The 43,354-nt window shown below is 71.7% G+C and carries 39 protein-coding genes; 17 read left to right on the plus strand and 22 right to left on the minus strand.

Annotated features, from left to right (window positions below; translation table 11 throughout):
- Positions 1-10 precede the first annotated feature (10 nt).
- The 8 genes from ABZ914_RS08510 to ABZ914_RS08545 form a co-directional block, all read right to left on the minus strand.
- A complete protein-coding gene (locus ABZ914_RS08510; RefSeq protein ID WP_500192399.1) occupies positions 11-901 on the minus strand; it encodes a TauD/TfdA dioxygenase family protein in 891 nt (296 codons plus the stop codon).
- 14 nt (positions 902-915) lie between these two features.
- Positions 916-1,752 carry an ABC transporter permease gene (locus ABZ914_RS08515; RefSeq protein WP_190868427.1) on the minus strand — a complete coding sequence of 279 codons (837 nt, stop codon included), beginning with the start codon at positions 1,750-1,752 and terminating at the stop codon, positions 916-918.
- Complete coding sequence (locus ABZ914_RS08520) at positions 1,749-2,555, minus strand: ABC transporter ATP-binding protein (protein ID WP_500192400.1); 807 nt, start codon at positions 2,553-2,555, stop codon at positions 1,749-1,751. Before ABZ914_RS08520 ends, ABZ914_RS08515 begins: the two co-directional genes overlap by 4 nt.
- The gene (locus ABZ914_RS08525; protein ID WP_500192401.1) at positions 2,552-3,595 is read right to left on the minus strand and encodes an ABC transporter substrate-binding protein; all 1,044 of its coding nucleotides are present in this window, start codon (positions 3,593-3,595) and stop codon (positions 2,552-2,554) included. The genes ABZ914_RS08520 and ABZ914_RS08525 overlap by 4 nt, the downstream gene beginning before the upstream one ends.
- A 108-nt stretch (positions 3,596-3,703) precedes the next feature.
- On the minus strand, positions 3,704-3,781 hold the full coding sequence (locus ABZ914_RS08530; protein WP_372442534.1) for a putative leader peptide: 78 nt from the start codon (positions 3,779-3,781) through the stop codon (positions 3,704-3,706).
- 122 nt (positions 3,782-3,903) lie between these two features.
- Positions 3,904-4,188: a DUF6295 family protein gene (locus ABZ914_RS08535; protein WP_190868424.1), complete on the minus strand. Its 285-nt coding sequence runs from the start codon at positions 4,186-4,188 to the stop codon at positions 3,904-3,906.
- 14 nt (positions 4,189-4,202) lie between these two features.
- Positions 4,203-4,946 (minus strand): dienelactone hydrolase family protein, encoded by a 744-nt coding sequence (locus tag ABZ914_RS08540; protein ID WP_500192402.1) that lies wholly within the window; start codon positions 4,944-4,946, stop codon positions 4,203-4,205.
- Between the two features lie 148 nt (positions 4,947-5,094).
- Positions 5,095-5,931, minus strand: coding sequence for an undecaprenyl-diphosphate phosphatase (locus ABZ914_RS08545; RefSeq protein ID WP_190868422.1), 837 nt, complete (start codon positions 5,929-5,931; stop codon positions 5,095-5,097).
- A gap of 269 nt (positions 5,932-6,200) precedes the next feature.
- Between ABZ914_RS08545 and ABZ914_RS08550 the strand changes: the two genes are divergently transcribed.
- The 7 genes from ABZ914_RS08550 (at position 6,201) to murJ (ending at position 14,864) form a co-directional block, all read left to right on the plus strand.
- The gene (locus ABZ914_RS08550; RefSeq protein ID WP_500192403.1) at positions 6,201-8,924 is read left to right on the plus strand and encodes a DUF4118 domain-containing protein; all 2,724 of its coding nucleotides are present in this window, start codon (positions 6,201-6,203) and stop codon (positions 8,922-8,924) included.
- Positions 8,925-9,218: 294 nt separating this feature from the next.
- Positions 9,219-9,824: a hypothetical protein gene (locus ABZ914_RS08555; RefSeq protein ID WP_500192404.1), complete on the plus strand. Its 606-nt coding sequence runs from the start codon at positions 9,219-9,221 to the stop codon at positions 9,822-9,824.
- Positions 9,825-9,871: 47 nt separating this feature from the next.
- Positions 9,872-10,546, plus strand: a complete 675-nt coding sequence (locus tag ABZ914_RS08560) for a response regulator (RefSeq protein WP_500192405.1) — start codon at positions 9,872-9,874, stop codon at positions 10,544-10,546.
- Between the two features lie 259 nt (positions 10,547-10,805).
- Positions 10,806-10,985, plus strand: a complete 180-nt coding sequence (locus tag ABZ914_RS08565) for a hypothetical protein (RefSeq protein WP_190852006.1) — start codon at positions 10,806-10,808, stop codon at positions 10,983-10,985.
- A gap of 474 nt (positions 10,986-11,459) precedes the next feature.
- On the plus strand, positions 11,460-12,440 hold the full coding sequence (locus ABZ914_RS08570) for a hypothetical protein (RefSeq protein ID WP_500192407.1): 981 nt from the start codon (positions 11,460-11,462) through the stop codon (positions 12,438-12,440).
- Between the two features lie 658 nt (positions 12,441-13,098).
- Positions 13,099-13,278, plus strand: a complete 180-nt coding sequence (locus ABZ914_RS08575; RefSeq protein ID WP_500192409.1) for a hypothetical protein — start codon at positions 13,099-13,101, stop codon at positions 13,276-13,278.
- Positions 13,275-14,864: a murein biosynthesis integral membrane protein MurJ gene (murJ, locus tag ABZ914_RS08580; protein ID WP_500192410.1), complete on the plus strand. Its 1,590-nt coding sequence runs from the start codon at positions 13,275-13,277 to the stop codon at positions 14,862-14,864. The genes ABZ914_RS08575 and murJ overlap by 4 nt, the downstream gene beginning before the upstream one ends.
- 479 nt (positions 14,865-15,343) lie before the next feature.
- Here the strand turns inward: murJ and ABZ914_RS08585 are convergent, their stop codons facing one another.
- Together ABZ914_RS08585 and ABZ914_RS08590 are read right to left on the minus strand one after the other, a co-directional pair.
- The gene (locus ABZ914_RS08585; RefSeq protein ID WP_500192411.1) at positions 15,344-15,712 is read right to left on the minus strand and encodes a VOC family protein; all 369 of its coding nucleotides are present in this window, start codon (positions 15,710-15,712) and stop codon (positions 15,344-15,346) included.
- Positions 15,713-15,742: 30 nt separating this feature from the next.
- The gene (locus ABZ914_RS08590) at positions 15,743-16,516 is read right to left on the minus strand and encodes an SDR family oxidoreductase (protein ID WP_500192412.1); all 774 of its coding nucleotides are present in this window, start codon (positions 16,514-16,516) and stop codon (positions 15,743-15,745) included.
- A 79-nt stretch (positions 16,517-16,595) separates the two neighbouring features.
- On the opposite strand from ABZ914_RS08590, the gene ABZ914_RS08595 reads away from it, so the two are divergent.
- The 4 genes from ABZ914_RS08595 to ABZ914_RS08610 all read left to right on the plus strand — a co-directional run bounded on the left by ABZ914_RS08595 (position 16,596) and on the right by ABZ914_RS08610 (position 19,014).
- Positions 16,596-17,174 carry a TetR/AcrR family transcriptional regulator gene (locus ABZ914_RS08595; protein ID WP_500192413.1) on the plus strand — a complete coding sequence of 193 codons (579 nt, stop codon included), beginning with the start codon at positions 16,596-16,598 and terminating at the stop codon, positions 17,172-17,174.
- 602 nt (positions 17,175-17,776) lie between these two features.
- A complete protein-coding gene (locus ABZ914_RS08600) occupies positions 17,777-18,139 on the plus strand; it encodes an SH3 domain-containing protein (RefSeq protein ID WP_190852028.1) in 363 nt (120 codons plus the stop codon).
- A gap of 295 nt (positions 18,140-18,434) precedes the next feature.
- The gene (locus ABZ914_RS08605) at positions 18,435-18,617 is read left to right on the plus strand and encodes a hypothetical protein (protein WP_500192414.1); all 183 of its coding nucleotides are present in this window, start codon (positions 18,435-18,437) and stop codon (positions 18,615-18,617) included.
- Between the two features lie 154 nt (positions 18,618-18,771).
- The gene (locus ABZ914_RS08610; protein ID WP_500192432.1) at positions 18,772-19,014 is read left to right on the plus strand and encodes a tyrosine-type recombinase/integrase; all 243 of its coding nucleotides are present in this window, start codon (positions 18,772-18,774) and stop codon (positions 19,012-19,014) included.
- 339 nt (positions 19,015-19,353) lie between these two features.
- Here ABZ914_RS08610 and ABZ914_RS08615 read toward each other — a convergent pair whose 3' ends face one another.
- From ABZ914_RS08615 to ABZ914_RS08625, 3 genes are all read right to left on the minus strand, one after another.
- Entirely contained in the window at positions 19,354-21,513 is a 2,160-nt protein-coding gene (locus ABZ914_RS08615; RefSeq protein WP_500192415.1) for an FUSC family protein, read from the minus strand.
- A gap of 584 nt (positions 21,514-22,097) precedes the next feature.
- Complete coding sequence (locus tag ABZ914_RS08620) at positions 22,098-22,535, minus strand: nuclear transport factor 2 family protein (protein WP_500192416.1); 438 nt, start codon at positions 22,533-22,535, stop codon at positions 22,098-22,100.
- 114 nt (positions 22,536-22,649) lie between these two features.
- Entirely contained in the window at positions 22,650-23,336 is a 687-nt protein-coding gene (locus ABZ914_RS08625; protein ID WP_500192417.1) for a LysR family substrate-binding domain-containing protein, read from the minus strand.
- Positions 23,337-23,391: 55 nt separating this feature from the next.
- On the opposite strand from ABZ914_RS08625, the gene ABZ914_RS08630 reads away from it, so the two are divergent.
- Positions 23,392-23,775 carry a DUF5997 family protein gene (locus tag ABZ914_RS08630; RefSeq protein WP_500192418.1) on the plus strand — a complete coding sequence of 128 codons (384 nt, stop codon included), beginning with the start codon at positions 23,392-23,394 and terminating at the stop codon, positions 23,773-23,775.
- 63 nt (positions 23,776-23,838) lie between these two features.
- On the opposite strand, the gene ABZ914_RS08635 is transcribed toward ABZ914_RS08630, so the two are convergent.
- The gene (locus tag ABZ914_RS08635; RefSeq protein ID WP_500192419.1) at positions 23,839-24,330 is read right to left on the minus strand and encodes a nuclear transport factor 2 family protein; all 492 of its coding nucleotides are present in this window, start codon (positions 24,328-24,330) and stop codon (positions 23,839-23,841) included.
- 168 nt (positions 24,331-24,498) lie between these two features.
- Between ABZ914_RS08635 and ABZ914_RS08640 the strand changes: the two genes are divergently transcribed.
- Entirely contained in the window at positions 24,499-27,183 is a 2,685-nt protein-coding gene (locus ABZ914_RS08640; RefSeq protein WP_500192420.1) for an ATP-binding protein, read from the plus strand.
- 178 nt (positions 27,184-27,361) lie between these two features.
- Complete coding sequence (locus tag ABZ914_RS08645; protein WP_190852042.1) at positions 27,362-28,111, plus strand: SDR family NAD(P)-dependent oxidoreductase; 750 nt, start codon at positions 27,362-27,364, stop codon at positions 28,109-28,111.
- A gap of 27 nt (positions 28,112-28,138) precedes the next feature.
- Here the strand turns inward: ABZ914_RS08645 and ABZ914_RS08650 are convergent, their stop codons facing one another.
- Positions 28,139-28,885 (minus strand): hypothetical protein, encoded by a 747-nt coding sequence (locus ABZ914_RS08650; RefSeq protein ID WP_500192421.1) that lies wholly within the window; start codon positions 28,883-28,885, stop codon positions 28,139-28,141.
- A 68-nt stretch (positions 28,886-28,953) separates the two neighbouring features.
- Here ABZ914_RS08650 and ABZ914_RS08655 point away from each other — a divergent pair, with 68 nt between their 5' ends.
- The 3 genes from ABZ914_RS08655 to ABZ914_RS08665 all read left to right on the plus strand — a co-directional run bounded on the left by ABZ914_RS08655 (position 28,954) and on the right by ABZ914_RS08665 (position 32,174).
- Complete coding sequence (locus ABZ914_RS08655) at positions 28,954-29,541, plus strand: TetR/AcrR family transcriptional regulator (RefSeq protein WP_500192422.1); 588 nt, start codon at positions 28,954-28,956, stop codon at positions 29,539-29,541.
- 43 nt (positions 29,542-29,584) lie between these two features.
- Positions 29,585-30,919, plus strand: coding sequence for a hypothetical protein (locus ABZ914_RS08660; protein ID WP_500192423.1), 1,335 nt, complete (start codon positions 29,585-29,587; stop codon positions 30,917-30,919).
- Between the two features lie 433 nt (positions 30,920-31,352).
- Entirely contained in the window at positions 31,353-32,174 is an 822-nt protein-coding gene (locus tag ABZ914_RS08665; RefSeq protein WP_500192424.1) for a hypothetical protein, read from the plus strand.
- A 74-nt stretch (positions 32,175-32,248) separates the two neighbouring features.
- Here ABZ914_RS08665 and ABZ914_RS08670 read toward each other — a convergent pair whose 3' ends face one another.
- The 7 genes from ABZ914_RS08670 to ABZ914_RS08700 all read right to left on the minus strand — a co-directional run bounded on the left by ABZ914_RS08670 (position 32,249) and on the right by ABZ914_RS08700 (position 43,288).
- On the minus strand, positions 32,249-33,013 hold the full coding sequence (locus tag ABZ914_RS08670; protein WP_500192425.1) for a hypothetical protein: 765 nt from the start codon (positions 33,011-33,013) through the stop codon (positions 32,249-32,251).
- A complete protein-coding gene (locus tag ABZ914_RS08675; protein ID WP_500192426.1) occupies positions 33,006-36,548 on the minus strand; it encodes a hypothetical protein in 3,543 nt (1,180 codons plus the stop codon). The genes ABZ914_RS08670 and ABZ914_RS08675 overlap by 8 nt, the downstream gene beginning before the upstream one ends.
- Positions 36,541-38,745 carry a WD40 repeat domain-containing protein gene (locus tag ABZ914_RS08680; RefSeq protein WP_500192427.1) on the minus strand — a complete coding sequence of 735 codons (2,205 nt, stop codon included), beginning with the start codon at positions 38,743-38,745 and terminating at the stop codon, positions 36,541-36,543. Before ABZ914_RS08680 ends, ABZ914_RS08675 begins: the two co-directional genes overlap by 8 nt.
- Positions 38,742-41,438, minus strand: a complete 2,697-nt coding sequence (locus ABZ914_RS08685; protein WP_500192428.1) for a hypothetical protein — start codon at positions 41,436-41,438, stop codon at positions 38,742-38,744. Before ABZ914_RS08685 ends, ABZ914_RS08680 begins: the two co-directional genes overlap by 4 nt.
- A 13-nt stretch (positions 41,439-41,451) precedes the next feature.
- Positions 41,452-41,667, minus strand: coding sequence for a hypothetical protein (locus ABZ914_RS08690; protein ID WP_500192429.1), 216 nt, complete (start codon positions 41,665-41,667; stop codon positions 41,452-41,454).
- A gap of 254 nt (positions 41,668-41,921) precedes the next feature.
- The gene (locus tag ABZ914_RS08695; protein WP_500192430.1) at positions 41,922-42,560 is read right to left on the minus strand and encodes an MBL fold metallo-hydrolase; all 639 of its coding nucleotides are present in this window, start codon (positions 42,558-42,560) and stop codon (positions 41,922-41,924) included.
- A gap of 11 nt (positions 42,561-42,571) precedes the next feature.
- The gene (locus tag ABZ914_RS08700) at positions 42,572-43,288 is read right to left on the minus strand and encodes a class II aldolase/adducin family protein (protein ID WP_500192431.1); all 717 of its coding nucleotides are present in this window, start codon (positions 43,286-43,288) and stop codon (positions 42,572-42,574) included.
- Positions 43,289-43,354: the final 66 nt, after the last annotated feature.

The following is a 43,354-nucleotide window of genomic DNA, read 5'->3' on the forward strand; positions in this document are numbered from 1 at the left end:
GCCGGCAGTGCTACGCCGCGGCGGCCTCCGCGGCCGGGGTGTAGTGCCCGGCGTCGTCGCCTTCGATGATGCGGCTGGACCCGCCGTCCACGCCCACGGGCACGTCGCCCGCGACGGTGACGCGGTGCAGCACGCGCGGCAGGTCGCCGTAGTCGTCGGGCGCGTAGTGCTGGGTGATGCGGTTGTCGAACAGCACGAGGTCGCCGGGGTTCCACGCCACCCGCACGATGTTCTCCGGACGGGTCACGTACCGCTGCAGCAGCCGCAGGATGTCGCGCGACTCGGTGCCGGACAGCCCCACGATCTCCTGCGCGAACCCGCCGATGAACAGGCCGCGCTCGCCCGTCTCCGGGTGCACCCGCACCACCGGGTGGGCGGTCCGGTAGCGGCGCGCGGTGAACACCTTCCGGTACTCCAGCGCCTTCTCGGTGTTGCTGCGCGGCACCGCGTAGTCGTAGTCGTTGGTGTGCACGGCCCACAGCCGGTCGGCGAAGTCCCGCAGCTGGTCCGGCAGGTCGCGGTAGGCGGCGGCGGAGTTGGCGATGAGCGTGTTGCCGCCGTACGGCGGGACGACCAGGGCGCGCAGCGTGCTGAGCTTCGGCGGCGTCCGGACGAAGGTGACGTCGGTGTGCCAGTTGTTGGACCGGATGCCCTCCTCGCCGTTCACCGGGAGGATGTCGGGCTGCCCGTCCACGGACGGGACGGTCGGGTGCGCCCTGGTCAGCTCCCCGAACCGGGAGGCGAAGCGGAGCTGGCCCTCGTCGTCGAGGCCGGCGCCGCGGAACACCAGCACCTTGTGCGCGAGCAGCGCGTCGTTGACCTCCTTGAAGGGCAGGTCGTTCGGGTCGGCCCCGGTGTACTCGGCGCCGATGCGGCCGCCGATGCGACGGAATTCGGTCATGATGCGGGCCCTTTCTAGCGGCGGACGGTGGGGTCGGCGAGCCGCAGCAGCAGCCGCAGCAGGCCGTCGAAGGCGAAGCCGAGCACGGCGATCTCGGCGATCCCGCTGAAGATCAGCGGCGTCTGGAGGTAGTTGCCGGCCTGCAGGATGAGGTAGCCGACGCCGCCGGTGGCGGCGATCATCTCGGCGGCGATGATGGCGGTCCACGCGCCGCCCATCGCGATCCGCATCCCGGTGATGACGCCGGGCACGGCGGCGCGCAGCCGGACGTGCAGCATGGTGTGCAGCTGCGAGGCGCCGAGGCTGCGGCTGGCGTTCAGCAGGTCGGGCGGGACGGCGTCGAGCGCGCCGAGCGTCGCGACCGTCACGATCGGCAGCACCCCGAAGAAGATCAGCGCGATCTTCGAGGTCTCGCCGATCCCGAACCAGACCACCAGCAGCGGGATGAAGGCGATCGGCGGCAGCGGGCGCATGATCGCGATGAGCGGGTCGGCCAGCTCGCGGATCACCCGGACCCCGGCCATGGACGCGCCGAGCACCAGCCCGGCGGCCGTGCCGAGCAGGAACCCGGCGAGGATCCGCCCGGTGCTGATCAGCGCGTCCGCGACCAGCGTCTTGCCCTGCACCTCCGGGTACGGCTTGCGGAGGTACTCGGCGAGCGTCCGGGCGGTCTCGGTGACGGTCGGCAGCGTCACGGAGTCGCCGATGACCAGCGCGGCGACCTCCCAGACCAGCAGCGCGAGGGCGATCGCGCCGGCGCCGGTCCACAGCCGCCGCCACGACCGCGACGGTCCGGGCGCGGCGCCCGCCGCGGCGGCGGCCGCCGCCGGTGCCTCGGTCGTCGTCGTCATCGCTCCAGCACCTCCCGGATGCGCCGCTTGGCGTTCACGAACGCGAGCGTCTCGGTGTCCTCGTAGGAGCGGGGGCGCGGCAGCTCGATGTCGATGACGTCCTTGGTGCCGCCGGGCGGCGCCGACAGCACGCAGACCCGGTCGCCGAGCAGGGCCGCCTCCTCGACGTCGTGCGTGACGAAGACGATCGTGGTGCGGTGCCGCTGCCACAGCTCCAGCAGGAAGCGCTGCATGGCGGCGCGGGTGATGGCGTCCAGCGCGCCGAACGGCTCGTCCATCAGCAGCACGCCGGGCCGGTTGACCAGCACCCGCGCGAACGCGGCCCGGTGCCGCATGCCGCCGGACAGCTCGTGCGGGTAGGCGTCGCGGGCGTCGGCGAGCCCGACGGTCTCCAGCAGCCGCTCGGCGTCCTCGCGGACCCGCGGGGTCAGCGCGCCGCGCGCCTTCGGCCCGTACAGGACGTTCTGCCAGGTCGTCAGCCAGGGGAACAGGTTCGGCGTCTGGAACAGCACGCCCCGGTCGTGGCCGGGGCCGGTGACGGGCCGGCCGCCGACCAGCACCTCGCCGGAGTCGGCGGAGGTGAACCCGGCGAGGATGTTCAGCAGCGTCGACTTCCCGCAGCCGGACGGCCCGAGCAGGCACAGGAACTCGCCCGGCCGCACGTCGAGGGTCACGCCGTCCAGCGCGGGACGGCCGGGGCGGCGTCGCCGGCTGAACGTCTTGCGGACGTCGCGCAGCCGCACCCCGGTCGGCTCGTCGGCGGCGGGCTCGGCGACCGCCGCCTCGGTCTCGGTCGTGCTCATTTGCACCCTCCCGACTGGGCCTTGTCCCAGAAGGCCGGATCGATGTGCCGGGCGATCTCCGCGGTGTCCGGGACGCTCTTCGCCCGGCCCTGCGTCACGAGGAACTCCGCGGTGAGCTTGAAGTTCTGGGCGAGCCTGCCGCTCGCTGACGTCCCGTCCGGGCCCTTCAGCCACCCCGTCTCCTCCGCCGCGGGGATGTAGGGGTAGCTCTTGGTCGCGGCGATGGCGTCCGCCGGCGCGGCGCCGAGGAACTTGGACGCCGGGGTGATGTACTTGTCGGCCTGCGGGCCCTTCACCAGCGTCTCCGCCTTGGAGATCTGGCAGACGAGCGCCTGCACCACGTCGGCGTGCTGCTTGGCGTAGGCCGAGGAGACCGCGAGCATGTTGACGGCCGCGAAGCCGAGCTTGGCGATGTCGGCGGAGCCGACCAGGACGCGGGCCTTGTGCTTCTGCAGCTCGAGTAGGAACGACTGGCTGATGTAGACCGAGTCGATCTTTCCGGCCTTCCAGGCGGCGGCCTCGGCGGCCTCGCTGGCGAAGCTCGCGATCTGCACCTTCGAGGTCAGGCCCTGCGACTTCAGCCAGCCGCGCAGCTGGAAGTCCAGCGTGGAGCCGACGAGCACGCCGACCTTCCGCAGGTCGCCCGGCGCCTTGATCTTGTCGTTGACGGCCAGGCCGGAGGCGTCGATGCTCTCGACGTAGACGGCCTTCACGTCGGTCCCGCTGGTGAAGGCGCCGGTGAACGGCGGGTTCCCGACGCCGGAGACGAACGGGAACGCGCCGGCGCGCAGCTGCGCCATCCCGGCGACGCCGCTGTCGATCGGCTGCAGCCGGATCTTGGCGGGCACCTTGCCGGCCAGGTCGCCGTTCGCGGCGACGATCGCCTCGGGGCCGGCGACCGCGCCCTGGAAGTAGCCGATCTTGACGGTGCCGGTGTCGCCGCGCGCGGACGTCCCGCACCCCGCCGCGGCGAGCGCGAGGCCGGCCGCGGCGGCGGTGATCCGGACGAGGGGTCTTCCGGGCAGGGGTTCTCTGAGCATGGGAAAGGTGTGTTCCTCGGGCGAGCGGCCGGCTCGTGCCCTGGGGTGGGCGCCGGACCTGGGGGACGGGACGGGCGGGCTCCGCGGGGCGGAGCCGCGGGCGGGTCGTCAGGCCGGACAGCCCGCGGCCGTGACGCGGAGCAGGTCCACGTGGCGGCGGCGGACGAGGCGGGGCCGGAGGCGCATGCCGGTATGAGAACACGCCGGGGCGGCACTATGCAACTATTCCTACTGGTTTAACCTGAAATAGCCGGGCCGGACCGCCCCCGAGCCGGGTGCGCGCCCGCCCGGGGGGACCCGGGGCGGGCTCAGGCGGTGCGCCGCCCGGCGGCGGAGGCCATGCCGGGCGGGGCGGAGGCGAGGGCCTTCTGGATGGCCTCGACGAGCGCGAGCGCCGCCTCCTCGGTCAGCTCCACGGCGACCCGCGCGGACGGCCCCTCGGACGGGTTCGTGAAGTCGATGTTCAGCGTGTGCTCGTTCGTCGAGTGGAACGGGTGGTCGACGTAGACCGCCCCGTCCGTCAGCGTGAACCAGCCGGACGCGCCCTTGGCGGCCCCGGCCAGCTCGACCTTGTGGGTCTGGTAGGTGCACATGCGGGTGTCCTCCCTCAGGACGCGAGGTGCCGGCCGAAGAAGTCGAAGATGCGCTTCCAGCCGTCGACGGCGGCCTCGGGCCGGTAGGAGGTCCGCTCGACGGAGAAGAACGCGTGCCCGGCGCCCGGGTAGCTGTGGAACTCGTGCTCCTTGCCGAGCCGCGTCAGCTCCGCGTCCAGCTCGGCGACCTCGTCCGGCGCGGGGAACTGGTCGTCCTCGCCGAACAGCCCGAGCAGCGGGCAGGACAGGTCGGCGGCCCGCGAGATCAGCGGAGCGGCCTTCAGCGGGAAGTCCGCCGGCGGCTCCCTCACCACGAACGCGCCGTAGCAGTCCACGGCCGCGTCGAGGTCCAGCGACACCGCCGCGAGGAACGACTGCCGCCCGCCCGAGCAGTACCCGATCACGCCGACCCTGCCGTTGGCGCCCTCCAGGCCGTTGAGGTGCCCGGCGGCGCCGGCGACGTCCCCGACGAGCTGCTCGTCGGGCACGCCGCCCTTCGCGCGGGCGGCGGCGGCCTGGTCGTCGGGAGCGACGTCCCTGCCCTCCCGCGAGTACAGGTTCGGGCAGATCGCCGCGTAGCCCCGCGCGGCGAAGGTGCGGGTGATCTGCTTGGTGCCCTCGTCGTAGCCGGGCAGGTGGTGGATCACGACCACGCCGCCGCGCGGCCGGTCGCCGAGCGGGCGGGCCAGGTACGCCTCGAGCTCGGCGCCCTCGTGGCCGGTGATCGAGACGGTCCCGGCCTGCATCTGGTCTGTCATGGGTGCGCAACGCTCCGTATGCGGATGGGGACACGGTCGGTCGCGCGGTCCGCGAGCCGGCCGTGCGGACCGTGCCAGTCTGCCCCATGGCCCCGCCGGGACGGCGGGCGCCCCGCCGCGGTCCCGGGACGTTCCCGCGGGGCGCCGGTCAGCCGTTCAGCGTGCCGGCCCCGAGCAGCCCGAACAGCAGCAGGCCGACCGCGACCCGGTACACCACGAACGCGGTGAACGTGTGCCGCGCGACGAACCGCAGCAGCCAGGCGATCGAGGCGTAGGCGACGACGAACGACACCGCGGTGCCGATCGCGAGCGGCAGCGCGCTCTCCCCGGACCCGAGGGCGCCGGGCAGCTCGTACAGGCCGGCGCCGGTCAGCGCGGGGATGCCCATGAAGAACGACAGGCGGGTGGCGGCGAGGCGGTCGAGGTTCAGCAGCAGGCCCGTCGAGATCGTCGCGCCGGACCGGGAGAAGCCGGGGAACAGCAGCGCGAGGATCTGCGAGGAGCCGACGAGCATCGCGTCCCAGAAGCCGGTGTCGTCCTCGCCGCGCTTGTTGCGGCCGTACCGGTCGGCGAGCCACATCACGACGCTGCCGACGATCAGCGAGCCGGCCACCACCCACAGCGAGGCGAGCGGCCCCTCGATGAGCGGCTTGGCGGCGACCCCGACGATGACGACGGGGATGGTGGCGAAGATGACCCACCACGCGAACTTGTAGTCGTGGTGGTACCGCTCCTCCTTGTTCGCCAGGCCCTTGAACCAGGCCCCGACGATCCGGACGATGTCGGAGAAGAAGTAGACCAGGACGGCGGCGATGGCGCCGACCTGGATGACGGCGGTGAACCCGACGACGCCTTTGTCGTCCACCGGGACGTCCATGAGCCCTTCGGCGATCTTCAGGTGCCCGGTGGAGGACACCGGCAGGAACTCGGTGAGGCCCTCGACGACGCCGAGGACGATGGACTGGCCGACGTTGATCACGCTCACTGGACGGTTCCCTCACGCCTCGTCACCGGCTGGGTGCCGCGAGCCTACCCCTCGCGGGGGCCGCGCGCGGCGCGCCTGGCCGGAGCCGGGCGCGGCGGCGTGTCGAACGCGTGAAGATCGGGTGCGGCGGCGTAGGGAACGCGTCAAGACGCCGTTCCCGTCCGAATACCGCTGTGCCGTCCGAATACCGTGGTGGCAGGGCCGGACGCGCCGGCGCGCGGCCGCGCGACGAGGCGGCCCCGGTCCGGGCTGAGAAGGGGAGGCAGGCCATGGGCAGGGGGCGGCTCCGCGTCTACCTCGGGGCGGCTCCCGGCGTGGGCAAGACCTACGCGATGCTCTGCGAGGGCAGACGGCGGCTGGAGCGCGGCACCGACGTCGTCGTGGGCTACGTCGAGACGCACGGCCGGCCGCGCACCGCCGCGCTGCTGGACGGCCTGGAGGTCGTCCCGCGCCGCACCCTGACCCATCGCGGCGCGGCCTTCACCGAGCTGGACGCGCAGGCAGTGATCGACCGGGCCCCGGCGGTCGCGCTGATCGACGAGCTGGCGCACACCAACGTCCCGGGCAGCCGCGACGCCAAGCGCTGGCAGGACGTCGAGCGGATCCTCGACGCCGGCATCGACGTGATAACCACGGTCAACATCCAGCACCTGGAGTCGGTGAACGACGTCGTCGAGGAGATCACCGGGGTGGCGCAGCGCGAGACGCTCCCCGACGAGGTGGTCCGCCGGGCCGACCAGGTGGAGCTGGTCGACATGGCGCCGGAGGCGCTGCGCCGCCGGATGGCGCACGGCAACGTCTACGCGCCCGAGAAGGTCGACGCGGCGCTGTCGAACTACTTCCGCGTCGGCAACCTCACCGCGCTGCGCGAGCTGGCGCTGCTCTGGCTGGCGGGCAAGGTCGACGAGCAGCTCGACCGGTACCGCGCCGACCACGGCATCGACCGGACGTGGGAGGCCCGCGAACGCGTCGTCGTCGCCCTCACCGGCGGCCCCGAGGGCGACACCCTCATCCGCCGCGCCGCCCGCATCGCCGACCGCACCAAGGGCGCCGACCTGCTCGCCGTCCACGTCACCCGCGGCGACGGCCTCGCCGGCGCGGGACCGGCGCTGCTCGCCCGCCAGCGCGACCTCGTCGAGGGCCTCGGCGGCACCTACCACCAGGTCGTCGGCGACGACGTGCCGCGCGCGCTCCTGGAGTTCGCGAGCGCGGTGAACGCCACGCAGCTCGTCATGGGCGTGTCGCGGCGCAGCCGCCTGTCGCGGGCGCTGCTGCCCGGCGTCGGCGTCACCACCACCGCGCTGTCCGGCCCGATCGACGTGCACATGGTCACCCACGAGCAGGCGCACCGGAGCCTGCGCCGGCCGAAGGACGGCGGCCCGAACCTGCCGCTGCGGCGCCGCCTCGCCGGCTACGCGCTCGCCGTCCTCGGCCTGCCGCTGCTCACCTTCGCGCTCACGGAGCTGCGCGGCTCGTTCTCGCTGCCCTCCCAGATCATGTTCTTCCTCGCCGCGGTCGTCGCGGTCGCGCTCGCCGGCGGGCTGTGGCCCGCGCTGCTGGCCGCCGTGGCGGGCTCCCTGCTGCTGAACTTCTACTTCACGCCGCCGCTGCACACCCTCACCATCGCCCAGCACGAGAACCTGATCGCGCTCGCGGTGTTCCTGCTGGTCGCGGCGGGCGTCAGCGGGGTGGTCGACACCGCCGCGCGGCGCTCCCGGGACGCCGCCCGGTTCGGCGCCGACGCCGAGGTGCTGTCCACCCTCGCCGGGAACGTGCTGCGCGGCGAGCACGCGCCGATCGCGGGGCCCGGCGGCTACAGCGCGCTGGGGAACATCCTCGAACGGCTCCGCGAGACCTACGCGCTCACCACCGTCACGCTGCTGGAACGCGACCCGGACGCGCCGGTGACACCCGACACCCTGCGCGACCCGGACCGCTGGGGGATCGTCGCCACCGCCGGCGGCGAACCCTGCACCAGCCCGGACGCCGGCGAGTCCGACATCCTGGTCGAGGACGGCACGCTCTCCCTCGTCCTGCGGGGCCGGACGCTGCCCGCCTCGGACCGCCGCGTTCTCGAGGCGTTCGCCGCCCAGGCCGCCGTCGCGCTGCGGCACCAGCGCCTCGCCGAGACCGCCCGCCAGATCCGCCCGCTGGAAGCCGCCGACAAGATGCGCACCGCGCTGCTCAACGCCGTCAGCCACGACCTGCGCACCCCGCTCGCCTCCGCCAAGGCCGCCGTCGAGAGCCTGCACAGCCCCGACGTCGCGTGGAGCGCCGAGGACCAGGACGAGCTGGTCGCCACCGCCGCCGAATCCCTGGCCAGGCTCGACCACCTGGTGGCCAACCTGCTGGACATGAGCCGCCTCCAGGCCGGGTCGCTCGGCATCTCCCCGAGCCGGGTCGCGGCCGAGGACGTCGTCGCCCGCGCGATCGGCGACACCGACCGGGACGCCGTCGAGATCCACATCCCCGACGGCCTGCCCGAGATGGTCGCCGACCCGGCGCTCCTGGAGCGCGTCCTGGCGAACCTCATCGCCAACGCCGTGCGCTTCAACCCGCACGGCGAGCCCGTCGTGATCACCGCCAGCGCCCACGGCGACCGGCTCGAACTGCGCGTCATCGACCGCGGCCCCGGCATCCCGCCCGCCGACCGCGACCGGGTCTTCCAGCCCTTCCAGCGCCTCGGCGACCGCGACAACGAGACCGGGGTCGGCCTCGGCCTGGCCCTCGCCCGCGGCCTCGCCGAAGCCATGGACGGGGACATCACCCCGGAGGAGACCCCGGGCGGCGGCCTCACCATGATCCTCACCATGCCGGTCCGCCGCCCGCACCCCCCGTCCGAGGCGCCCTCCGGAGCCACCGCCGGCCCGGCGGCCGACTCGGGGGAGGGCGCCACGGAGGCCGACCTCGCCGACCCCAGGATCATCGACCGGGTCGCCGCCTGGCGCGACCGCATCGGCCAAGGCAACGATCGCGCGGGGCCCTCCCAATGATCGCGACGGCAGACGATGAGGCGAACAACCGGAACGTCGCAGACCGCGCCCGGACAGCCTGGCTCGCATGTCGTCCATGGGCTGACGGACGCCGCTTCTGATGGGTCGCGCCGAACCGCACCTCCTCCGCAGGCGGCGGCGTCCTTGAGCGTGGTGGGAGGCGTGCCGTCAGGGAGGCGTCAAGATTCCCGGCGGGGGCGTCAACAAGACGTAGTGATCCCGAACAAGGCTGCGACCCGGCCCTAGCGTGGGTTTTGCGGGTGCGGGCCTTGCAAGGCGCATTCGCGAAAAGCGATGTGGCGGCAGAACGCCGCAAATTGGGGGCACGCGATGGATCGCTTGGAATCGGCAGCCTGGCCGCTGGCCGGCGGCGCACTGTGCGCTTTCTTCCTCGCGGTCGTGCTCAAGGATGTGGACTGGCGGATCGCCTGCGCGGCCGTGGCGGTTTCGGTCGCCTGCTGGGCACTGCGGGCCCCGATGGCGGCCGCGGCCGCGCTCGGGGCGATCGGCTGGCTGTTCGTGACCGGCTTCGACATCGCCAAGGACGGAGACCTCACCGTCGGCGGGGCATCCGGCTTGATCGCGCTCGGTGCCCTGGTCGGGGCGGGCCTGGCCACGAGCCTCGGCGGTCGGTGGCTGGGCGCCTTCCGGAGGATCGCGAAGTCCGCCCTCGCTCGCGCATCCGCCGAACGGCCCGACGACGAGCAGGGCCGTTTCCCCGTCCAGGACCTGTCGTTCCAGCCGCTGGACGCGCCGCTGCCGCCCAGCGACCGTCCCGCGGACGAGAACGGCGAGCACCACCGGCCGGAGCAAGAGACGCAGGTCGTCCCGCCTCAACGCGACCGGCGTGCCGATCGCACCGGTGACCGGCAGATCCACCAAGACGCTCATCAGAGGTGACCAGTGCTCTTCCCCATCGAGATCGTGAGCCGCCAGGACGAACGGCCATGACGCGCGTCCTCGTGGTCGACGACTCACCGCAGATCCTCGCGACCCTCCGGCTCAACCTCCGCGCCCGCAGCTACCAGGTGCAGGTCGCTCCGGACGGCAAGGGCGCCCTCACCGGTGCCGCGGAATGGCATCCGGACCTGGTGATCCTCGACCTCGGGCTCCCCGACATGGACGGGGTCGACGTGATCCGCGGGCTGCGAGGCTGGTCGGCGGTGCCGATCATCGTCCTGTCCGGACGGGTCGAAAGCGGCGACAAGGTCGACGCCCTGGACGCCGGCGCCGACGACTACGTGACCAAGCCCTTCGGCGTCGACGAGCTGCTGGCCCGGATCCGCGCGATCACCCGCCGGGTGCCCGCCGACGACCTGCCCACCGTGGACGTCGGCCGCCACTCGGTCGACCTGAAGGGAAAGATCGTCCACGGTCCGGGCGGGACCCGCGTCCATCTCACCCCCACCGAATGGGGACTGCTGGAGATCCTGGTGCGCAACCCCGGCAAGCTCATCTCGCAGCGACGGCTCCTCACCGAGGTCTGGAGCCCGAACCACCTCAGCGAGACCAACTACCTGCGCGTCTACCTGGCCTCGCTCCGCCGCAAGCTGGAGGACGACCCGTCCCGCCCGCGGCACTTCATCACCGAGCCCGGAATGGGCTACCGGTTCGAGCCCTGACCCGGTCCGCCTCGACCATCGCCCACAGCGCCCGGATGCATCCTCGCGTTGCCCGGCACCGCGATCTCGGCATGCTTCATCGCACTTGAGCTGAATGTCTGCTTCTGAAGCCGTCCTCCACGGATGATCGAGTGTTCCGAGGTCAGTGAGATGACACACCTGGCCCGGCTTGCTTAACTATGGACGATCTTGTCGTTACTGTCGTACCCCAGGGTCGGCGAGGCGGTCACCGGAGGTAACGATGCGGTCCGGACGGTGGATGCTCCTCACCTGGCTGGTCATCGGAGCACTCGCTGCGGGACAGCGCCACTACTACGCCCACTTCAACGGCAGTTGCGGCCAGTTCGCCACCATCGGAATCACCCTGGTCTCCGGTCCGCTCAACTACATCGGTCTCAACCCCACCGCTTCCTGCAAGGTTCCGCAGCCGAGCAAGTGACGCGTCGGGCTCCACCACCGCGTCCTCGTGAGCCTTCCAACGACACTGGTGCGGGAGAACCCGAGCGGGGGCGTGCGTCAACCACCTGGCCGGTTCCCTGTGCTGGCAGGACGAGGCGCTGCTGGCGTGCGACCTCTGGATGCCAGGGCTGCGGGGGACCGTCCTGAGCGCCACCGCTCATCCGACCGCCTCGTGGGTGACACGGGCGGCCAGAAACCTGGTCATGCATTTGGAAGCCGCCGGCCGCCGGGCACGGCACCAGGTCCGCGACCACGACGGCAAGTTCGCCCCTCCGTCCTGGCCGATGCCGGCGTCCAGACGGTGCTGACCGAGGGCGCTGATGCCCCCAGGTATTCGGTGGGAACAACGCTTTTTCGCCCTCTGTTCGAGCCGGTTCCGGACCATGCGACAACCGTTGTGTTGGAAGAGACGTCCACTTTGCGGGCGATTGTCGTGCCTGGTCGAGGAGGACTGATGGACACGGTGGTGCTGCGCCGGCGCGGGGTCGTCTCGCTCTTGGACCGACCCCTGCAGGCCGCGGGGTACGCACTCGGCTTCGCCGGAATGGTCGCCGTCGGATACGTGACCAGCGGGTGGTCGGCGGCCCTGCTCATGGTGGGCTGGACGATCGTCGCCGTAGGGGTCTTGACGGTCTTCCCACGCCGGGTGCTGACCGCCGATCGCCACGGCATCTCGGCAGGGATCGGTCGCGACCAGCGGGACTTTCGCTGGAACGAGATCGCGCAACTGGTCGTCTCCGCCGGCCGCGGCGATCAGGTCTCCGTCGGTGTCCAGGCCAGGGTGAGTGCTCTGCCCCCACGCCCATTGGACCGCGTGAAAGAACTGCAACGCCGCTTATTCGACGGCGCCCGGGTGGGCGCTGTCCGCCGCGACAAGCCCTTCGCTCTCGCCTTCGAGTCGCGCTGCATGGCCTCGTCCGCCCGCGAACTGGCCGAACAACTCCAGAGTCTGGCACCGGTGCCAGTTGCCGGTCCCGGCACCGAACCTCATGCGCCCGAACCTTATGCCATCCGAGCCCGGTCCCGGTCGGCCCTGCTCTTCGCCGCCTTCCTCGTCGCCTGGAATGGCGGTCTCGGAACGGTATGGGCGATCGGCCTGTCCCGTGAATACCCGCACGCGCTCCTTCCGCTGATCATCGTCGGCGTAGGCATCGCGCTGATCGTGGCCGACTTCCTGATCCCCCGGGAGACGCTGACGGCGGACGGGGCCGGGCTGCGGTTCGACGGGGAGTTCCTCGCCTGGAACCAGATCGAGGCGATCGAGGTGGCGCCGAGCGGGAACGGCACCGAACTCGGTATCCGGACGACCGGCTCCGCCGCGATGGTCGAGCCGCACGTGCGGCGCCGGCTCCCCGGCGTGCGCGTCGACCCGACCCGCCTCACCACTGCGGCACCTGCTCATGTGTCCATCGACCTAACCGCTGAGCAGACCTGACCCCGGTTTCCAACCGGCCCCAGGGCGTTCCGGGTGTTCGCCAGCTCGGAGCCTTCGTCCCGTACACGTTCAGATTCCGGGGCCAGCACAAGTGTCGGCCGCCGGTGGAGCAGGGCACTGGAGACGGTCGCCGTCGGGCGACTCGACCATCGCGATCCCGCGACAGGCGGCGCGGTGGGTATCGCCGAGGGCAGCCTGGTCGAGGCGCCTTCCGTAGCCGACGGCCACGGCCACGCCGCCTGCCGCGACCACATCGGCCTCGACCGTTTCGACGGGCAGTTCCGATCGCCGAGGCCACGGCGTCCGGGTCGGCGGTGGTGCTCAGCGCCCGCAGCGGCGCGTCCCGATGCCAGGAGTAGTTGCCATGGGTCCGTACCCACTCGTCTCCGGTACGCCAGAACCGGGACAGCGACGCGAAGCCGCTGCCGAAGCCGCGGTCGTTGCGTCTCGCCGCAGACCGCGGCGGCGTCGCGTCCACAACCCGGCTGCTGGACGAACGGCGGCCGACATCACCCCAATCGCCCGCAGCTCAGGCAGTCCGAGGGAAGTACCCGATCACGGCAACAGGCCGCCGCCTGCCCGCGTAACGGGCTAGGGGAGGCAGATAGGTGGTCAGTTCAACCGTCAGGTGATCGAGGCTCAACGGTACGCTCGCCGTGTGGGCGAACTGATCGGCTGCGCCAGAGGCTCGACCGCCGCTGCTCTAGAGTCCCTTGCTCCCCAGCGTGGTGGCGCTCAGGTGCCCGCGATCACCGCTGACTACACCTTCGCCCACCTGCTGGAGGTCTTGTTCGTCGGCCGCGCCGTCGGCACCACTGCGGCGGGAGCGTCTTCATGACGGCAGAGGCGCCCTTGATGCGGACCGGGCGGGCGATGGCGATCGCCACCATGGTGTCGCGGGTCACCGGGTTCGTACGCACGATGGTCCTGGTCGCCGCTCTCGGGCTGGGGACGAGGCTGCTGGATGCCTACACAGCGGCCAATGTCACCCCGAACACGATCTATGAGTTGGTGATGGGCGGGGCGGTGGCCAGCGTGGTCGTGCCGCTGCTGGTCCGCACCGCCGCGGACGACGGCGTCGACGCCGACCTGTTCGCGCAGCGGCTGCTGTCCCTGGTGGTCTACGGCCTGGGTCTGGTGGTCATCGTGACCGTCATCGCCGCCCCGCTCATCGTGCAGGTGTACGTCCCCGGGTTCACTCCGCCCGAGCGGCATCTGGCGATCGTGTTCACCCGGTTCTTCATGCCCCAGATCCTCTTCTACGGGGTGAGCGCCACCCTGGCCGCGGTATTGAACGCACGCTCGCGTTTCGTCGCACCGATGTGGGCCCCCGTCGCCAACAACCTCATCGTCACCGCGACCGCCCTGGCCTTCCTGGTGATCGGCGGCACCGGGCATCTGGAAAAGCTCACCACGGGTCAGATGCTGCTGCTGTCGATCGGCACCAGCGGCGGCGTCGCCGCGCAGATGGCGGTGCTGGCCGTGACCAGCCGACGGAGCGGGTTCCGGCTCCGCCTGCACGCTGACCCGCGCGGCATCGCCGTCCGGGCGATCGCCGTCATGGCGGGTTGGACCATCGCGTCGGTGGCGGCCGCCCAGGTGGTGTTCATCGTCAGCACCCGTCTGGCTTCCCAGGCCGGGCAAGGCGCCGTCGCCGTCTACTCCAACGCCTACACCTTGTTCCAGTTGCCGTACGCCGTCATCGCGGTCACGGTCATCACCGGCGTTCTGCCGCGGATGAGCCGGGCGGCCGCCGACCGCGACCTCGCCAGGATCACCGCCGACCTGTCCCGGAGCCTTCGCCTGACCAGCGTGGCCATGGCCCCCGTCGCCGCTGCCCTGATCGTGCTCGGCCCGCTGCTGACCGGTGTGCTGTTCGACCACGGCAACGCCGCACCGGCCGCGGCCCACCTCACCGGATCGGTCTTGGCCGCCTACGGCCTGGCCTTGGTCCCGTTCGCGGGCTACCAGATCATGCTGCGCGTCTTCTACGCCCTCGGAGACACCCGCACCCCCGCCCTCGTCAGCACTGCCGTGTCCGCCGCCACCATCGCGGCCAGCCTCACCGCCGCCCACGTCTTCCACGGTGCGAACCTGGTGATCGCCCTGGCCGGCTGCACGGGCCTCGCATACGCCCTCGGCCTGGCCGCCACCGCACAGCTGCTCCGCCGACGACTCGGCCGCGTCGACGGGCACCGGCTCTTGAAAACCCACACTCGGACACTGACTGCCGCCGTCATCGCCGCTGCCGGTGCAGCCCTCATCACCCAGACGCTCGGCCCAGCCTTGGGCACAGGAACGACCGGCGCACTCACCATCATCAGCGCGGCTGCAGCAGTCGGAGCCGGGCTCTACGCCCTCACCGCCTACCTGCTGCGAATCGGCGAGCTCAAAGAACTCACATCGATGATTCGCCCCGCATGACCCTCTGACCAACAGCCCGAGCGCACGAAATCGGACACCTCTAACCGCGACGAACTTCGGCCGTCGCGCCCGCGCCCTCGGGCGGCAGTGCCGGAGCCGCTCCCATTCGCGCCGACCATCCCTTCTCCGCGGATGACCGACCGCAGGCTGCTGCGCCGGACCTGTGGCTTCCTCCTCGTCGACGGCTCGGTGCTGGCGTGGTCGCGGCGGTGGTTGCCCCGTGTGAGCTACTCGTGAATGTCCACCATGCGGGGATGATGCCCGGCCAGCCCGATCCAGCTTCGTGACCGGCGCCGACGAAGGCTTCGCCGCCGTCGGGGCCCGTCTCCGAAAGCCCAGTCGAGCCACGAGAGCACCCGGAACATCAGCGACGCCGACATCAGGGATCGCGCGCGACGTCGGGCTCCGCTAACGAACGTCGAAGGCAGCCGAGTAGGCCGGCCTTGCCGGGGCGTGCGGCGCTGCGGGCGGCGGCGGTCTCAGGACGATCGCAGGCAGAAGGGGTGTCCGGCGGGGCTGGCGTAGACCCGGCTGCCGGTGCGGGTTTCCGGGGTGACGTCGTCAGTGGGCCGCAGGCGGGTGGCGCCGGCCCCGGTGGCCGTGCGGTCGGCGGCCGCGAGGTCGTCGACGCCGAAATCGAGGTGCATCTGCTGGGAGGCGTCGTCCGGCCAGTTCGGGGCCATGTGTCCGGGGGCCGACTGGACGACGAGAACCGGGAGGCCGGGCGCCTGGATGAAGTGGTGGGTCGGCGTCCGGGTGATCGATCCGCCGAGCAGCCGGTGCCAGAAGGCGCTCTCCGCCGCGACGTCGGCGGCGTCGATGATCACGGAACTCAGAGTGATGGGCATGTGGGTCCTGTTCTTCGTGCCGATCGGTGCTCAGACGGTCGGGATGATGCCGCCGTCGACGCGGAACTGCGCTCCGGTGAGCCATTTGGCGCGGCCTGAGGCGAGGAAGGCGATCATCTCGGCGACGTCCTCGGGGTCTCCCGGGCGGCCCATGGGGACCTTGAGGTGATCCACGATCTGCCGCGTGACCTCCTCGGAGGTGACGCCCTGCTGGTCGGCCATGTGCTGGAGATGGGCGGTGGCACCGTCGGTGACGACGAAGCCAGGAAGGACGCACACCACGCGCACCCCGTGCTCGCCGACCTCGGTCGCCAGCTCGCGGCTGTAGGTGTTGAGCGCCGCCTTGGCGGCGGCGTAGGACGCCTCCGTGCGCTGCGGCAACCGGCTGGCGATCGAGGAGACGTGCACGACGACACCGGAGCGCCGCTCGACCATCCCCGGAACCAGGGCCCGGTCGAGGCGCACGGCGCTGAGCAGGTTCATCTCCAGGTCCGCCCGCCAGGACTCGTCCGACCGGCTCAGGGTCGGCGCCGGGGCGCTGGCCGCGCCCGCGTTGTTCACGAGGACGTCCACTCCGCCCAGGCGGTCGATGACCCGGCGCCCGAGTTGCGCTACGCCTTCCTGTGTCGAGAGGTCCGCTGGAATGAACGTGGCGGGAGTGTCGTCCTTGGGCCTGCTGCGGGAGGCCGTCAGCACGGTCGCGCCTGCGGCGGCGAAGCGGCGGACGGTCGCCTCGCCCAGGCCGCGGCTGCCGCCGGTGACCAGCACCCGCAGACCGTCCAACCGCTCGTCCGTGATCGGCATGCGCTTCTCCTCAATAAGATGAACCCGACTCCGGAAACCATATACGTAACCGGAACCGGACTCACCTTATGGAGGTCTGTTGCCGTCATCACGTCCGCTGCGCGCCGACGCGCGACGCAACCGCGAGGCGCTCCTGTCCGCGGCCCGGGAGGCGTTCCTCGGTGGCGACACCGACGCGCACGTGGAGGACATCGCCCGCAGCGCCGGCGTCGCCGTCGGAACGCTCTACCGCCACTTCGAGACCCGTGAGGCCCTCATCGAGGAGGTCTACCGCGCGGAGGTCGATGACCTGTGCTCCGCGCCTTCCGACCTGCTGGACCAGTACGCCCCGGACGAGGCCCTGCGGCGCTTCCTGCTGCTGCTCGTGGACCACGCGGCCGTGGGTAAAGGAATGTCCCTTGCTCTGGAGAGCATCATGGCGACGGACTCTCCGGTCTTCGACGACGCGCGCACCCGGATGGCGGACGCCCTCACCCAACTGCTCGACGCGGGCAGCGCGGCCGGCACCGTTCGCAACGACGTCTCCGGCTCGACGCTGCTGCGCGCTTTGGGCGGCATCTGCGGAATGCGTGCCACAAAGGGCTGGCTGGAGGAGGCTCGACAGATCACCGCCCTCCTCTTCGACGGCCTGCGCCACCCCGCTCCACAGGCGACCTGAACCGGACGGCGTGGCGGCGCGGCCTTTGCACAGGCCACGGCCGCTTCTCCGGACTGCATCAGGCCGCTGATCACTAATGTCCGCGATCGTGTTCGTGGCGACCATCGGTTGCACCTGGCGGCAGCCACCGCCGAACTTCGGTGCGTCCTGGAGACGGTGCGCTGCCGGTTCGCCGAGTGGACCCAGGCGCGGCTATGGGGCTGCGGCCATCACGCACGTAACTCGGACTGGAGCCCCTGGTGCGCAGCATCCCGCCGGGCCACTCCCGGCGCGGGGCACGGCGGCGGCGTCCCGCGAGCCTGTCCACCGCGCCGCGACCCAAGCCGCCTTCAGCCACTCCATCCGACCTGGTCGTTATCGAGTGTTGAGCGCTATTCGAGGGGGATTTGTCCGACGAGGGGGTGCTGTGCTGAGCGGGGCGGTCTTGCCGTCCAGGTCGTCACATCCGGAACACCCAGTTCCCGGGAGCATCCCTGTGTGCTCGGGATCTGGCATTCCCCTCGACCGATTCCGAAACTGACCGAACTTTTGTGCCCGTCCGTTGATCCTACTAAGTGGCGGACGGCCAGGGGGGCCACCGCCAAAGGACAAGGGGGATCACGATGAAGCGTTTGGTGACGGTGGCGGCCACAGCGAGCGCGGTTCTCGTCGGCGGCGCTGTGCTGTCCGCCGCGCACGCCGAGACTGTCACACCGGCCAACGGGGGACCCGCTTACGTGAAGGGCAGGGTCACCGCCTCGCCGCACCTGGCGATCCGGAGCAAGCCCACCACCAAGTCGCTCCGCGAGGGCTACTACAACAAGGGCGACATCCTCGCGCTCAAGTGCTACGTCAAGGGACAAGGCGTCTTCGGTAACAGCACCTGGTACCGGCTGGACCCGACCCACAATGCCAACTGGGACGGGGTCGGCTACGTGTCCGCCTACTACATCAAGCTCCTCGGCGCCAAGCCGCACCACTGCTGACGCAACACGCAGATCTCGGCGGCCACGCCGAACCCATCACAATGAGTCGAAACGGTGGAGGCTCGCTGGAACCGGCCCGAACGGGCCGCATGTCCGGCGGGCCTTCACCGCCGTTTCCTTCGCGTTCCTGCAGTGTGAAGCACGATTTCTGTTGACGAACGTGACGCAAGGTTTTCCCATGCGTCGGGAGCGTTTGCTCACCAGCGGCTCCCGAACCACGTGCAGAGCGAGAAGCGGGGCTCCTGGATACCCTCCGAAGCCTCCTGGCCTGCGTAAACGCTGTCGCGACGGCGGGTTGAACCAGCGCCCGCGTGCCCTAAAAGAAGACCACATCCTCGAAGAGGAACTCGGCACCGACGGGCGCCTGTTCGTCCACCAGCCGGACGCGGCGAACGAGGAGCGACCCGCCTCGCTCGACCCCGAGCTCGGCTGGGCCGAAAAGAACGCCGAGGGGGTCGATACCGGCATGGGACGCTGAGCGCCTACAACGGCGCCAATTGCCGCTGCGACCACTGCAGGCGAGCCTTCGTCGAATACCGCGCTCGTCACCGAGCCGATGGCAAGGACAGCCCCGCGAACCTCGCCGAAACTAAACCGACGATCACGTCCCCGCCAACTGGTTCCGCAATCGGATCTGGAAGCCCGTCCTCAAGGAGGCCGACCTGAACCCGATGCTCCGCATTCACGACCTCCGGTACGCTCACGCGTCCTGGCTCCTGTCCGAAGGTGCCGACTTCAGGGCCGTGAAGGAACACCTTGCCCACGGCTCGATCTCCACCACCGAGCGTTACCTGAACACCCTCGACGACAACACCGCCCTCACCGCCTTCGACAAAATCCACAGCAGCCGCCCCGATTGCGAACCTCCAGATTAGAAGTCCGGAGCCACCGTGTCAGAGCAGTGCCTTTCAGTGGCGCTAGGAGCTTGACGTGTTCGACTGAGGTCCCATTCTCGTGCTGTCCGACGCCGCCGCGTGTCGATCCGTCACGGAACCGTTGAGCTGGCATTGATTCAAGGTCCGGTCAGCGCGCCAACTCACTATTGGGGCGGTGTGCGCGATTTTGTGCACTGCATCGGCGACGTCGGAGTCCCTGTCCTCGTGCTGCTGTCGGCAAGCGTGCCTCTGCCGGAGCGGATCGTGCGCGGCTCGCCGTCAATGGTGGCTTTCGGTGAGCGGTCCCGTGTCAGGGGGCGCTCGGGGAGCGGTGGGCGGTTACTGCCACCAGGGCAGGTTGCGTTGCTGGGCAAGGTGATCTGCGGCGGTGGTGAGTTCGCCGAGGTGGGGTCTGATGTGCTGTATGTGTTGCTCCACCCACAGGGTGCAGGCCACGACGGGGTCGGACGCGGTCGCGGCGATCGCCGTCAGTTCCGGTGGATCGAGTTCCCTGGGCGGGGGTTGGTCGCGGTCGGTCAGGCTGGCGGCGAGTTGGTCGTACCAGTCGTTCAGGCGTGCGGCTTGGTCGCGGAGGGCGTGGCTGACCGGATCGGGTTCGGCGTCCGGGCTCGGTAGTCCGTTCAGCGATCGGGCAGTGAGACGGAGCCGGGTGGTGCCCGCGACAAGCCGCCATAGCTCTTCGCGTGGCATCCGCTTGGTGCCCTGCTCGGCGAGATAGCCCCGTAGCGCGTCGTCGAGGCGGATCTTTGCGGCGACGGCCTGAGTGGCCTGGGGCGGCTGGGGTCTCGTGCCGAGCGCCCAGTCGATCGCCTGCCTGAGGTAGGCGGCGCTCTGCCGGAAGGCATCGGCGAGATCGGCGCGGACCACCTGGCCGGCGCCGCGCGGCCAGAAGACCAGCCCGACGGCGAGGCTGACCGCGCATCCGATGGCCACGTCCTCGATTCGCAGCACCCCGACCTGCCAGCCGACCGGGGCGAGCAGGTTGTACAGGACCGACACGACGATGGTGAAGGCGGCTTGGCCCACCGCGAACGGGGCGGTTCCGGGCGCGTATCCGGCGACGAGCACGGCGAGCGGCAACGCGGCCCACAGCGCCGCCGAGCCGGTGCCGATCGCCATGATCAGGGCGGCGCCGAGGGCGAACCCGACCACCGTCCCCAGCAGGGCCCGCCAGGCGGTGGCCCCGGTCGAGGCCGCGCTGGTGCGCAGCACCGACAGGGTGCCGAGGACGACCCAGAAGCCGTGCTGGACACCGCTGACGTCGGCGACGGCGATCGCCGCGGCGAGTCCGGCGGCGCCGCGGATGCTGTTGAGGAGCCAGACCGACCGCAGGCTGGCGTGGTGCAGGGCGACGCCGCTGATCGCGGCGAGCACGCCGAGCCGCCGCTCGGCCCCTGCGGCACGTTCGGGGATGCCGTACACGCGTTCCTGCCATTCGGCGATGGTCGCCGGATCGGCCCGGCGCACCGCGACCATCGTGTCGATGGCCGCTGCGCGGACGGCGAGGCCGAGCGTCCGCGCGTGGAACGAAAGGTCGACCGCGGCGGCGTACCCGGTGTCGATGCTCATGTGCCGCAGCGTTGTCACGCTCGCTTGGAGCGCCTGGTCGAGCCGGTCGAGATCGGGCCTGGTGTCCGCACCGTCTAGCAGTCCCGCCACGTCCCGTAGGACGGCGCCCGTCGCGGCGAAGAGTTCACGCTCGACCTCTGGCACGTCACGGAAGTGGCCGTACTCGCTGAGGCTGTCGCACAGGAGGGCGGTGCTCCACTCGAGCATGCCGACGACGCCCGCGAGCGCTTGGTCGGCGTTCGTGAGGCTGGTCGGCCGATAGGGGGTGGACGTGAACTGGTCGATCAGCCGGTGTTTGGCCCGGATCGACGCTTCCCGGTGGTCGGGGACGGCCTCGGCGCGCAACCCGGCGCCGACGAGGTCGCCGAGTGCCCGGGCGCACTTGGACGCGGCGTCCTGCAGCGCGTCCGCCGCTGGTCGCGGGGAGACGAGCAGGACCGCCAGCGTGCCGACCACTGAGGCCAGCCACCAGCCGGCGAGCCGGTCCGGCACCATCGCCAGGGTGCCGGGGGAGGCGGCGGGCAGGACGTACGCCAGCAGCGCGGCGGTGGCGCCGGCGGCCAGGTTGGGCGCGATCACCCCGGCGAACAGCACCCCGAAAGCCACAGGCATGGTCACCAGCGCCGCCAACCAGGTCACCGAGTGCACAGCCGTGCCGATCGTCAGCAGCACGCTCCCCGCGACCGCCAAGTAGAGGTGCGCGATGACCTTGTCCAGCCGCCGCCCCCCGAACGAGGCCATCACCAGCGTCGCGAAACCGCCGAACGCCGCGAACGTGGCCATCTGCACGTTGCCGAAACCCTCAAAGGTCAAAGCGAACAACGCGGGAAGCACCACGGCGGCCCGTACCGCCCGCATCGCGGCGGGAACCGACCAGGTGAACAACTGAACCCGCGCGAACTCGACCATCGACCAACCATAAGACCGGCCGACCTCGTCCTCCTAAGACCCGAAGGGGACGGCGGACCCAGTGACGCCCCTGTTCAGGAGGCATGAGTTCCCACCGACGCTCGCTGCAGGAGACGAGCATCCGCATCACCGGCAGCGTTGTCGCCGCCTCTCGGTGGCCGCTCGCGATGAAGCCGATCGGAGCTCGATCATCAGAAGCGGCGACAGGGGGCAGAGAGGACAACACGACCGCGGTCGGCGCGGAAGCTGCCCGAACACTTCACCGGATCGCGACTGTTCGCTCCGCTCCGAGCGGGCAGCCAGATCGGGCACGGCAACATCGACGCGGCGCAGGCCTCCGGCAACGAGCGCGGCCTCGGGGAGTGCGCGCGCCGGCGGTGCCGCCGGGGAGCTGTTCGTGTTCATCAAGCCGGCTGGCGAGATCAGGGACTGGCCGCCCCAGCCCGGTCGCTGTTCGCCGGGCGCGTCCGGATCGTCGGCGCAGGACGCTACGGCGAGCCTCCCGTCCGCCGCACGACGGCCCGACGCGCTGGCCACTGCGGTGTCGGGGGAGCGCGGACGGCGCGATGCCGGCTCCCGCCGCCCTACGGCGAGGTGAGGGTGGCCATCACGCGATCCGGTTCCCAGTGGGCGCGGAACGAGGTGATCAGGCCGTCGTCATCGACCGTGTAGACGGTCAGGCAGTCGATCGTCATGGTGGTCCCGCCGTCCAGCGTCGCGGTGATGGTGACGACGTTGGCGCAGGCGGGACCGTTGGCGAACGAGTCGCTGACCCGGAAGTGGAACTTCCGCACCCGGGCGATGTTCTCGTCCCAGAACCGCTCGATCCCGTCCGGCCCCCGGTGCCCCTTGCCCTCGGGATCGAGCATCGAGGGGCCGACGGGGTCCTCGATGACGGCGTCCGGGCCGAACAGCGCGAGCCAGTCCTGCTTGCGTCCTTCCACGGCCGCGCTCATCGCAGCGCGTACCGCCCGGCGCGCGGGGTGGTCGGCCTCCGGTGCGTCCCAAGTGACTGCGGTCATGGCAGAAACTGTAACGTGTTCTCGTTTTCGGTCAACGGTCTCCACCGACCCGTCAGGCGGCTCCCGGGCCACGCCTTCTGGGTGTGGGCTGGCCGGGGGCGGTGAGCGAGGCTCTCACCTCCGGCGGCGCTTCTGGTGGCGGTGCTTGGCGGGGGAGCGTTGTTGCGGTGGCTTCTTACGGGTGGGCTGCTGCTGTTGGGGATTGCGGCCACGGGAGCTGTTGGGGGTGCGGCCGCGGACGATGCCGATCAGTTCCTCCATCAGGTCGGTCGTCTCGGCCGCGAGCCAGGCCAGGCCGATCTGGGACTGAGGAGCGTCGGTCACGGTCCGGTAGGTGAGGTCCTTGCGGTGATGGAGGCGGGCCAGGGACTGCGGGAGCAGCAGGACGCCGACTCCCGACGCCACCAGCTCGATCGCGCCGGCGGTGCTCTCAGGACGGGTGAAGGCAGGTTGCCCGGGACGGACGTCCCAGGTCAGGACGTCGTCGAGCGGCTCGAACACGTCCTCGTCGGCGAGGTCGGCGAGCTTCACCTCCTCCACTGCGGCCACCGCGTGATCCTTGGGCACCACGACCACGGTCGTCTCCAGGTACAGCGGGATCACATGGAGGGCCTCGCGGTCGACGGGCAGGCGTACGAACGCCGCGTCCACCTCACCGCTCCGCAGCAGGGGGACGACCTCGGTCGCCGGCATCTGCAGCAGGCGAAGCGGCACCTCCCGGACCCGCTCGGCCCACACCCCGGCCCACTTCCCGGGCGTCACCCCTGGCACATAGGCCAGCCGGAACTCACCATCGGTCACCCCGCCACCCTAGTCGCGTCCAGACGATGCCCTCCCGCTGGCTACGCTTGAGGGCATGGGCACGTCCAAAGCAAAGACCCCGCAGACCATGAAGCCCGCGACAGCGGCCAAGAAGCTGGGGATCCTGCTGTCGGCAGCACCCGCCGAGTTCCAGGAAGGTCCCGTCTCCCGGGACGAATTGAACGCGCTCCAAGCCGACCCGCCCTCCTGGCTGGCGAACCTGCGTCGCGAGGGTCCCCACCCCCGCCAGGTCGTCGCCGCCAGGCTCCGCGTCTCCGTCTCGGGTCTGGCCCGCGCCGGCATCACGGGCCCCCTCACCACGGCCGAGATCGAGAACCTCAAGGCCGAAAGGCCCGAGTGGTTGGAACGCGAGCAAGCCGTGCAGGCCGAAGTCCGCAAGGAGGAACTCCGCCTCAAGGAGCAGCGCGCCAAGGCCTGACTCACGCGATGCCCTTGGCCGCCCGCGCCGCCGCCTCGCTGCTCGTGATGTAGGCGGCGCTGGTCAGGGCTCCGGCTGTGGGGGCGGGGCCGCCCAGCGGTCCGCCAGGAGCCTGAAGCTGGGCACATCATCGAGGGATACCGAGTATTCGTAGGTCCGTTCATAGCCGATGCCGCTGATGCGCCATCCGCCGTCCGCGCAGCGCCGATACGTCTCCTCGTAGAAGGCGGATCCGCGGATCAGCACCCGGAACGCCTTGGCGATGACGGTGTCCTCCAGACACCAGGTGCCCTCGGCGGTGTCGCCGTCGATCCGGATCTCGGGTTGGCCCGCGAAGTGCACCGTGGTGATCTCGGGGCCGAGGTTGGTGCGCATGTAGTCGACGATGGCATCGCGGCCTTCCAGGCGCAGCGGCCCGCCGACCGCGCGGGTCCCGTAGGCGCCTACGGCGTCCTCGGTGAGGGTGTCGGCGAACCCGTTCCAGTCCTTCAGGTCGAGGCAGCGCAGGTAGCGGTACTTCACCTGACGGATGTCCTCCAGGGCGTTCAGATCCATGCGACGTAGCCTGCTCGACACCGCGGCCATAAACAAGAACGCGTTCTAACTTTTGAGGTGTCCCTCCCGCTCGGCACTCGGCACGCCGGCCGGGCAGCCGCCCCGGACTTGGCGATGAGCGCTCTCCGCCTCGGCGGCGTGCCCGGGTTGTACTGTTCTCGCGTGCTCATGGGGCGGGATCGTGAGAGGGACCACCTTGCCGGGCTGCTCCGGGCCGCGCGTTCCGGGCGCAGCGGCACGGTGGTGATCCAGGGCGAGGCGGGGATCGGCAAGACCTCCCTGCTGGAGCAGCTCGCGGCCGACGCCGGGGACATGCGGCTCATCCGCGGGGCCGGCGTCGAGTCGGAGAGCGAGCTGGCCTTCGGCGGGCTGCACCTGATGCTGCACCCCTTCACCGACCGGTTCGACGTGCTGCCGGCGCAGCAGGCGGCGGCGCTGCGGTCGGCGTTCGGACTCGGCTCCGGGCCGGCCGGCGACCGCTTCCTGATCGGCGCCGCCACCCTCACCCTGCTGTCCGAGCTGGCCGCCGACCGCCCGCTGCTCTGCCTGGTGGACGACGCGCAGTGGTTCGACAACGCCTCGCTGGACGCGCTGCTCTTCGCCGCCCGCCGGCTCGGCGCCGACCCGATCTCCATGGTCTTCACCGTGCGGGACGGCGTCCGTCCGTTCCCCGACCGCGGGCTCGACGTCGTCCGGCTGGCCGGCCTGGACCGGGCCGCCGCGCGCGAGCTCGTGGCGGCGCACGCGCCGGAGCTGACCGTCCCGGTTCGGGAGCGGCTGCTGGACGAGGCGGCCGGCAACCCGCTCGCCCTCATCGAGCTGGCGCACGCCCTCAAGTCGCGGCCCGCCCGGCACGCCGGGCCGCTGCCGGTCGGCGGCAAGGTCCAGGAGAGCTTCCGGCGGCGGCTGGCCGAGCTGCCGGACGCCACCCGCCGGCTGCTCCTGGTGGTCGCCGCCGACGGCACCGCCGACCTGGGCGTCGTCCTGCGCGCCGGGGACGCGCTGGGGCTCGTCCCCGCCGACCTCGAACCCGCCGAGGAGGCCGGGCTGGTCGTCCTCGACGGGGAGGAGGTGCGGTTCCGGCATCCGCTCATCCGCGCCGTCACCTACCAGGAGGCCGCGCACCACCGGCGGACCGCCGTCCATGACGCCTTGGCCCGGGTCCTTACCGGCGACGAGCACGCCGACCGGCGCGCCTGGCACCGAGCGGCGGCCGCCACCGGCCCGGACGAGGAGGTCGCCGCCGAGCTGGAGCGGGTCGCGCACCGCGCCGGGCGGCGCGGCGGAACGGCCGCGGTCGCCGCCGCCTACGAGCGCGCCGCGCGGCTCAGCACCGAGCCGGAGGGCAAGGCCCGCCGGCTCGTGCACGCGGCGCGGGCCTCCTACGACGCGGGCCGCCCCGACCAGGCCACCCGGCTGGCCGCCGAGGCCGAGCACCTCACCGAGGACGACGGGGTCGTCGCCGAGGCGACGTTCATCCGCGCCCAGGTCGCCTACGAGCGCACCTCCCCCGCCGCCGACGCGGAGCTCGCGCTGCAGGGCGCGGCGCTGATCGTGGAGAGCGATCCCGACCAGGCGGTGTCCATGCTGACGGAGGCGGTCTGGTCCGCGCGGGACGCGGGCGCGCACGGTCTCGTCCGGCGGAGCGTCGAGCTGTTGACGAAGGTGAGGCCGCCCGCTGATTCGGCGAAGGCGCCGATGGCGGGCGCCCTGATCGCCTACGGGCGGCGGCTCGTGGACGACGCGCCCGACGCCGTCCGGCCGATGCGGGCGCTGTTCGAGGCCGCCCGGGCTGGCGAGATCGAGGACGTCGTCGAACGCCTCATCGGCGGTTTCATGGGCCTGCTCGTAGCGGACGACCGGGCCGCGACGGAGCTGCTGGAGCGCATGGCCGCCGAGGCCAGGGCCGAGGGCGCGCTCGGCTGGCTGCCGTACATCTCCGAGGCGCTCGCGATCGGGCGGGTGCTGCTCGGCGACCTGCACGGGGCGGACGCGGCGACGGCCGAGGGCATGTCGCTGGCCGCCGACATCGGCATGGACATGCAGGTCACCGCGTTGAAGTGCATCGCGGTCCGGTTGGAGTCGGATCCGGAGCGCAGCCGTGCCCTGGCGCCGGACGTCCTCGGTCATGCGGACGTGCATCCGACCAACGCGGCGCTGGCGTCCTGGGGCCTCGGCCTGCTCGATCTCGCCGAAGGGCACGCCGGCGAGGCCCTGGAGCGGCTGGACGCGGTGTGCTCCGGCCCGGCCCGGTACGACGTGCTGATCCGCGCCGTCCCCGACCACGCGGAGGCCGCGGTGCGGGCCGGGTGCCCGGACCTGGCCCGCGCCCATCTGCCCGCGTTCGAGGCATGGGCCGCGGCCACGTCCTGCACGGCCCTGATCGCCCGGTGCCGCGCCCTCCTGGCCGGGGGCGACGAGGCGGACGGGCACTACCGCTCCGCACTCGGCCTGCACGGGGACCGGGCCTACGATGCCGCGCGGACCAGGCTGCTCTACGGCGAATGGCTGCGCCGCCGGCGCCGCCGCACCGAGGCGCGCACCGAGCTGACCGCCGCCCGGAACGCCTTCGCCCGGCTCGGCGCCGCCGCCTGGGCCGAACGGGCCCGCGCCGAGCTGGAGGTCCTCGGCGACCGCCCGGCGGCCAGAGCCGAGGACGCCGACCCGCTGAAGCGGCTCACCCCGCAGGAACTGCAGGTCGTGCGGCTCGCCGCCGCCGGGCTCAGCAACCGGGAGATCGGCGCGCAGCTCTACCTGAGCCCCCGCACGGTCGGGCACCACCTCTACAAGGCGTATCCGAAGATCGGCGTCACCCGCCGCCTGGAACTGGCCCGCCTGGTATCGGACACATGACTTAGCCGCTCCTCCGCACCCGTACGGCTTTTTTTGCGCGAGACCGCGTTCCGAGCGCTCATCCGCCTTCTGGCCTGCGCCGTTCAATTCCCGTCCGGTGACCGATGCGGGCCGTCCGGCCGCGCTCCTACGGTCGACGCCATCACCACGGAACACCTCGGACGGACGGAGAACGGCCATGCTTCTGGAGAACAAGACCGCGGTCATCTACGGCGGCGGCGGATCGATCGGCGGCGCCATGGCGCGCGGCTTCGCCGCCGAGGGCGCGCGTGTCTTCCTCGCCGGCCGCACCCCGGCGACGCTCGACGCGGTCGCCGACGACATCCGGGCCGCCGGCGGCCTTGCCGAGACGGCCCGCGTCGACGCCCTGGACGGCGACGCCGTCAACGGCTGGGTCGACTCCGTCGTTGAGACCGCCGGCAGCGTCGACATCTCGGTCAACGTCATCTCCCACGAGACGCTGTTCGGTCCCCTGATGGAGCTGCCGGCCGACGCCTTCGCCCGGTCCCTGGAGAAGATCGCCCGCACCCTCATGCTGACCACCCAGGCCGCCGCCCGCCACATGGTCAAGCAGGGCTCGGGCGTGATCCTGCACTTCGGCGGCTCCGACAGCGGGAACCGCTCACCCGGTCTCGGCAACGTCCAGGTCGGCTGCGAGATGGTCGAGGCGATGCGGCGGCAGTGGGCGTGCGAGCTCGGGCCGCACTCGGTCCGCGTCCTGTCGATGAAGACCGGGGGCGTCGCCGAGTCCATGCCGGACGGCCCGGAGATGGCCCCGGTCAAGCAGCAGATGGTCGACGCCACCCTCCTCAAGCGCGCCACCACCCTGGCGGACGTGAGCCGCATCGCCGCCTTCCTGGTGTCCGACCACGCCGCCACGATGACCTCGACGCAGGTGAACATCTCCGCCGGCGCCCTGGTCGACTGATCGGATTCGCGCCCCTGCACCCCCGCCTCACAGGTCGTTGTGGGCGTCATGCCTCGGGCGGGCGGGGGTGGCAGGGGCGTTCGCGGTCGGCTTGCCGGACGGCCGGTGCGGCGTGCGGCGGGAGAGCGGGATGTAGAGGAGCATCAGTGCTCCTGCGGCGAGGAGGGACAGGCCGGACGGAAGGAGGAAGCCGAAGCGGAGGCCGACGGAGGCGCGGACGTCGATGCCGGGGGAGCCGTCCAGGCGCATCACCGCGACGGACCAGGTTCCGTGTGTCTTGTTCCAGTTCAGCGTCCGGACGCCTGGTCCTGAGGACGCCGCTACCCAGAACGGCTGGCGCGCGGGTGCGGATGCCGCGCGGGCGGCGCCCGGGTGCCGGGTGAAGGTCGCCCGGAACGGAGAGAGGTCCGCGGACGCGAACTCGTCGTGCGCGACGGTGCGCAGGTACGCCTCGACCTCCTGCTTCGGTCCGATGCCGACGAACAGCCGGGTGCGCGGGTCGGCGGGCCGCACCACGATCCTGACCTGCGCCAGTTCGCCCACGTCGGGATCGGGATCCGCCGGACGGGCCGTGTCCGAGCCGACATCGATCTCGTCGGTCTTCAGGGCTGCGGTCGGTGTGGTGAAGCGGTGCTCGGCGGTGCCGAAGCGGCCGCCGGAGTTCGCCTGGAGCACGCCCCCGGTGGTGAGGGCGGCGCCGGCCGACGCGGTGATGGCGGCGGTGACGGCGAGCGTGATGCGGACGGGGCGCGAGCCCGCGGGGAGACGAGCCATGCTCTTCCTCCTTCGAGTAGCACAGTCGTGCTAATCACAAAGTAGCACGGCTGTGCTAGAAAGGGGAGATGGCGAAGGTGGATCCCGAACGGCGCAGGGCCGATGTGGTGGAGGCGGTGTGGCGGGTCGTCCGCCGCGAGGGGCTGTCGGCGGCCTCGGTCCGCAACGTGGCGCAGGAGGCCGGCCTGTCGATGGGGTCGCTGCGGCACTACTTCGCGTCCCAGTCGGAACTGCTGTCCTTCACCCTGCGTGCGGTCATCGAACGGATCGAGGCGCGGATCGCGGCGCTGCCGCCGGAACCCGATCCGCGCCGCCGCGCCGAGCGCGTCCTGCTGGAACTGCTGCCGCTGGATCCGGAACGCGCCGCCGAGAACGAGGTGTGGCTGGCCTTCACGGCGCGCGCGCAGGTGGACCCCGAGCTGCGGGCCGTCCATGACCAGGGCTACGACGTCCTGCGGGGCGGGTGCCGCCGGCTGGTCGAGGGGCTGGCCGGAGAGGTGACGGGTCTGGACGTGGAGCTCGAGACCGACCGCCTTCACGGGCTGCTCGACGGCCTCGCGGTGCACATCGCCATGCGGCCCGACGCCCTCACGCCCGACCGGGCGAAACTGATCGTCGCGCGCCACCTGGACGAGCTGACACGGTGCGCGCGCTAAGTGGGGATTTGGCGTAGGTCCGATCTGTGTCAGCATGCCGACCATGCTCTGGCGATGGCGACGCGAGACCGCCTGGATCTTCGTCGCCGTCCTGCTCGCCATCGCGGCGGCCGGGTGCGGCGATGCTCCGCGCGATGCGACGCCGGTGCCGTCGGTGTCGGCCGAGGCGGCGCCGTTCCTGCTGGCGCCGGACAGGCCGCCCGGGTTGTTCCTGGAGTCGTTGCGGCCGACGCCGCCGACCGACGACCGCCTGGTCGTCTACAGCGAGCCGGGCCGCGCTGATCCGCTGACCGGACGGGTCCTGGCGCTGACCCGCCAGGACGACCGCAACGGTGACCTGCCGGAAGGCGCGCACGCGGTGCGGATCAGTCGCTTCGGGAAGGGACGCTTGGGCCGGCAGGGGGACTTCACCTGGATCGGCTGGAACGGCACGGCCGAGGAGGGCGAGGACCCGCCGTACTACGGCGTGATCGGCAAGGGCCTCACCGAGCACGAGTTGCGCTCGGCGGCGGACGCAGTGGACAAGGAACACCTGCGGATCGCCCGGTCCGGACGGCCTGAGGGGTTGCGGCCGTTCGCGGACGGTCCGATGGCCCTCAGCGATGGCGAGGTCAGGTTCGGGGCTGGAACCACCCAGCGTTGGAGCTCCGGGCCGGGCACTGAGCTGGTGGTGCGAACCATGCGCGGCGACATCCGGGTGGAGGCGCTCGCCCGCATCATGACCTTTGGCCGGCCGGTGCGGATCCGGGGCAGCGTCGGCATGGCCGGATCGGTGGTGTTCCCGGTGGGGCACGTCCCGACGCTGACACGCGTGTGGAGGGAGGCGGGCCTCATCGTCGCTGTCACCGCGCGGGGAATGCCGGATTCCGCCGTGGACGCCGTGATCGCGGGCCTGCGCCCGGTCCGGGGCGGTGGCCTGGACAGGCTCCGCGCCTCGATTCCCGCCTACCCGCCGCAGCGGCTGGGCGGACCGGGCGAGCGGCTGGTCGCCTCGGGCCGGAACGCGCAGGCGATGTGGGCGGTCTTCGCCAAGCCGCTCGGTCGGCTCGGGGAGTACATCGTGACCGAGCATGGCCTGGATTCCAGGCGCGGCCCGATCGGCGGCGGGAGTTTCAGTGTGAAGGTGCCGCGCCGAGGTGCGGTCTTCGCTGGCATGAGCGGGGATGACGGCCGGTTCGTCGAGGGCGCCGTCGGTGTGGACGTGGCGCGAGTGCGCCTGGCGCTCGCGGGCGGCAGGACCGTCGACCTGCCGCTCGGCCGTCCGACCGGGCCGGAGGGCGCGCGCTGGTTCGGGACCTGGATCGAAAGCGGGCAGGTACGCGAGGTGGCCGCCCTGGGCACCCATGGACAGATCGTGGCACGCCAGACCCATTGGTGAGGAGACGGTCATGACGCGGCACCGATGGAGGAAGGCGCTGATCCTGCTCGCTGTCTGCGTGGCCGTGAGCCACGACGAGGGCGGCCCTCTGCTCGGCACCTACCGCGGGCCGGGCTTTTCCGTGGGATACCCGGTGAGCTGGAGTGTCGAGCGGGGGCGGGGGCGGCCGGGCATGGTCGCTCATCCCTTCGGAAAATGGGCTCCTGACCTGACGGTGGAGATCCACCCCGCGCGGTCTGCGGCGGAGGTGGCGCGGGCTCACTTGAAGAACATTGTGGGACGGCGGCCAGTGTCCATACCCGGCCGTGCCTCTGGCGGGAGGTCTTTGCCCATGCTTCGCTGATCGCATCCGACCGCATCTCTGCTGCATTGCGGTCGGCCACCCTGGGGGACGCATGTGCCGCGCGGCGGGGCCTGCGGCAAGGAGGGGTCAATGCCTCTTACGTCGAAACTCTTCCGCGACGACGCGGCGCTGCAGAAGTGCCTGGTGTCCGACCCCGACCACGTCACACCCGGCGCCAGGGGCGACCACGTCTCCAAGATCCAGGCCGCGCTCGTCACGTTGGGCGCCGGCGTGATCGCTCCTGACGAGATCGAAGGGTCGCTCTACGGCCAGACGACGGCGCGGACCGTACGGGCCTTCAAAGGACCACCGCGCAACATCCTGGGCCTCGGCCAGACGACGCCGGACGACATCGTCGGTAAGAAGACGATCGCCGCGCTGGACAATGAGCTCGTGGCGTTCGAGAACAGACCGCCGCCCGCCGTGGGCAGCATATTCGTCTCCTTGACCCATGAAGGATCCCCCCACGACCACGGCACGTGCCCGAGGGACGCCGGCGGGCGCCTGGTCGACCACATCGCCACGCCGATCAACCCGGGCCTCGGGCGGAAGGTGAACATCGGCGGCGAAGGGGAGACCCGGTACCAGGGCTTCGAGGATTTCGTCACCGACCCCGGAGTCGTCGGCGGACCACCTCGCCCGCTGACCGACACCATTCCACGCGACACGGTCACGGACATCGCACTGCGGTCCGCGCCCATCACGCCTCACGGAGAGAGCGAGATACGCCGGATCGCGGCGTCCGGCGCGCGCCTCACGATCGCCACGAACGCGTTCACGCTGCCGAAGATGGAGCAGATCGTCCAACGGCTCGGCGGGACCGTCATCGAGAGCATCTCACTGCCGGACACCTCGGTCCCGGACGGACTCGGCTACCAGATCCTGGTCGTCGTACTCCCGGCCAAGTTCTGAGGCGGCCACGCCAGGCGTCCAGACGGCTCGCACCTCGGTGTTATTTCGTGAGCATCATGCTTACGAAGTGTTCGTCAGCCGCCGACCTCTACGCCATAGCCGAACCAGTACCCGCACGGCTTCCATTCAGGTTCTGGGATGGAGGTATCCCCTTCCGAGATGGGAGGGAAGTACTCGATATCCACCCATGGTTGGAGCCACACCCCAGGCCGCCCCGAGGCGATGAGCGCGTCGGCGTCGACGACCACACGCCAGGTGAAGTTCCCGTCCCAAGGGGGCGGTAGCCCAAAAGGCCCGGGACTGTCTTTCGCCGGCTGCACGCTGAACCAGCCGGCCGATTCCGGGTCCGGTGCTCCGATGTTGAAGCGTAGGGACGCGTCCATGTCAGGACCACGGAATTTGAACAGGATTTCGCGGCCACCGCCGGAGAGGTCGAGGTAGGTATCCGGATATGACGTAGCTCCCCATCCCGGCGGGAGCGGCCGGGAGAAGCGGCCCTGTTCGCTGACGGCCGGTGCGAGACCAGGTGATCGGACGCGTCCCCGTAGGTGGTGGCGCTCGTACCCGCTCTCGGCCGGCATGGTGATCTGCACGACGGCTTGGACGTACGCGTTCGCGGGCACCGTGAACTGGTCGGTCTCGACCCGGAACCACGAAGCCGGGGTCCCCTCGTCCGGCAGGACGTCGAAGGTCGCGGTGACGGCGTTCGTGCCCGTGTTGTGGATGACGAAGGTGATCGTGCCCCGCAGATTCCCCGATCCGTCGTCGGCGACGTTCACGTCGATCGGCGAGGTCTGGCCCAGTCCGCCGGTGTCCACCGAGATCTCCAGCTCACCCATGGTCGTCCCCTTCCGGCAGCCATCCGCCCGGGATCGGGATGTGGTCGATCAACACCGTGCGTTCGGTCAGCTCAGGCGGCTGCGCGCCGAGGCCCTCCGCCGGGGCCGCGAGATCGCCGAGCGGAGTCAGGTCCTCGACCTCCCGCACCCGCAGCCGCAGCGGCCGGCTTCCGGGCGGGAGCGGCAGCTCGATCGGCGTGCCGGACGCGTCACCGGTCCGCGTGAAACCCGGCAGCGGGCGCCACGCGGGCAGGCCGGGATCGGCGGCCGGGTCGACCGCGATCAGCTCCGGTGCCGGGCCGCCGTCCGGGGCCTCGTCGATGCCGACCTCGACCCGGTTCGGCGGCTGCGGCCCGACGCCGTGCACCCGTACGAGCAGCCGTCCCCCGGCGCGCTCGACGACGATCTCCCGATCGGGCAGCAGCGGCACCTGCTCCGTCGTGACCACCGGCGACAGTTCCAGCGCCGGCAGGCTGTACGGCTGGTAGCGGGCCACGGCCAGCCGTACGAAGGGCCGGTAGGCGCGCATGTCGGCGGGCGGGGTCAGCACCACCTCGGCGCGCCACGCGTCGCCCTCGAGGGTGACCGGGCACGCGATCACCGATGCGGTCAGCTCACCGCCGGGCAGCCGCAGCGAACGGGCCTCGCCGCCGAACCACGCGGCCCCCGGGTACCGGCCGACGCGCGGTGACGCGTAGACGGGGTCTCCGGCCAGCTCGGTGACCAATTGCGCGGCGTCTCCGGGGCTCTCGGACGCGACCACGCCCAGGCACTCGCCCGCACCGGTCGCGTACCAGGGGCGGGCCAGCTCGACCACCAATCGGTTGCCGGAGCGGCGGCGTACGATCCGGTCCGGCCCGGTCTGCGCGGACCAACGGAAACCGGGCAGCACCGCAAGCACCTCGGGTTTCGGCGGCCGGGCGGACGACGGCACCACCACGGTGCGCGGCTCGCCCATGAGCTCGAACGCCTCCGGCGGGTCCTCCGGGGCGAAGTACGGCCGGTAGCGGCTCACCGCCTTCGCGGTATAGGTGACGTCGCGATGCCGGGTGTCGCCGAACTGGTGCGCGAAGCGCAGTCGCGGCGCCTGGTCACGGTCCACGTCCCGGTCGTGGACGTGGCCTGCGCTCATCGGCCGTACGGAGTCATCCGACCATTCCTGCCAGGCGGCGGCGACCTCGACCCTGCCCGTGCTGGCGGTGTGCAGCCCGTTTTCGGCGAACTCCGCCGTGACGATGGCCGCCGTGTCGCCCTCGCCACGAGTCGCCTGCAGCTCGCGCCATACCGGGGCGATCCTGGGCCGGCGGACGGCGTGCACGGCGTGCACGGTCACCGGGGGCGAGAGCAACGGGTGCCGCCCCCGGAGCGCGTTCCCGCTGGTGATACCGCCGGGTGCGGCGCGCGTCCCGAGCCACTCGTGGACGGCGAAGTGCGGGAGGAGGTCCGGCGTGATCGTGGAGGAGAGCTCGACGTCGGCGCTCTCTCCAGGGGCCAGGTCGATCCGCAGCCGATCGCCGTTCTCCCAGCTGAGCGCGACCGGGGTGCTCTCGGGCACGTGGTCCCCGACCACGACGGTCTTGGTGTCGGTGCCCGGCCAGGGGCGCCAGTCCGCCGCCGACCACGGCCCGCCGGCGTACGCGGCCACGCCGGCCGCCGCCGGGTCCGGTAGAGAGAGCGCGGGCTGGTCGCCGGGTTCGACGCGCAACGCCTGCGCGGCGAGCCGCCAACTCTCGGCATCGGTCATCGAGTCGAGTACGCCGTGCTGCTCGATCAGCGCGAACGCGGCCGCCGGGGGATGCAGCGTACAGGCGTCCCGGGCGGCGTAGCGGGATTCGGCGGCGGCGAACTCCTCCGCGGTCATGCCCTGGTCGCTGCGGATCACCAGGCGGTCGACGGCCGCGCCGGGCAGCGGTGCGGAGTCCACGTACAGGCGGGGCGGCGCCACCGGCTCGGCCCGGCGGTAGGCGATCTCGTCGCTTGCGCGGTCGTCGGTGACGGCGTCCAGACCAGGGCCGCCGCCGGCGATGTCCGCCACCCGTACGCGCAGGCGGTAGCGCCGGCCGAAACGGAGTCGGGGGAGTGCTCCCTCCGGCACGTCGAAGCTCCAGTCCAGGTTGTACGGGGCGGCCATGCGCGGGGCGGCGGCCTGCCAGGTCCGGTCGGGACGGTGGGCGAGTTCGGGAGGCGGCACCGCGAGGCTCCAGCCGTCCCACCGCACCACGATCTCGTCCGCGCGTGCCACACCGTCCTCGCCTCGTACGGCGGCCAGGTGCTTGACGTGGCCCTCCTCCCCACGGCCCCGCCCGGTCCCGATCTCGATACGGTCGCCCGCCGCGTCGAGCACCGAGTAGACGGCCTCGCGTGCGCACAGCGACCGCCACTGGGGGTCGTCGGCGTCGAACACGTCCACCCGGTAGCCGAGCACCAGCTCGGTGGCGTCCAGTTCGTCCTCGGCGTTGCCGTCGGTGGCGTGGACGCGGTTGCGGGCGCGCAGCGAGGCCCGGTCGAGCCGGTCTTCGAACTCGCGTTGCCGGTCAGGGCGGATCAGCATCAGTCCGGCCGACCGCAGCGCGGGCAACTGCGCGCCCGGCCCGTTCGGCCCGTTCGGCCCGTTCGGCCCGTTCGGCGCGGGCGGCCCGGACTGTTCAGCGCCGGTGCCGGAGGCGAGCAGCCGCGCGGCCGCCCGCAGTCCGATCACCCCGCCGTCCACGTCGAAGGTCGCGATCGCCCACGGTGGCGTGCCGCGCGTCTCGTCCACCAGGTCGATCCGCGGTGCGTGCGACAGGTCGACGACCCCCCGCCGTACGTCACCGGCCCGTTCGGGGTCGGCACCCGGCCAGAAGCCGTCCGTGTCGAGCTCGTACCACGTCCACGGCGAGGTGAGCACGAGGTCGGTGCCGTACGCGCGCACCGACAGCCGATCGCCGTCGTCCAGCTCGCCGGCGTCGATCAGCAGCTCGAACACCAGCCCGAGGTCACGCAGCACCACCGGATGCTCGCGGATCAGCCCGAACGTGCGCCGGAAGTCCATGGCCGAGTCCAGCAGCGGCGAGTCCCGCGGCGGTTCCGGCGGAGGGACGGTGGCCCACGGCCGCAGATATCGCGCCAGGTCAGGGGTGCCGTCGGGCTCGGCCAGCACCTCGCTCGCCTCGCGGTACGTCAGGCCGATCCGCTGGGCGTCGCCGTACCGGGGCGTCACCACGGCCCTGTCCGGCTCACGCAGGCCCGCGAACAGCCTGGCCGCGTCGCCCCGGAACACGGCGTCCCAGACGTCCTGGCTGGCCACGGCGTCGTACAGCACCGGGCGGAACCGTGCCGCCTGTACGCCTGCGGGATTCTTGACGTACAGCCGGAAGTCCAGGTCGCCGAGCAGGATCTGCGGCCACCCGTCCAGCCCTTCGGCGGTCAGGGAGTCGCCGTCGAGCCTGGGAACCACGACGACCCGCAGTACGGCGGGCCGGCCGATCTCGTGGCCGGGCACGTCGGCCGGGTCGAGCAGGCGGTTCGGGACCGCGATCAGCACCAGGTCACTCATCGCCCCGGCCTCGGTAGAAATGGACTCCGTCTTCGCAGGCGATGGCGAGCACCCTGCCGTCGGCGGTGAACCCCAGGTCGTGGGGAACGCCGGCCGCCGGACCCCACCAGAACGCGTCCGCGTCGTCGCGATCCCCGCGCCCGACCGCCTCGCCGTCAAGGTCGAACATGTACAGGTACGGTTGCTCGGTCGCCACGAGCAGGGCGCGTCCCTTCGGATAGAACGCCGACCGGGTGACCGGGTACGGCAGCCGCCACGCCGTGTGCGCGTCACCGGGGGAGGAGACCGAGGCCACCCGCACGTCGTTGCCCGCCGCGGTCGCGAGCAGCCGGCCATCCGGGCTCACCACGACCTGGTCGATCCCCGTGGGATGGGGGATCGTCTCGGTGAGGCCGGTACGGGTGTCCACGAGCACCAGCGCGGCGTCGGCGTTGCCGCTGGTGATCACCAGCTTCGCGCTCTCTCCGCCGGGCGCGGCGAACGCCAGAGACGTGATCTTGCCGTCGACGTCGATCGGCTTCTCGGTGATCTGCCCGCCGTCGTGGCGCAGCAGGCGGCAGCGGCTCCGGCTCGCCACCGCGATCACCGCGTCGTCGGGTGGTTCGGCCGGAAGCACCGCGACCCGTTCGAGCGGTTCGTCGAACTGCACGCTCGTCGGGTCCTCCTCGTTGACGTCGTAGAACCGCAACCATGTGTCGCCGCGTACGTCGACGAGCCGCCGGTCGTCGATGAACGCCGCGTCGCGCGGGACCCGGGCGGCGGCGGAGGGCTGCCGCGGCCAGGACTGCAACGGCGTGCCGAGCAACGTACGGGCCACGAGTCTCTTGTCGGCCAGCCACACCGCGCAGTGGTCCCCGCCCGGGCTCACGGCCAGGCCGAGAACCCGCGCGCCCGGCTCGCTCTTGTACAGGGGCGTGGCGTCGTCGAGCCGGCGAAAGTACTCGAAGCCGCCGTCCCCTTCGCTCGCGCCGACCACGCCGATCCAGGTCCGTTCCCGCTCCGGTGCCTGGGAGTCCGGGATCGTGGCGAGCACCATCCGCTTCGGGGTGCCGCGCCATTCCCATTGCTGCCGGAGGGTCCACGCGGCCGCCGCGACGCTGTCGATGTCGTAGCAGGTGACCCGGTTGCCGCCGCACAGGGCGATCCGGGCGCCGGAGGGGCTGAACTCGATCCGGCCGTCCTCGCCGTCATGCCGCCAAAGGCAGGCGCCGGTGCCGGCCTCGAGCAGCGTCACCCCTGGGCCGGACGGGGTGGCGTTCACGGCCAGCAGCCCGCCGTCGGGGCTGTATCGGACGCAGCGTGGCCTGCCCGTTGCCGGGGCCAGCCGCAGCGTACGGAAATCCTCCGACGGGGCCAGTCCGGGCAGCGTCCGGACTGTGAGCTCGGAGCCCGAGGCGTAGGCCACCGACTTCCCAGACGGACTGGTGGCGATGCCGTGGTAGCCGACCGAGTCTCCGGCCGGGAGCCGGAACTCGACGTACCCGTCGCCCTCGAACTCCATGATCCAGCCAGAGGTGTCGGGTTCGCCGGCCGCTCCGTCCCACCAGAAGTACTCGCCCACCGCGAGGAGGATCGCGCCGGCGGCCCACTTCAGCTGTTGGCACTCGCCGGGGAGAAGGCGCGTCTGCTTCGAAGGTCGCGTCTCGCCGGTGGCGCAGTCGACGATCGAGGGCGGCGAGCCGTACGCGAGCAACGAGGGCGAGCCGTCGGGTCCCAGGGACCACGGCTGGCTCAGCAACGGCGACACGGACCGGCTCCACCCTGCCGGATCGCCCGGCTCCATCGCGTAGGCGAGGAACCCGTCATCGGTCCACGCCAACAGGAACGGGTTTCCGACGTCGCCGAAGGCGAGGTCCCTCGCGCCTTGGTACTGCCGCTGCCAGAACCGTTCACCGGTGTGCACGTTGAGCCCCACCAGCCGCTGGAACGGCTCGGTGTCGTGCGGAACCTGCATCCGTTCGGCGTAGGCGCAGACCCCGTACGCGGCCTGGACCGTGATCGCGGTGAGGGTGCCGCGGGGCAGGCCGCTCGGATCGTCTCCCCATGCGGGCTGAGCCTGCCCGCCGGGCACCGACAGCTTCAGCGGGGGATCCGCGGTGCCGGTACGGGCGGCCAGCAGATGATCGCCGTCCGTCCAGAACACCCGGTCCGGGGCGAACGGCAGGTCGAACCCGGCGACCGGGGGGACGCTGCTCACGGCTCCTCCTCCGAAGGCGCGGGCGCGAAGCGGCCGCGGTACCGCCGCCAGTTCTCCAGCCCCGGGTCGTGGCCGCCGTCGGCGGTGAGGGCCGCGAAGGCCGCGGGCCGGGCCGGTGCCGGCGCGTCCCCGCCGACCAGACGCCATTCGCCGCTGTCCAGTTCCACACGCTCGGACCAGAACAGGACCTCGATCTCGAGGATCACGGTGGCGCGGCCCACCAGGTCGTTCGTCGCCGACCGGTAGGTCAGCTCCAGCCTCAGCTCCACCGACACCGAGACCAGCCCCAGCACGTCCAGGGTGCCGCCGATCCGCAGGTAGCCGCTGACCTCCAGTTGGCCGGAGTCCCAGACGAACCGCACCCCGCCGAGGATGTGGGCTTCGCCGCGCGCGACGTAGAACTCGACCGCCACCAGCGCCCCGAACTCCAGCGCCGCCTCCAGCCGCCGCAGCCCGTTCTGGTCGGCGGCCAGCTCCAGGTAGCCGCCACCGCCGAACGCCATCACGGTCAGTACGAACGGGTTCGCCCGGCCGGAGAAGCCGAGCACGACCTCGGGTGGTGCGCCGGTGAAGGACACCTCGACGCCGGCCCTGAACAGCATGTTGCGCATCACGAAGACGCCGCATGTCACGGCGGGCAGCGGCAGCGCGTAGTCGACCGCGACCCCGCCGGTGGACGGCGTGATCTTCGGTCCGGCGTCGCCGATCCCGACGTTGTCGCCCAGCTCCTCGAGCAGCCTCAGGCCGCCCAGCAGCTTCGCCCCGAGCCCTTCGACGGTGAGCCCGTCGGGAGCCGTGCCCTGCCCCGGCGGCTCGGGCCCGGTCCGCCGGACGTACGTCACCTTCGCGAACGACAGCTCGAGCAGCGGGTCGGACGTGGGCAGCCGCAGCCCGAAGTCATGCAGTGTGCTGGTCACGCTCGTGCCGGTGTCGGACACGACCACGTTCAGCTCGAGGCGGGTGGTGTCCTTGGCGACGAATCCCGGGAGGTTCTTCCGGAACGTGACGGCGCCCGGCTGCGACCAGCTCATCGTGACGACGGGGCCGCGGCCCGGCCGCAACTCCGAGGTGATCATCGGAGGCACGTCGATCCGTTCGATGATCTCGCGCAGCGGGTAGCCGAGCAGGCCGGCCCCGACGTCGAACAGGTCGGCCGGGGAGGACACCAGGGCGCCCGCGGCGGCCTTGACGGGGCCGTAGTTCCGGGAGATCGCGTTGAACCGGTACGCCAGCGCCGCCAGCCCGCCGGAACGCTCCGCCCGCCCCGCGAAGCCGATCGGTATCGGCTCGCCCGCGGCGAGCTCCAGCATCGCGTACGCCGACTCGCCCTGCTGGGCGAAGGCGTCGGTGTACCGGAACGGGAGGTAGGCGTCGGCCTGGTCCAGCAGCCGTCCCAGCGCCGGCAGCGTCAACTCCAGCTCCTCGAGGACGGCCCCCGGATCGGCACGGTCGAACCGGCCGCCGAGCGTGAAGCCGCGGACCAGGTGGACGTCCGCCGGTGCGGCCTCGGGCGCCCGGACGAGGTCGAGCGGGGTGGGCGGAATCGCGACCGTGACCCGGCCGTAGAACCTCTCGAGGTCCTTGGCGAGCCGCGAGGTCGCCGTGGTGTCCAGCGACCGGTCCGCGACGAACACGAGCGGGACCTCGAGCCGGACGGGGCCGTTCGGCGCGTGGCACACCACCGGGAACAGGAGGGGCCGCCCGGCCGAGGCCATGGGCCGGAAGTACGTGTCCCTGTGCTGGCCGTCCCCGGCATCGAAGCTCTGCCAGTCGGGGTGCTCCAGCTCGGTGAAGACGGTTCGGGAGATCTCCACCTCGTCGAAGGGGAACCGGCGGCGGGTGGCCGGGTCCTCGGACCGGCCGCGTACCGGCTCGACGACCGTGAGCTGGTACGCGTGGCGAAGCACCGCGACCTGCTCGGCCGCGTCGAAGGCGCGCACCACCGACTTCTCGTAGACGGCCCGGTGCCCGAACGGGTAGAGGTAGCCGCGGGCGAGGAAGCGGACGGACATGTCCCGGCCGAGTACGGCGCTGTGGTCCCATTCCGCCTCCGGCCAGCGTCCGGAGGCCACGAGGGAGCCCCCGAGCGCGCTCAGCTCGAACAGGCGCGACCGCGCCGGCGCCCTGCGCGTCAGGTCGGCAAGGGACTGCCGGGCGAACCGGTCGAGCGCCGGCACGAAGTCCGGAGGATCGCCGATGCCCGCGGCCGTCTCGTCCACCACCACGAGCTCCACCTCCGAGCCGGGCTCGGAGGCGTGCAACCGGGTACGCCACAGCGGGTTGGTCTCATCCGGGATCGCGCCGACAGGGTGGCCGGCCCGCAGCGGGTGTCCGCCATGGGCCTGGGGGCGCACCTTCAGCCGCCACGGCAGCTCGACCACGCTACCGGCGTCGACGGCGAGCTCGCCGGCGGCCCGGACCAGGCCTTCCACGGTGAGTTCGACCCTGTTCCCTGCCGGCACGACGAACCGCAGCGCGCTCGACCCGGACAGCCGCGCCCGCCGCCGCCCGGCGGCCCCGGCGGTCTCGGCGATCGTCTCCTCGGCCAGGTGCTGTGGCGGAAACCAGAGCGTGAGCACCCCGCCGCCCGGGTCGGCCACCAGCGCCGCCCCTCCGCCGGTGACGGTCATGCCGGACCACTCCACCCCCAGCAGCAGGTGGTCCGCCGGTCGCGCCACCAACGCCCTGATCATCGCCCCGTCCCCGTCACATCACCCTCATCTCACAAGGTGACTCCAGGCGCGGCCGCCACCGCGGGGAAGTCACAGGCGTAACCGGTGGTGTCATCGCCCCGATGTAGAACGCGGGATCGACCTGCGCCTCCCACCGCGACAGCTCACCCAGCCGCTCCGGGCTGCTCGGCGCCGGCTGGATCACACCGCCGGCGGCAAGCGCGCGCAGCATCTCGGCGGACAACTCCATGGCCACCTCCTGGAGGGGCTAGCCACTCAGCCGCGCGGACGGCTGCATCGCGGGCGAGATACTGCGCGTGGCGCGAACCCAACCCGTACAGGCCAGACTCCGGAGTGGCGTTCCTGGAGTCAAGACGCGCAAAGCGCGTGATGGCGTTTAGGCCACACATGGCCTCACTCGGCGAGGACTCAGCGGCGACCGCGACGCCTCGCGGGGAGCCGGCCGCTGAACGCGACAGCCGGGATGACGGAGGGGGCTGGAGTTCAGCAGGTGAAGGGGGTCCCGTGTTCCAGGATCTCGATCTGGGTTCGCTTTGGAGCAAGGGCCTGGAAGAGCTGGTAGTGCAGTTGCCGGTGGACCGGTGCGAGACCTGCCTGGTGGATCGGTACGACGAGTTCGGGTTCGAGGGCGCGCACGAAGTCGATGCCGTCGCTCGGTTTCATCCAGGGTCCCCCTGTGGGAAGCAGCAGGATCTTGACGTTGCCGGACGGGGCGTCGAAGGCGTCGCCGGGGTGCAGGACGAGGTCCTGGAAGAGGTATCCGTTGTTGGCGACGGCCGGGAGGTCGGGGTGGATCACCGCGTGGTCGCCGCCGAGCACCTCGATCGGGGTGCCGTGGTCGAGAGTCTGTCCCGGGGTGGCGGTGTGGTGGTCGATGCCGGCGTGCGCGAGGCGCTGCGCGCTGCCGGGGTCGACGATCAATCGGGCGCGCGGGTTGTCGCGCAGGAGCTGCGGCAGCCGGTCGAGGTCGAGATGGTCGGGGTGCTCGTGGGTGACCAGGACGGCGGCGAGGTCGCGGACGGTCTCGAAACCGGTGGAGTAGGAGCCGGGGTCGATGAGGATCCTGTTCCGGTCGCCGAAGTCCAGCAGGACGCAAGCGTGCCCGAAATGTGTGATCTGCATGGTGGCTCCGGTCATGTCGAAGGTGCGTGGTGTGCCGCGGCCGCTCGTCGGACGAGGTAGTGCCAGCCGGCGTTGCGCTGGGCGGGGTTCCATACCTGGTCTCGTTTGAAGGCGGTCTCCGCTTCGTCGGACCACACGCGTGGACCGCCCGCCGCCAGAGCCATCAGCTGGGTCCGGCATGCGCGTTCGAGCAGGACCGCGTACATGACGGCGGTGGCGGCGTCGGGGCCGGCCGTGACGGCGCCGTGCTGCGGGAGCAGGCACGCGATGCCGTCGCCCAGAGTGTCGGCCAAGGCCCGGCCGAGTGCGGCGTCGGCGATCAGGGCGCCCGTGCGGGTGAAACGCGGAACCTGGGGGTCGCAGAACAGCACCCCGTCATGGGAGATCGGCCGTATCGGCTCGTCCAGCGAGGCGAAGGCGCTGAGCGCGGGCGCGTGCGTGTGGACGACGCAGCCGACGTCCTCGCGCGCGGCCATGATCTCGGTGTGGATGGGGTACTCGATGTGCCGCGGGCCGTCGCCTTCGAGGACCTCGCCGTCCCCTGCCACCAGGACGACGCGGTCGGCGTCGGCCTCCTCGAAGCCCCAGCCGGCGGCTTTCATCCACACTCCGCGTCCTTCCGGGTCGCGGACGGCGGCGTGTCCCCACACCATGTCGGTCAGTCCTGCGGCGGCCAGCGCCCGGCCTGCGCGCACCACGGTGCCGATCGCTGCGGTGGTGGACGTCATCGGTGGCTCCTTTCGTCAGGCGGCCGGACCGGGGCGGTCGGGCCCGGGCGGGCGCGGGCTGGGTGA

Source organism: Spirillospora sp. NPDC046719 (genome assembly GCF_040645715.1).
In the GTDB taxonomy this organism is placed as follows: Bacteria; Actinomycetota; Actinomycetes; order Streptosporangiales; family Streptosporangiaceae; genus Spirillospora.

What these genes read in the sequence shown, in the direction of transcription:
- ABZ914_RS08510 (WP_500192399.1), bottom strand. Translation starts at nt 901, where the DNA reads ATGACCGAATTCCGTCGCATCGGCGGCCGCATCGGCGCCGAGTACACC.
- ABZ914_RS08515 (WP_190868427.1), bottom strand. Translation starts at nt 1,752, where the DNA reads ATGACGACGACGACCGAGGCACCGGCGGCGGCCGCCGCCGCGGCGGGC.
- ABZ914_RS08520 (WP_500192400.1), bottom strand. Translation starts at nt 2,555, where the DNA reads ATGAGCACGACCGAGACCGAGGCGGCGGTCGCCGAGCCCGCCGCCGAC.
- ABZ914_RS08525 (WP_500192401.1), bottom strand. Translation starts at nt 3,595, where the DNA reads ATGCTCAGAGAACCCCTGCCCGGAAGACCCCTCGTCCGGATCACCGCC.
- ABZ914_RS08530 (WP_372442534.1), bottom strand. Translation starts at nt 3,781, where the DNA reads ATGCGCCTCCGGCCCCGCCTCGTCCGCCGCCGCCACGTGGACCTGCTC.
- ABZ914_RS08535 (WP_190868424.1), bottom strand. Translation starts at nt 4,188, where the DNA reads ATGTGCACCTACCAGACCCACAAGGTCGAGCTGGCCGGGGCCGCCAAG.
- ABZ914_RS08540 (WP_500192402.1), bottom strand. Translation starts at nt 4,946, where the DNA reads ATGACAGACCAGATGCAGGCCGGGACCGTCTCGATCACCGGCCACGAG.
- ABZ914_RS08550 (WP_500192403.1), top strand. Translation starts at nt 6,201, where the DNA reads ATGGGCAGGGGGCGGCTCCGCGTCTACCTCGGGGCGGCTCCCGGCGTG.
- ABZ914_RS08555 (WP_500192404.1), top strand. Translation starts at nt 9,219, where the DNA reads ATGTGGCGGCAGAACGCCGCAAATTGGGGGCACGCGATGGATCGCTTG.
- ABZ914_RS08560 (WP_500192405.1), top strand. Translation starts at nt 9,872, where the DNA reads ATGACGCGCGTCCTCGTGGTCGACGACTCACCGCAGATCCTCGCGACC.
- ABZ914_RS08565 (WP_190852006.1), top strand. Translation starts at nt 10,806, where the DNA reads ATGCTCCTCACCTGGCTGGTCATCGGAGCACTCGCTGCGGGACAGCGC.
- ABZ914_RS08570 (WP_500192407.1), top strand. Translation starts at nt 11,460, where the DNA reads ATGGACACGGTGGTGCTGCGCCGGCGCGGGGTCGTCTCGCTCTTGGAC.
- murJ (WP_500192410.1), top strand. Translation starts at nt 13,275, where the DNA reads ATGACGGCAGAGGCGCCCTTGATGCGGACCGGGCGGGCGATGGCGATC.
- ABZ914_RS08585 (WP_500192411.1), bottom strand. Translation starts at nt 15,712, where the DNA reads ATGCCCATCACTCTGAGTTCCGTGATCATCGACGCCGCCGACGTCGCG.
- ABZ914_RS08590 (WP_500192412.1), bottom strand. Translation starts at nt 16,516, where the DNA reads ATGCCGATCACGGACGAGCGGTTGGACGGTCTGCGGGTGCTGGTCACC.
- ABZ914_RS08600 (WP_190852028.1), top strand. Translation starts at nt 17,777, where the DNA reads ATGAAGCGTTTGGTGACGGTGGCGGCCACAGCGAGCGCGGTTCTCGTC.
- ABZ914_RS08615 (WP_500192415.1), bottom strand. Translation starts at nt 21,513, where the DNA reads ATGGTCGAGTTCGCGCGGGTTCAGTTGTTCACCTGGTCGGTTCCCGCC.
- ABZ914_RS08620 (WP_500192416.1), bottom strand. Translation starts at nt 22,535, where the DNA reads ATGACCGCAGTCACTTGGGACGCACCGGAGGCCGACCACCCCGCGCGC.
- ABZ914_RS08630 (WP_500192418.1), top strand. Translation starts at nt 23,392, where the DNA reads ATGGGCACGTCCAAAGCAAAGACCCCGCAGACCATGAAGCCCGCGACA.
- ABZ914_RS08635 (WP_500192419.1), bottom strand. Translation starts at nt 24,330, where the DNA reads ATGGATCTGAACGCCCTGGAGGACATCCGTCAGGTGAAGTACCGCTAC.
- ABZ914_RS08640 (WP_500192420.1), top strand. Translation starts at nt 24,499, where the DNA reads ATGGGGCGGGATCGTGAGAGGGACCACCTTGCCGGGCTGCTCCGGGCC.
- ABZ914_RS08645 (WP_190852042.1), top strand. Translation starts at nt 27,362, where the DNA reads ATGCTTCTGGAGAACAAGACCGCGGTCATCTACGGCGGCGGCGGATCG.
- ABZ914_RS08650 (WP_500192421.1), bottom strand. Translation starts at nt 28,885, where the DNA reads ATGGCTCGTCTCCCCGCGGGCTCGCGCCCCGTCCGCATCACGCTCGCC.
- ABZ914_RS08655 (WP_500192422.1), top strand. Translation starts at nt 28,954, where the DNA reads ATGGCGAAGGTGGATCCCGAACGGCGCAGGGCCGATGTGGTGGAGGCG.
- ABZ914_RS08660 (WP_500192423.1), top strand. Translation starts at nt 29,585, where the DNA reads ATGCTCTGGCGATGGCGACGCGAGACCGCCTGGATCTTCGTCGCCGTC.
- ABZ914_RS08665 (WP_500192424.1), top strand. Translation starts at nt 31,353, where the DNA reads ATGCCTCTTACGTCGAAACTCTTCCGCGACGACGCGGCGCTGCAGAAG.
- ABZ914_RS08670 (WP_500192425.1), bottom strand. Translation starts at nt 33,013, where the DNA reads ATGGGTGAGCTGGAGATCTCGGTGGACACCGGCGGACTGGGCCAGACC.
- ABZ914_RS08675 (WP_500192426.1), bottom strand. Translation starts at nt 36,548, where the DNA reads ATGAGTGACCTGGTGCTGATCGCGGTCCCGAACCGCCTGCTCGACCCG.
- ABZ914_RS08685 (WP_500192428.1), bottom strand. Translation starts at nt 41,438, where the DNA reads ATGATCAGGGCGTTGGTGGCGCGACCGGCGGACCACCTGCTGCTGGGG.
- ABZ914_RS08690 (WP_500192429.1), bottom strand. Translation starts at nt 41,667, where the DNA reads ATGGAGTTGTCCGCCGAGATGCTGCGCGCGCTTGCCGCCGGCGGTGTG.
- ABZ914_RS08695 (WP_500192430.1), bottom strand. Translation starts at nt 42,560, where the DNA reads ATGCAGATCACACATTTCGGGCACGCTTGCGTCCTGCTGGACTTCGGC.
- ABZ914_RS08700 (WP_500192431.1), bottom strand. Translation starts at nt 43,288, where the DNA reads ATGACGTCCACCACCGCAGCGATCGGCACCGTGGTGCGCGCAGGCCGG.